This is a genomic window from Acinetobacter tandoii DSM 14970 = CIP 107469, assembly GCF_000400735.1.
Taxonomy (GTDB): Bacteria; Pseudomonadota; Gammaproteobacteria; order Pseudomonadales; family Moraxellaceae; genus Acinetobacter; species Acinetobacter tandoii.
Genome location: NZ_KE007361.1, coordinates 113184 through 166353 on the forward strand (window position 1 = coordinate 113184; position 53170 = coordinate 166353).

Genomic DNA, 53170 nt, shown 5'->3' on the forward strand with positions numbered 1-53170 from the left:
GCACCGACCGTTACACTGAGGCTGTTACCATCAGCCAGATCCACCGTGCCTTTAAATAACAAGGTATTATCATTGGTGATGAAGTCATCTGCGGTACCTGAGTCGTTGGTGATCGAATCAAAGGTTATTGTGTAGCTTGAAACATCTGCTTTAGCTGTATCACTATCATTCGCAGTATTGTCAAATTGATCTGTACCCACTGAAGTGACGGTGCTTCCATCTTTTACAGCCTCCATTCCAATAGTAACAACACCTGTCACAGGATTAATAATCACACCAGTTGGTGTACTGTCTAAACTCCAAACTCCACTTGCACCCTTAGTTGCCGTTAGAATCACAGGATTATTGGATTCATCAGTATAACGAATAACCTCTTTAATATTATCTGCACCAGGGGTGACTGTTACAGAACCACCTACCAGCGCCAATACATCAGGTTTATCTGCAATTAAATCTGTACCTTGAGGATCGGTCTCATCTGCTTTGGCCGTATCACTGTCTGTCGCAGTGTTGTTATATGCATCAGTACCCACGGACTTAACGATTGAGCCATCTTTGACTGCATCTGGACCAAGTGTAATCAAGCCCGTCGCAGGGTCAATTGCAACATTACTTGGGGTTTTATCCAGACTCCATTTACCATCCGCCCCTTTTGTTGCTGTTAAAGTCACAGCATTATTAGTTTCATCAGTATAGGTAATAACTTGCTTAACATTGTCTGCGCCAGGTTTTGATGCAACCGCACCTGTCGCCAAAGCAATGACATCAGGTGTATCTGCCAAAGTTGGAGTACTATCATCCACCTTAGCCGTATCGCTATCAGTCGCGGTATTATTACTTGAGTTGGTTCCCGTAGAAGTTACCGTGCTGCCATCTTTCACAGCATCCATACCGATAGTCACCAAACCTGTTGATGAATCAATACTTACACCTGTTGGGGTTTTATCTAGACTCCATTTACCATCCGAACCTTTTGTTGCTGTTAAGGACACGGAATTATTAGATTCGTCGGTATAGGTAATGACTTGTTTAACATTATTTGAGCCAGGTTTAACCGTAACTACACCACCATTTAAAGCCACTACATCAGGTTTATCCGCAGATGGCGCTGGTGTACCACCTCCACCTCCGCCGCCACCTCCTCCAGCGGCTAAACCGACTAGAGGAATTAAAGCAAGTAACCAATATGGATTAAATTCATATGATGCGGAGGTTAATGGCTCACCACCCAAGGCTTGCGCAACACTGACTTGATCAGCCAGCATACTGACTGCATGTTGCTGGACACCTGTTTCAGGTACATAAGCGTAATAACTGCCATTTTCATGCAGACCAATCAGAAGATTTGTTGTTGTCCCATCCGTACCGTAATAACCCTGAATAACCAGATCAGGATCCAGCGCATTCGTACCATCATCTTCAAAACTGATATATAAATCATTACCCACACGCTGAATTTTAATATTTTCTGGCGCAAATTGAGTTGCATCATCAATCAATTCATAATTAATGCCCTTTTGCGCCTGAATCATTACAGGCTGGTCATGAGATTTAGTAACTTGCAAAGCTGAAATAATGGTTTTCGCATCATGTAATTTTATAGTGATTGTTTGATTTGGCATTTTATTTATCCTTTTCTTATAACTTGTTTTTTAAAAATCGTGAATAAATATTGAGCAATGGTTATTCAGCTTTCATTCCATAGGTCACAATTTCTACCCGTCTGTTTGGTAAGTCACATTGCTCACGTGCTGCTTTATCATTGGCATACTTCTGATCACAATCACTTACTACAAGTTCTTGCTCACCACGACCTTCAACCAAAATATTCTTTTTCATTGCCCCATTTTGAACCAACAGTGCTCGTACTGTTTCTGCTCTACGTTGTGCAAGTTGTTGATTAGAATTATCCGACCCAACAGGGTCTGTATATCCAATAACTGCAACATGGCTAATGGCTTCTTGGTCTTGGTTAATTTCAGAAGCAATTTCTGCAACATCTTTACGGCCTTGAGCAGTCAAATCATTTGGTCCAGACTTCGCATAATTAAATAATGTACTGGCTTGTAGGGTGTATTTTTTGAGTACAGTTTTGGCAGGTGCCTGAACAGATACAGGCTGTGTGCATTCTTCGTTCTCTTTGACACGCGATTTTGTAGCAACAGCTTCTTTAAGATCTGGCAACAACGCTTGCGCCTGAGTCTCTGTTAACTCTTGCACTTGTATTGCTTGATTGTTGCCTCCAACCAATCTGAAATATTGCGTAGTACCTTCTGTAAGCGATTGCGTAGAATTCAATCGACGGGCATTGGCATAGTTAAACGCACTTTGCGTATAAATTGCATTTATGTGGGTAGGACGTGAACATAACTGTAATGCTTTAAATGAGCCAGGCAATAATGACGTTAAGTAATGCCCTTCAATAAATACATTTGCTGCTGGCCCTTTTAATCCATCTTTATCACGAATAAATACAACCTGTGTATGCCTCTCTTTAATCGATTTCAGCTGTAAATAAGGTTTTGAACCAAACTGATTCCAATGTTCAAAAGGCGGCTTATTATTTGCAGTTGAACATCCGATCCAGAACAACGAGCACCCAACCACCAATATTAATCTTTTAATACTCATAATACCCACCTCTGTTATTTTTACTTCATTTTCCTAACCCTTAAACCAAAGGGGTTTATTTTTATTCCACAAAAGCCTTAAAAAAATTAAGAGTTTATGTGATGATTTTTTATAATGCTTTTTTAAAAGAATATAAAAAAAAGAAAAAAAAACAATAGCATTAATTATAAATTTTAAAATAATATGAACCAGTTCACATATTTTTCAGATAGATGAATTATATTTTTATATTAATTATTTTTGAATAAAAAATAGACAACAAAACTTTATAAACATGACATAAAAATCAATACCATATAATATACATCTAAAATATATATTAACTTATTAAAATAATAGAAGATTAACCCAATTCTGGTTCATTTATTAGATCTCTTGCGAAAGTAAAAACCACCTCAATATAAATTTCATGAGATATCAGAAATTAAATCGTTTTTCAGATTCTGAATTCAAACGCTTGGTTGGCGTACCTCGACAAGTTTTTACTGAAATGGTAGAGGTTTTAGAAAAAGCAGAATCACTCAAAAAGAAATCAGGTCGTCCTCATACTTTAGATATAGAGGATCAGTTGTTATTAACTCTCAATTACTTACGGAACTACAGCACTCAACTGGAATTAGCGGCAAATTACCATATCGCTGAAAGTAATGTGAATCGAACCATTAAAAAGGTTGAAGATGCATTGATGAAATCAAGACGTTTTACTCTGCCAAAACGAAGCATTACCACAGCAGACGAACACTTTAACTGGGTCATTATTGATGCGACAGAATGTTCAATAGAACGTCCAAAAAAAAAATCAGAGTAAGTTCTACAGTGGTAAAAAGAAGAAACATACGCTAAAAGCACAAGTGATCTATCATCCGAACAGCAAACAAATCATAGGGCTAGATATATCGAATGGCAGTCAGCATGATATTAAATTGGCAAGAAAAACGGTTAAGAAATTCAAACATTGTGAATATGTTATGACCGATTTAGGGTACTACGGATTAGAGCAAGATGGCTTTAAATTATTGATGCCAATAAAGAAAAAGAAGAATTTACCCTTATTTGATGTTGAGAAAAGGTACAATAAAATGATTGGAAAAATACGAGTTGTGATCGAACACATTAATAGTCAATTGAAAACATTTAGAATATTAAGTGAACGCTATCGAAATAGACGGAAAAGATTCGGTTTACGCATTAACTTAATTGCTGCACTCGTAAACCGGATAAACTTGCAATAATGACTTTCGCAAGAGATCTATTCTAATAACAAAAACCCTATTAAAATATAGAGTTTCTGCCGAAAGAATACCTTTATCTCTCTTGTAAAGCCTGCTTCATTCGAGTGATTGGTTTTATTAAATATTGAAATATAGTTTTTTCTCCAGTCTTGACGTCTACACTGGCAATCATGCCGGGAATAATTGGCATGGTTTTACCATTTTTATCCGTCAATGAATTTTGGCTGGTTTCAACCAAAATACGATAATACGCTTCATCTGGATTGAGATTTAATTCACTTGGTCGTGTTTTATCTCTCAAAGTATCGGGACTAATTAAAGTCACCTTCCCCTCTAAACCACCATATAAGGCATAGTCATAAGCAGTAATTTTCACAATCGCACCAAGCCCTGGATGAACAAAAGCAACATCTTGCGGTCGGATATAAGCCTCAACTAATAATTTGTCATTCAGCGGTACAATTTCCATAATATCTTGCCCAGCCTGTACCACACCACCGACCGTATTAATCTTGATATTTTTAACAATGCCCCTTAGTGGTGCTCGAATGAGTGAACGATCTACAGGGTCCGCACGCATTGCCATATTTTCTTTGGCTTGTGCCAATTCTGACTCAACCCGTACCAATTCATTATTGGCATCCGCTGCATATTGATTGCGCTTTTCATTAATTTGCAAAGCCAAATCTGAAGATTGACGTCGCATACGTAGCAACTCAACTTCAGACATCACCCCCTCCGCGACCATAGGTGACGTAATCGAAATTTCACGATCTAGCATCGCCTTACTGGTTTGAAGTCCTGCAACAGCGTCATCTACTGCACGACGACGTGCAACATATGCTGCACGTTCACGATGTTTTAAAGATTCACTAATTCCATCAGGAAACTTGATTTCTGTTCCATAAGATTCCGCGCTTAAACGGGCTGACATTGCTTCAAGATTGGCAACTTTTGCCTCACTTTCCCTTAAGATTGCAGAACTTCGGGTATCATCCAGACGAAGCAAAATTTGTCCTTTTTCAACAATATCCCCTTCTTTTACCAACATCTCTTTGATTGTTCCAGGGTCTAAACTTTGCAAAATCTGCTCACGACTGGTTGGAATAACACTACCTTGACCACGTGTCACTTCCTCTACATGACTGTGATAAGCCCAAAAAACAAACACAACCATAAATACAAATAACAACCCAATTGTCCAAAACAAGCCCGTATGCCTTTCCGTTTGTAAGGCAGCATTCAAGTCATTCAACAATTCCAAGTCTTTCGACTGAACCCGTTCTGCGGGTGGGTTTCGATATTCTTCCATATGCCTCACTTACGTTGATGTCGATTTGTTTGACACGACTACTCAACATTTATTTTTTCTAATTGCGTATTATTCGTATGATTTTGTACAGATGATGCATGATCTGGTTTGATCACGATGGTACGACCTTCTTTTTGCCCCGTGGTTACTGTCGAACTTGGTTGTCCTGTCGTAACCGTTGAGTTTTGTGTTGTTGCTGATTTCGCCTGCTCATTTAAAGCGAGTTTCTTCAGAACTTCATCTCGCGGGCCATCCATGACCACCTGACCTTGGTCAATCACCACAACACGACTCACAATACTCAGAACTTGAGTCCGATGCGTCACCACCAACAAAGTTTTGTCTTTACACCACTGATGCAATGCTGTCAGTGTTTGTCGTTCAGTTAACTGATCTAAACCATTGGTTGGCTCATCTAATAACACTACACGTGGGGAACGTAATGTTAATCGAGCCAAGGCTATAATTTGTTTCTGACCACCCGAAAGTCCTAAACCATCCTCACCTAAAGGCATATCCAAACCACGCGGATGATTTTGAATTAAACTGTCCAGACCAAATCGTTTCAATGCCAATAACAACTCTTGATCTGTAGAAAAACCATCTTGTCGTGACAAATCCAAGTTTTCACGTAATGTCCCCAGAAACAAACGGGGTGCTTGCCCTAAAAATGCGACCTGATTGCGTAAATAATTTGGATCTAACTGTCGTAAATCCACACCATCTAACGTGACATTCCCCTCTAGTGGCTCAAACATACCGCTGGCGAGTTTTAACGTAGTAGTCTTACCACTGCCAATTTTCCCTAGTATTCCTACCTTTTCTCCAGGCGCAATATTTAAATTCAATCCCTTAAGTACTGGAGGAATATCCTGTTGATATTTAAAACTCACGTTTTGAAATTTAAGTTCGCCATTCACTTGATCTAAGCTGATATATTGCCGATCTGGATGACGTTCAATTTTACGTTCAATAATGCTTTGCAGGCCTTGTAAACCAATTTTAGCTTGCTGAAAACGAATGGCTAAGCTTGAGATTTGCGCCAAGGGTGCCAAGGCACGCCCCGACAAAATCACTGAAGCCATTAAAGCCCCCATCGTAATTTTATGATTTGGGTCTGGACTATGAATTAAATAAGTTCCGACAATCACCAATATCACTGTGTTTAATTGCTGAATGGCAACAGAAAAATTAACCACAAAATTACTCAAATCTCGAGTTTTAGTACTCGAAGCAGCAGTCTTAGCCGTGTAATAATCCCACTTTTGCTGTGCCCAACTGGTTGCATTATTGGCTTTTAATGTTTCAATCCCTTCAATTGCCTCTACCGCCAAACCTTGACGTTGTGACGACTCTTTCATTGATTCGTTGATATATCGCGCTAAAGGTCTTTGTGAAAGCAGACCAACCAACATCACGATTGGAATTAAAATTAAAGGAACCATTGCCAACGTTCCACCAATCATCCAAATCACGGTAATAAAGAGCAAAAGGAAAGGTAAATCGACTAATACCAACAAACTTGCACTGGTCATGAACTCTCTGACAGATTCAAATTCACGTAGGTTATTGGCATAAGAACCCGATGAAACAGGACGCTCCGCCAAATCCAAACTCATCACACGACGAAAAATGGCTGAACTGATAATTAAATCAGCTTTTTTACCCGCTATATCTGTCAAATGCCCACGGATCATTTTTGCGGCAAACTCAAAGCTAATCGCCAAAATTACCCCAATACTGAGCACCCAAAGCGTTTCATAAGATTTGTTTGGAATAACTCGGTCATAAACATTCATGACATACAGAGAACTGACCAATACCAAAAAGTTAATAACAAATGTCGCTAAAATCACTTGCGAATAGTAAGCTCGAAAACGCCAAATGACTTTCCAAAACCATGCTTTAGGCAAGTGATACTCCGGTAACTCAGAACGTAAGTCACTGGTCAGTTTTGGTTTAATAAACCAACTGTATCCCAAGTACAATGCTGATAGCTGCGAATGATCAATTCTTTGCTTTAAACCATCAATTTGTTGTAACTCATAAACCCGATCTGCTCCGCAGCCATGAATTTGAGTAATAACAGCAGCTTCATTTTGCTGCAAAACTATAACTACAGGCACAGCCAATGCAGGAATTTCATGTAGTGCTTTTTTACTTAGCGTATTTTCAAAACCATGGCTTTTTAATACTTCAATCAAAGAAGGATAGTTGACATTTAAATTTTGGTCATGCGTCACCTGTGCCATCAAGGTAGCTACAGGTAAAGGGCTTCCCAATAGTCGGGTTGCCAAAGCAATATGCTCTATTATGGATTTCATTCTCTTTATGTCATCCTATTCTAATAACTTGACCTTTAGGTCAATTACGCATGATCCACATCCGCTTTGGATCAGCAGTCTTTATTATTACTGCCTTGCCCAATTGCTAATGTTGGCTTGAGCACGCAAATAAGCCAACGCTGCCATTCGATAATCATTCTGTGCAGTCACATAAGCCATTTCGACCCCAGCCAATTCGTTATAGGCATTGAGCACATCTATCAGGCTTTTACGTGCAATTTTAAATTGCTTTTCATTGTCACTGACCACCTTACGTGAAGCGAGAATTTGCTCTTGCGAAATATTCATTTTTTGCCGACTCTGAAACATATCAATTTCTGCAGTACGTGCCCGTTCTTCAATATCCCTTTGAATTTGATCAAGCCGTGCTTTTGCTGCTACAGCAGATTGCCCACTTTGTTCGACAGAATATTTCGCTCCCCGATTCAACAAATCCCATGACATATTCAGATACACTTGACGGTCTTCAGTAGTCACGTTCCCCTCCAAGTTAACACTTGGATAACGTTTTGCTTTACGGTACTTCACCTCAGAACGAATACTCTCAAGCTCGGCTTCCTGAGCCAAATAAGATGGGTGCTGTGTAACTTCGGTCAATTGATAACGCGATATAAATTCAGACGGCGCCAGACCAATAAATGGATCACTCAGCGTATCCTGATCAATCACTTCAGATGAATATTTTTTTAGATGACTCAGTGCAAAACCCAATTCACGCTGCAAGCTACTAATCGTGTGTTCTACCTGCATTTGACGAGCACGTGCTTGTGTGAGTTCAGAGCGGCGTCCTGCATCATATTGCACAATCACACTAATATCTTGCGTAAATTTATTGTGACGTTCCAAACTTCGCATCTGTACAGCAAGTGCTTCATAGACATTAAGTGCTTTCAAATATTCAGAACCGATGTTGTAGCCTAGCTCTTCCGCAGTCTCATCAATTTTCTGCTCAAAATACTCAGATTTTTTTTCATCACGATCTACCTGAGCAGTAATTGCACCAAATGAATAAAGGTTCAGACTGCCCTTAACCCCTGGTGTAAAATCTTCACTCACATAATCATATTGACTCTTATGAGATTGACCCAAAATTTGGTTGGCAGTCAAAGCCAAGGTTGGATAATGTAATGATTTTGACTCTTTTACTCTGCTTAATGCTGCTTCTTCATTTGCTTGTGCTTCCAACATCATTGGGTCTTGCTCCAAAGCTGTCTTTAACAACGTTTTTAATTGAACCGCATAAACTGAACTACTACATAATAATGTGACTAGTAAAGCAATTCTTTTATGCCAAGTCATTTCTTGCACTTTCTTATTTCGCATTCTCATATTTTTACTTTAGATATTTCTTATATCCACAGAACACTGTGGCTTATCTCTCACAGAGAATTTTAGCAATTAAATTCAATAATTTAACTACATTATTTCAAAGTACAATATGAATAAAATTATTAAGAAAATATTAATAATTAAAAGAATTTACAGAGATTTCTATGAGTAAATAAAATTTTAAAATCGATTTTGATTAATATTTTTAAATTAATCAGTATAAAAATGCGTACTGGTTAACTAAAATTAATATTTATTTATTCCATTATACATATATATATTCATTATTATTTATTTCCATCAATATCATTTTCCACAATTATTAAATAAAACTTAAAAACATATAAAACTGTACTTTAATATCTACATTATTTGTTACAAACAAACCAACTACAGCGCTCAACTTTAATACTAAGTACATCTCTGCTCTAGTCTTAAGTCTTTTCATTATCTTATATTCATAAATTAAAATTAAATTTTAAGAAGTACGACCTATATTTGTAAGTATATTCACTTACCTAAAAATGCTTATAACATTACTTCCAAAAACTCAGTATATACAGACATTAAAAAAGCCACCTAAAAGGTGGCTTTTCTTTCAGCAGCGCTGAACATCAACAATTAACCAAGTTTCTTAGAAACATAGTCAATTGCAGATTGAACTGTAGTGATTTCGTTAGAATCTTCATCAGGAATAGTGATGTCAAAATCATTTTCGAAAGACATTACAAGTTCAACTAGGTCTAGAGAGTCCGCACCCAAGTCATCCATGAAAGATGCTTCGTTTTTGATCTCTTCTACTTTAAGACCCAATTGTTCTGCAACCGCTTGTTTAACGCGTTGTTCGATATCGCTCACAGGAATTCTCCTCATTGCTTGTGGCGTTTTTAAATGCCGTTAGTTTAATTGAAACTCTAATTTTTTGAAAGTTTATCCATCAGCTAATTAGCTCATGTATAAACCACCATTTACGTGTAAAACCGTACCTGTAATATAACTTGCCTTCTCAGAAGCCAAGAAACTTACAGCATTCGCGATATCTTGTGGTTCACCTAAGCGCTGAAGTGCCACTTGTTCGCTCATTTTTTTACGAATTTCTTCGCTTAACTGTTCTGTCATTTCTGTTGCAATAAAACCTGGTGCAACTGAATTCACAGTAATTTGGCGGCTACCCATTTCTTTTGCAAGACTGCGGCTGAATGCCTCAATGCCTGCTTTAGCAGCTGAATAGTTTGCCTGGCCTGGGTTTGCGAAATGTGCAACCACAGAACTGATATTAATAATTCGTCCAAAACGCGCTTTGGTCATGCCTTTAAGAACACGTTTTGATAAACGGTAAACTGCTTTTAGATGAATGTTCAGAATATCATCCCAGTCATCTTCAGACATACGCAACAACAAATTATCACGGGTAATCCCTGCATTATTTACAAGTGCAAGAACTGGACCATAATTTTGTTCGATATCTGTAACCAAAGCATCAATTGCAGTGCCATCACGCACATCAAGCACTTTACCTGCACCATTTTCGCCAAATGCTGCTGATAATTTTTCCGCACCCGACTCAGAAGTCGCAGTACCCACTACAAAATAACCGTCTTGAATCAATTGTTGAGCGATGGCAGCACCAATCCCTCGACTTGCGCCTGTCACTAAAGCGACTTTGCGTTCTTGTGTCATGCAATTTTTCCTTCTGCCACTAAAATGGCATTCAGTGCATCCTCCATACGACCTTTCGCATCGATTGGGAATGCTTTTTCTATATTTGGCAAACGTTTCGCAAGATTGGCAAGCACATTACCAGGACCACACTCAACAATAAATTGAATACCCTGATCTTGCACAGACTGCATCGTCTTGGTCCATTGCACAGATTGGTACAATTGTGCAGTCAATGCCTGACGTAATTGCGCCACATCTGTCGCGATTTCCGCGTTGACATTTTGTATTACAGGAATGCTAGGTAGCTCAATGGCAGTTTGTTCCAAAGCAAGTGCGAATTGCTCGGCAGCTGGTTTCATCAACGAACAATGTGATGGTACTGACACAGGAAGCGCAATCGCTTTGCCTGATTGTTCTTTTGCAATTGCCATCACCGCTTCTACAGCAGCTTTTTCACCCGCAATAACCACTTGGCCTTGTGCATTATAGTTTGCTGCTTCTACCGAACCCTCACCTTGTGCTGTGACTTCAGCACACAACTCAAGAACTCTGGCATCTTCTAGACCCAAAATCGCGGCCATGGCACCTTTGCCTTGAGGCACTGCATTTTGCATAAGCTTGCCACGCAAGTTTACCAACTTAACAGCATCACCCAATGACATTGCACCAGCGGCAACCAAAGCACTGTATTCACCCAATGAATGACCTGCGAGGTATTTAGGCGCAACACCACCCAACTCCAACCACACACGCCATAAAGCGATACTGGCTGTAAGCAATACAGGTTGTGTAAATTCAGTTTGGTCTAAGCCTTCACCGCTTTGGGCAATATGCCATAAATCAAAACCAAGGGCTTCAGAAGCTTCCGCGAACGTGTCACGAATACCACTAAACTGTTCAGCAAGTTCAGCCAGCATGCCAGCTTTTTGCGAACCTTGACCTGGAAACACAAATGCAGTTTTTGTTGCTTGAGCTGCTTGTTCGAGTGGTCTAGCAGACATATAAAAAATCCTTTATGTAGTCACTGCTCATTCATGGAGCGGAAATTTAACACTTAATTTTGTTTTTGGTAATTGCGAAATACAACAAAAATCGAAGGCAAAAAAAAGGGAGCTTACGCTCCCAATTTTTTCATTAAGCTCATCACTTAATGCTTCATCAATTATTCAGCAGATGCTTTAGCGAATAATTGACGACCACGGTAGATACCATCTTTAGATACGTGGTGACGACGGTGAGTCTCACCAGTAGCTTGGTCTACAGTTAATGCATTCTCAGTTAAAGCGTCATGTGAACGGCGCATGTCACGGCGAGAGCGACTTTTACGGTTTTGCTGAACGGCCATGATGGCTCCTTACAAATCGAAAAATATGGATCAGAACAAATTCAGTTGTCTTATACGGAAGAGTATAACACAAAAATTAGTTAAGTTTACCCTTCAAACTTGCCAAAACATCAAACGGGTTATCCCGTTTTTCTTCAACAAGCTCTTCAATGGCAGGTTGGTGCTTATGTTCACAAGCATCATGCTTAGGAGACAAAGGCATCAACAATAACAATTCATCTTCTATCAGAGAGAGTAAATCAGCCGTCGCAGGCGCATCATAGCTACCTTTCGTCGTTGCTTCACTTTCACCTAAGACGATGAAATCAGCATCCTCATCCAAGCGCTCTATCAGTGACTCATCATCCACTAGAGCTAGATGAAAATCTGAAACGAGTTCAATACTAACCGCGTCTAAACAACGCTGACATTCCATTGGAACAGTCGTTTCAACGTGACCATCTAACCACACAATGCGATGATACGCATCCATTGATAGCTTACAGTCTATGTTAATCAATTGATCATCAATTGATCCAACAGCTTCACGAGCGATACGAGCAAAGCGAGACAATGGCAGGGTACCTGACCATGTAAAGCCTTGTTCAGCCCATTTAAACGGCTCAATCTGTGCCGGAAAGGTATTTGCTGACATAATTAAGGCGGCAATTCTACAAATTCATCAGTACTCTGTCAAAGATTAAGATACAATTTTGTACTTATTTAGACAGACCATTTTGGGTAACACAGTCATGCATCTGTTGCAGCCGCAAACAGAAGTGAATAAAAAATCACTTGTTAGCACACTTTCAACTGTTCATTTTGACATTTCACCAGACCAAGTGCAACGTTTGGAATGGGCGAATTTACAGTCAGAAACTGAACAAGTTGACTGGCTCATCTTACACTTTAATTACTGGTTTTCCCACCTTAATGTGAATTTGATTCGTGGCGAAGATGAACCTGAATATTTTCCAGCGACAGAGCAACAGCCCGCACGTATTCAATTTGCCCATGGTTTCTTTAATAGTGCTTTACATGAAATTAGCCATTGGACGATTGCTGGTGAACAACGTCGCTTACTCCCAGATTTAGGCTATTGGTATGCTCCCGATGGTCGTACACAAGAACAGCAAGCTTTATTTGAACAAGTAGAAATTAAACCACAAGCAATTGAATGGATGTTTGCCAAAGCTTTTGGTCGAAAATTCCGTGTCTCTCTCGATAACCTGACTGGTGAAGGGGGTGATGGTTTAACTTTTAAAGATAATGTATATGCACAAGTACAACGTTATTGTTCTGGAGAAGTGGCGCTACCACGAGATGCAAAATACTTTATTGACTGTATCTGTGCGTGTACAAGAAGTGGCAAAACATTACAAAGTGACGAGTTTCAACGCGAAATGCTGGACTAATTACAGAAATTCATCAAAGTTACATGACAACATGTTGTAATTTCAGCAGATAATATCTAAAAAATCAGGAGAAAAATATGTTGCACTTAAGAATACATCCTGATAATCCACAACCGCGCTTAATCAGTCAGGCAGTGGAACGTATTCGCGCGGGTGATGTGGTGGTTTATCCAACGGATGCTGCTTATGCGATTGGATGCCAGATCGGAAATAAGAATGCAATGGAACGAATTTCACAGATTCGTGGCTTAGGGCCAAAGCATCAGTACGCGATTATTTGTTCAGATTTATCCGACATTGCTACCTATGCCAAAGTCGATAATGCCATGTATCGTTTACTCAAAAATAATACCCCTGCTGTGACCACTTTCATTTTACCAGCCACCAGCGAAGTACCTAAACGCTTGATGCACCCCAAAAAGAAAACCATTGGTCTGCGCATTCCAAGCAACCCAATTTGTCAGATGCTACTGAAAGAATTAGGTGAACCTCTACTCACCAGTACCTTAATCTTACCTGGGAGTGCTGACCCACTCGATGATCCCTATGAAATTGAGATGCAACTGGAAAAACGCATTGATGTATTTATTGATAGCGGCTTAGGTACCTTAAGCACCACCAGTATTGTGGATTTATCTGGAGACAGTCCTGTTGTCATTCGTAAAGGCGTAGGCGATGTCAGCGCTTTTGAATAAGTTGAACCATCAGGTGGCGAGTCTCAACTCAAGGCTCTCCCCTTGATCGAGTGATTCTGTTTTAAGCCTAATTATCTTATTTTATTGTTCTTTCATAAGCTTGCTCTCATCAATGCGAATAAAAGATAGCCTTGACGTTCATCACAAAAATAAATACTCAGTATTTATTTACCGCTTTTTTTGTTATTTGATTGGTCAAGTAATGTATTCATCACCGAATATGCATTACACTAAGGCCTATTAAAATTATGTATTTTTTAATCACCTCTACTTTCTCCCCTAAGTACTGATTCAAAAAGCACATAATCATGCCTTTGAAAATTCGCGTGGCCAATAACTGTAATGAATCAATCCGTCCATAATGCTATGGAAGAAACGCCGCACATCCGTGTTCTGGATGAATGGCAAGACTCCATCCCTGAGGATTTATATATTCCTCCTGCCGCATTTGAAATTCTCTTGGAGCATTTCGAAGGACCACTCGACTTTTTAATTTACCTGATTCAAAAAAATGGCTTCGACTTATTACAGTTAGACATTGCACCCATTGCAGCCCAATATCTTTCTTATATGGATGCCATGAAGTCATTAAATATTGAGCTGACTGCTGACTATATGGTGATGGCCGCTTTATTGGCAGATTTAAAATCTCGCTTGTTGCTCCCGAAACCCACCAGTATTGCTGTTGAAAAAGACCCAAAACAAGCGTTGATTGATCGCTTAGAAACTTATCTTCGTGTCAAACAAGCAGCTGAACGCTTGGGGCAAATGAGCGTGCTTGAGCGTGATACATTCGAGACGAATGTGAGTCTGGGCGATGTCGCAGTCCGTCATGAAGGCTTTTCCGTCAATCTTTTGCATGATGCTTTGTTTTGCGTGTTTAACCGCCCAGAACCAGTAACCCACAAAATTGAGCAAGAACCCGTATTGCTTGAAGAGCGAATTGCATTTATTGAAGAAAAGCTGCAAGCAGGTGAAGTTCTCGATTTTATTGAACTACTCAAACCTAGTCAGGGGCGTATGGGTGTGGTTGTGACGTTTATGGCTGTACTGGAACTGACCCGTCAACAACGTATTCAAATTGTGGGTTCAGGCATAGAGGCGCCTCTTAGTGTCCAAGGAGCACACGTATGAGTGAAGCTGATCTATTTTCTCAATCCGAAATTCAACATGAAGTGTTGATGCAACTGGAAGCTATTATTTTTGCGAGTGATGCACCAGTTTCTTTGGCACGTCTAAAAGAAGCCTTTCAAGATCAATACTCCAAGTCTGAACTTCGTCAACTGATACAACAATTAATGGTCTTACAACATGGTCGCTCTATTGAGTTGGTAGAAACTGCACAAGGTTTCCGCTTTCAAGTACGCGCCAAGTATCGTCAAATTATTAGTCAAACTTGGCCTGAGCGTCCAACCCGCTTGTCGCCTTCTCTGCTCGAAATCTTGGCGGTGGTGGCTTACCACCAACCCGTGACTCGTGCGGACATTGAACAAATTCGTGGAGTTTCTAATAATAGTCAAATATTAAGAACCCTATTTGACTGGAACTGGATTAAAGAATCTGGTTTTAGGGAACTCCCAGGAAGACCCGCGTTGTTGGTTACAACGCCACAGTTTTTAAATGCATTTGGCCTAACATCGATTGGTCAATTGCCTCCCCTACAGGATGCCAAGGAAGCTTTTATGGCTCTCGATGCGCAAGCACCGAAGTCGTAAATAGGTGAACTGTTGATGATAATTTCTAAGGTTATGCTGTCATGAGTGAAAAATTGCAAAAGGTACTCGCACGAGTTGGTCTCGGCTCTCGCCGTTATATGGAAGAGGTCATTGCTGCTGGTCGTGTGAGTGTCAACGGTCGTGTTGCTCAAGTGGGCGAACGTATTGAGCCAGGCGATGAGCTTCGCATCGATGGTCGTAAAGTGCAGTTCCAAATTGAAGATGAAATTCGTCGTCGTGTTCTGATTTACTACAAGCCAGAAGGTGAAATTTGTTCACGTAACGACCCTGAACAACGCCCAACCGTATTTGATAAATTGCCTAGCATTACCAATGATCGTTGGGTTATGGTGGGTCGTCTAGATATTAACTCTACAGGCTTGTTGCTGTTCACAAATGATGGTGAACTTGCAAACCGCTTAATGCACCCATCGAATGAAATTGAGCGTGAATACGCTGTACGTGTTATGGGCGAAGTTACTCCACAAATCCGTAACAACATGCTGCGTGGCGTGGTGTTAGACGATGGCCCTGCAAAATTTGAATCATTCTCTGAAATTGGTGGTGACGGGATTAACCGTTGGTATCAAGTGGTGGTGAAAGAAGGGCGTAACCGTGAAGTTCGTCGTATTTTTGAATCTCAAGGCTTGAAAGTTAGCCGTCTATTACGTACTCGTTATGGCACTGTCATTTTACCACGTGAATTACGTACAGGCCGTTGGATGGAACTCGATAGAGCTGACATCGACAATTTAACTAAATCAGTTGAACTTAAGCCACGCCAAGGTACAGGTCTATTCGGTATGGCAAAACGCCGTACTGAACGTATGCAAGAAAAACCAATGGCAGCACGTCGTGGCGGTTTCTTACGTCAGCAACGTCGTGACAATGAAGATGAAGGCCAACAAGCAAAGCCAGCATTCAACCGTGAACGTCGTGAAAACCCAAATGGTCATACTCACCGCCGTCAGGACAATGCACAAACAGGTTATGCTCAACGTGAACCACGCCAAAACTCTGGTTATGCACAACGTGATAGCCGCCCAGAAAACTTTGGCAACAAAGGTTCATATGGCCAACGTGATACTCGTGATGAACAAGCTCCACGTAAGCCATTTGGCGTAAACAAAGGCTTTAAAAAGTTTTAATCATTCAAGTTAAAATTTGAGCCACTTTCGAGTGGCTCTTTTTATAGGTGATGTATGCAGTGTAATAAGACCGCTTTCAGTTATGGTGCACGAAGAATCTCCCAATCGCCCATAAAAAACGCCCAATCTAGTGAGCGTTTTAGTTATCCAAACTCAGTGATTGATTAAACACCCTTGGGTATAGCACTGAGCAAGCGTTGAGTATATTCATGTTGTGGCGACTGATACAAATCATCTGAATTGGCAATTTCGACGATATCCCCATGATTCATGACCATGATTTGATCAGAAATATATTTTACCACTGACAAATCATGTGAGATAAAAATATAACTCAAGCCAAATTCATCCTGTAAATCTTGCAGCAAATTCAAGACCTGTGCTTGTACAGAAACATCCAATGCCGACACCGATTCATCACAGATCAAAATTTCAGGCTTTAAGGTTAGGCAGCGTGCAATCGCAATGCGCTGTCGCTGTCCACCCGAAAACTCATGTGGATAACGATGATATGCCGATGCGGGCAAACTGACTCGCTCCAGCAGATCCAAGGCGATTTTTTTGCGCTCAGCATCATTGGTGCCAATGCCATGCACCTGCATCGGCTCCAGTAGAATTTGTCCTACCGTAAAGCGCGGGTTGAGCGATGCATAAGGATTTTGGAAAATGATCTGGATTTTACGTTGAAACTGAGCAAACTGCTTGTCTGACATTGCCAAGATATCTTGACCATAAATTCGAGCCGTTCCACCTGTTGCTTGTTGCAACCGCATAAGTAATAGCCCAATGGTAGTTTTACCTGAACCTGACTCACCCACCAAGCCTAAAGTTTTGCCTTTCGCCAATTGAAACGAAACACCTTTGACGGCTTGAAACTCATCTTTTCCAAACAACCCTTTTCGACTATAAAATGATTTTTTTAAGTCTCGAACATCCAGAATGATTTCTTCATTGCCCTTTAAGCCCCGTTGTCGCTGTACAGGAGGCTTTTCAGTCACCACTTTTTCTATCCAATCCTGACCTTGTTGCTGCATAAAGTCACTGATCATCGGCAAGCGGAACGGGCGTTGTGACAGTTGCGGACGACATTGTAGTAAAGCACGAGTATAAATATCTTGTGGCTGCTCCAAGACTGATTTTACTGCGCCTTGCTCACGAATTTCCCCATGTCGCATTACAATCACTTGATCGGCAATTTCACCCACCAATGCCAAGTCATGGGTAATAAACAGCATCGACATATTACGGCGTTGCTGTAAGTCTTGTAATAAATCTAAAATTTGCTTTTGAATGGTCACATCGAGTGCTGTGGTGGGTTCATCCGCAATCAACAACTTCGGTTCACAGGCAATTGCCATCGCAATCATCACACGTTGTTGCTGCCCCCCCGAAAGTTGACTGGGATAAGCATCTATTTTGGTTTCAGGAGAAGGAATACCCACTTCTTTCAGCAACTCCAAAGCACGTGCTCTGGCTTGCTTACGTCCCATTGCCAAATGTAGTTTGAGTACTTCTGCAATTTGATCGCCCACAGTAAATACAGGATTCAGCGAAGACATCGGTTCCTGAAAAATCATGGCGATGTCTTTGCCACAAATTTTTCGCATCTCTGCACGTGATAAGGTCAGTAAATTCACGCCTTCAAACACAATTTTACTTTCTGCCGAAATACGGCTTTGCTCTGGGGGCAATAAACCCATTGTCGCGAGAGATGTTACCGATTTACCACTGCCCGACTCACCCACTAAAGCAACTGTGGTATGCGCTGGAATTTCAAATGATATTCCCTTCACCATTTCGGTGTACTGTTTATTTTCCCCCTTAAAACTGACTTTAAGGTTTTCAACTTTTAATAAGATTGAGTTTTGTTTTGATTCAATCATGTTCATACACCTCTTATTTTAGTTTTGGGTCCAGTGCATCACGTAATGCATCGGTAAACATGGAAAATGCCGTGACCAAAACAGCCATCGCAACCGAAGCTGCCGCCAGTTGCCACCATTTACCTAAAATCAATTCACTTTGGGCCTCATTCAGCATACTGCCCCATGACACAACGCCCACAGGCACCCCAAAACCCAAGAAGCTGAGAATGACTTCGGACTTAATAAATGCCACCACAAGAATCGAGATTTGCACCAAAGCAATATGACTAACATTCGGGAAAATATGGACAAACATACGTCTAAAATGACTGACCCCAATGGCTTTGGCAGCCAGTACATATTCACGCGAGGTATGTTTCATATACTCAGCACGAATTAAACGATAAACACCCGTCCAACCTGTTAAACCCAGAATCAATACTATCGAGACAATCCCTTTTTGCTGTAGTACCGCTGCAATGGCTAAAATCAGTAACAGATAAGGAATAGAAGTGAAGATGTTATAAAACCAGTTCAAGACATCATCGACCCAGCCACCAAAATAACCTGAAATTGCCCCAAGTACCGTCCCAATCAGCACTGCCAATAACGCAGCCACAACCCCGACAATAATGGATGTTTCTGCACCTTTAATGGTTTTTTGTAAGACATCCTGCCCCCATTTGTCCGCACCAAAAGGAAGAGTTTGTTTTAATTCAGCCTGTTGATCGAGCAAATGCCCATCCAATTGCTGATCGATCGCTTTCATGTCCTCTGCTAAGGGATCAACCACGCCGTAATAATCTATCGCGCCACCAGTACTTTGCTCTTTGGCAATTTCAGTATTGAGTTCACGAATCACATCTTTTAAAGGATCAGCAGGATTTTCAGGCAAAGCCTGTGATTGAGTAGCGACTTTTTCGGTTGTATCACGGACAGCATCTGCGCCCATAAAGGTGGGTGGCGCATAGCTAACAGCGACTTCTTTATTCCAGTTGGAGGCAATCATTCCTGTCATGGACAGCAGTAACATCACGAAATAACACAGCACCACAAACAATGAGATCATGGCGATACGATCTGCCTTTAAACGGTGCATCGCCAGTTGCCAAAGTCCAGAAGAAGTGGTTTCTGCTCTATCCAGTGCTTTTCTTTTAAATATCACACTTAACATAGTTCACCTACTTCAACTGTACGCGAGGATCGACTAGCTTATACACCAGATCGGCAATCAGGTTAAAAATCATGGTAGCTGCTGCTACATAAACCGTGATGGCTTTAATCACAGGGAAATCACTGCGTTCGACTGCAATAATGACTTCCCGCCCAATGCCGGGAATACCAAAAAAACGCTCAATCAAAAATGCCCCAATCAACAATGCAGGTAAGGTCGCCATAACATCGGTAATAATCGGGATAGAGGCATTCCGCAGTACATGCACGCCAAGAATACGACGCTCTCCGACCCCTTTGGCACGTGCTGTGCGCACATAATCCTGATTCACTTCATCAAGGACAAAACTACGGTAGAGTCTTAAGGTCGGTGCAATACTGACCACCAGCATGATTAAAATCGGCAGTAAGGCGTATTTAATGAGGTTTTCACTAAAACGATCACTCCAACCTTGCACGGGGAACCAACTGAGTTGATAAGCAAATACATACTGAAAAACAATGATATACACCAAAATACTGATCGACATGCCAATCGTACACATCATCATGACCATACGATCCGTTAGCGTGCCGCGCACCGCAGAAACCGCCAATGCCAAAATAATCGAGATCACAGTTTGTAAAATCGTGAGCGGAATGAGTAAGGTCAGTGACGGACCTAAACGCGTGGTGATAATTTGTGAAACAGACTCCCCCGTACTCCAGCTCAGACCATAATCAAAGGTCAAAATCTGTTTGATGAAAATCCACAACTGTACATAGTAGGGTTGATCGACGCCCAACTGTTGACGAATATTTTCAATCTGTTCTGGATTGGACATTTTGCCTGCCAGAATATAAGCAGGATCTCCGCCCACCCAGTTAAACAGAAAGAAAATTAGCAATACAACTCCGAGCATGGTCGGAATCATTTGCCATAGGCGACGTATAATATATGCCAGCATCTCGATGTCCCCTATTTAACCCGTTGGCCAGTAATTTCATCGAAAAAGGCTTTGTTGTCGGGTTTGCGACCCAAGAAATCTTTCACCAAGTCTTCCGCAGGTTTCTGGCCGCCTTGAGATAAGATGGTTTGGCGATAACGTTGCCCCACTTCTGGATTATTCAAATTCTTGCCAAAAGCAGAAAGCATGTCTAAAGCAAGCACTTCAGACCACATATAGCCGTAATACCCCACTTGATAGCCGCCCATGATGTGCCCAAACTGCCCAGGAAATTCCGTGTTGGGTACATAGCCGAATGCGGTTGAGCCTTCCATTTTCTTCCAGACATCTAAGGGCTGTACCTTCAAAGCATTACTGCCATGTAGTGCCATATCATATTGGGCGTACAAAGTTTGACGGGCATAATGCAGGCCACGACCATAACTGTGTACTGCATTCAGTTTGGCAATCAACTTATCGTCAACTCGTGGACATGCAGGTTGACAATAATCTGCCACTTTCGACAATGTTTCTTTGCGTCTCGCCCACTCCTCATACATTTGCGAAGGGGCTTCAACAAAATCACGTTCTACCGATGTGCCTGATTGGGCTGAATAGCGAGTAGTCGACAAAATGCCATGCAAGGCATGTCCGAACTCATGCACAAAGGTTTCCAGTTCATCACTATTTAAGCCTTTGCGGTTAAAGTTGGTGACCAAGGCTGAAATCGGTTTACGCCCCGTTAAGCTGCTACCCCCATATACCCCCCATACAGCAGCATGTCCGTATTTTCCTTCACGTGGGAATTTATCGACATACAATCCGCCTAAGAGTTGCCCAGTTTTCTGATCGGTCACATCGTAATATTCAACTTCGTTTTGCCAGACATCAACTTTGGCAGGTTTAAATTCAATACCATAGAGATTGGATGAAATAGCGAATAACCAGTCCTGTGCGGCTTGAGTTGGGAAATATTCCCGCATTTTTTCTTGGTCGATCTGATACTTAGCTTTACGCAGCTTTTCACTCCAATATGCCTCACTCCAACGCTCTATTTTGGCTTGCGCTAAGGGGATATTTAAGGTTTTCGCTTGAAACTCGCGCAGTGTATTCACTTCTTTTTGTTCTAAAGGTGCAACCGTCGCATGTACATCTGAGAGAAACTTGTTCACAGCTTCCAGCGTTTCTGCCATACGTTTATGTAACGCCCACTCCGCATAACTGGATTTACCAAACAATTGTGCCAATTCATAACGCAAGTCCATGGCTTGTTTCAGCAAGATCAAATTACGCTCACCCCCACGGCGAGTATAGGCAATTTGATAACGCTTACGAGCAGCATCGTTGTCTGCCAATTCCATGAAAGGACGATATTCTGGATATTCAAAACCGAGTAAATAATTGCCTTGGTCATTTTTCTTTAAGGTATCGATATAGCTTTGTGGCAATCCTTTTAATTCGGCAGGTGTAAACTCTAGCTTTTGCGGATTATCACGCACATTACGTGCATATTCCTGCTCAATCTTTGCTAATTCTGCCAAAATCACTTTTAAACGTGCTTGCTTTTCGGCACTTAACTGAATCCCTGTTTTTTCAAAATCATTGAGTAAATCTTCCCGAAACTTGCTATCAATCGCATCACTGGCTTGAGTGTTTTTAATTTGTTGATACAGTTTCGGATTTTGATAAATATCGGTTTGGAACTGACTAATCTTGATTTCACAATCTTCAGCCGCTTTACGCAGTGCCGCATCTGGAGAAACATTGCTGTATAAGCCAATAGGCCCATAAAAATCTTCAAACGAAGCAAAAATACGATCCCATTCTGCCAGTACAGATGCGGCATTGTTCTGTGCCGACATCGGCTTAGCTTCAAAGTTTTTCAACTGCTTTTGAATGTCTTGAATTTTGGCATCACACAGGGCAGGAATATCTTGGGCTTGAAATTGCGGCAAGGTCTGACGCGTGGAAGAGTCTGCAAAAGTGAACTGCTGTACAGCGAAGGTCAAAACACTGAGTGTGGTCAATTTAAAGATCGGGTGATTCATCATTACTCCAGTTTTGTTTAATTTCTATTTCTTCATGTCAATATCGATGTACATCCATTCCGCAGGCAAAATCGGATGCTTTTTAAAACCAATCACGCGGGGCTGAGCCAAGACATTACGATAACGCGCACCAATAATTTGTACGGGCATATACACTTCGAGCAACCGTGACATTTTCCGATACAATGCATCTCGTTCTGGACCAGGCGGCATTGTTTGAGTTTGTTCATACAAACGGTCATATTCAGGAATTTCGACGCAAGCATTGTTGGTCACGTTGATATTTTTGCCATAGAACAACTGCATAAAGTTGTCGGCATCTGGATAATCCGCAATCCAAGCTGAACTTTTAAACATGGTCTTGCATTGCTTTTCTAACTTCAATGCTTCTGCAAATGGTAAGGACTGGGTGCTCATTTTAATTTTGATACTATCCAGCGTTTTCTTCCAAAATTCTGCCTGTTGTTGACTCCGCGCACTATTACCCGAGATCGTCATATTAATTTGCAAAGGTTTACCATTCGGCAAAGTGCGCCAACCATCTGCACCGACTTTATAGTGATAGCGGTCTAACAGTAGATTGGCGGCTTTAACCGAATAAGGAATACTGCTTTTATAGTTCGGATCATAGCCCACCACGCCATTCGGAATGGGAGCTTGTAGGCGTTGTGCATCGCCTTTTTGTAAAATATTGATGTAGTTATCTGCCGAAAAGGCCATCGCCATGGCACGACGTAAAGCGATTTTGTCTTTACTCATACCGCCCACGACTGGGTTTTGCATATTCCAATAATGGTAATCAATCGAAGGGTCTGTAATCCGCGACAGGTGTACGCCTTTTTTTGCCAGCTCAGGTTTGAGTTTGCCATTTTGCAAAGCTTGAACGGTTAATTCTCCATCCAAAGCAAACAGATCAATTTCATCTTTAATAAAAGATAACCAACGTGATTGCCCTTCTTCCATCACCTGAATATCAATCACGCCAATTTGTGGCATTTTTTTGCCTTGCATGGCTTTGACAATTTTCTGATCTTCTGCTGTAGAAGCCTTAAAGTTCCAGACAAAACTACGAAAATCAGGATTGGCTTTCAAAATAATGCGGGAACCAGGCGTCCAGCGAGTCAGCAGATACGGCCCCGTCCCGACAGGGTGCCCCATCACAAAACCTGCTTTATCTCGATACTTCTCAATCACTTCTCGTGCCACAGCACCCGCAGGTTGATGTGCCAGCAACATCGGAAAATTTTGATCAGGACTAGTTAAACGTATCACCAAAGTATATCGGTCAGGCGTTTGCAAACCTGCAACGGGTTGATCGTAATTAAACTTGCCTGTTTTCGCCGCCTGTTTCAGCACCGCATCCATCCCTAAAATACGCCCATCCAGTAACCAACTGTTCGGAGAACGCAAGTTCGGATCAAGCAAGCGTTTAAAGGTATACACATAATCTGCCGAAGTTAGTTCACGCTTTTTGCCTTTAAAGACTGGATCTGCGGCAAAATAAATGCCCTTTTGGATACGAATGGTATAGGTCAAACCATCGGCGCTGACTTCTGGTAAAGCAGCTGCGGTACGTGGAATCAACTTTGCAGGCGATGCCAAATAATCGTAGGTAAACAAAGTTTCAAAAATTGAACCGTTGACATGTGCCGAGTACAAATCATGCACACCTGCGGGGTCAAACCCTGTTTCAGCGACAGGGAATACATAACGTAAAACTTTGTGCGGGTCGGCAGGGCTTTGTGCCAATAAACTCATAGAACTTGAGATTAAAAGGCCACCGACCAATACCTCTTTAAGCCAATACCGATTTTTTTTATTCAACTGTTTCATTCTTTGTCCAAGCTTATTTATTTTTTACAGGCTGTATATCTAAATATTGCCAGTTGGTATTCATCATTGGATGGGCTTTGAAACCCTGAACCTGTGAATGCAACAGCCAGTTGCGAATACGGCTACTATGAATAATCCATGGATTATCCGCTTCGATTTGACGGCTTAATTTTTCGTAATACGATAAGCGTTGCTGTGGTGGTAAAGCTAACATTTGCTGATACAGCGCATCATAACTTTTGGATTGATAACAACTTAAATTGCCCTGTGCTGAATTCGGCCCATACAGCAACTGAGCAAAATTTTCCCCTTCGGGATAATCAGCAATCCACGCTCCTCCCCACAGCATATATTTGCATTGGGTTGCGGCTTTTAAGTTGTCGGCAAAATTACTGACCTGAAAATCAACGCGAATACCTATTGCATCCAGATTCTTTTTCCACAGTTCAGATTGCACCACGGAACTGGAACTATTTTCCGTCATAAACTTTAAAGTGAGTGCTTTGCCATTGGGTAAAGTCCGATAACCATCTGCACCTTTTTTATAGCCAAAACGATCCAGTAGTTTATTGGCCAAGACAGGGTTATAGGCAAGGCTACTGCGATAATTCGGATTGAAGCCCTGCACACCGTCTGGAACCAGCATTTCAGACCGAACCGCCTGTCCCTTATAGAGTTGTTTAATTGCTTCGTCTTGATTAAATGACAAAGTGATTGCACGACGTAAAGCAATTTTATCTAGACCAAACCCACCAACAGTGGGATCTTTCATATTGAACATGGTGTAGGTAATTTCGGGGTCTTTATTGGGGTAGTGCTGAATCCCTTGCTTCACCAATTCAGGTTTGAGCTTCTGACCATCCAGTGCTTGCGGCACAGCATTCGAGGTTAATTTGTCAAAGTCGAGCTGCCCTGTTTTAAATGCCAGCCAGCGCGATTGTTCTTCTTCAATAATACTGACCTCAACTTTACCAATTTGCGGCATCTGTTTGCCTGACATTTCTTGTACCAATCGATTATCCCAAGCACTACCTGTCGATTTGAAATTCCAGACAAAACCACGGTAATATGGGTTAGCGGTCAATTCAATTTTACTCCGCGGCACATACTTACTCAGTTGATACGGTCCAGTCCCGACAGGATGCTGTGCAATACGATCCCCATAATATTCAACGACTTCACGTGCTGTGGCACCAAAAGTCACATACGCCAGAATATATTGAAAATTATAATCAGGACGGGTCAAAGTAATTTGTAAAGTATAGGGATCAAGGGCTTTTAAGCCTGCAATTGGAGCATCGTAATTAAACTTTCCCGTTTTCTTGGCCAGTGCATTGGCTTGATTGCCGCCTACAATTTTTCCATCAATGAATGAATAGGTAGTCGAACGATTTTTCGGGTCTAAAATACGTTGAATGCTGTAAATATAATCTTGTGCTTTGAGTTCACGACGCTGCCCCTTAAACGCAGGATCGGGAGAAAAATAAATTCCTGGCTTAATCTTAAAGGTATAAACCTTGCCATTTTGCTCAATGCGCGGCAAAGTCTGTACCGTATTCGGCACCAACTGTACAGGGCGAGCTAAATAATCGTATTTCAGCAAAGGTTCAAAAATAACCTCAGCTATTTTTCCACTGTAAAAATTGTAGGTTTTGACCATATCAAAACCATCATCAGGTGCTTCTATCGCCACGTGTAAAATCTTGTTGGGCTGTGCAGCAGCCTTGGCTTGCACCATACAGCCCGATGAAATCAACAGGGTTAAAATGGCTATTCTTAATTTTTTGGCTTCCAATTTTTACCTTTCCTGTGCTGCTCGCTTAAGCGCTGCGTCATGCATTATTTTTAAACTGATGTGTTTATTGTTATCCATATTCCATTTAAGCAAATTCTATGTCATCCGTCCTCTGCTTAAATCATGAATCCACAATGATTTGAGGCTAAAGCGAATTTCGTGCCATCCTGAAAAACTTGCCAGTGTTTAAAAAAATCACATTATTTAAAGTTATTTTTTATTAGATATTTATCGTATTTTTATCTAACTATTTTTTACATCTCATTGACCAAAAAGTACAACAACCAGACCTATAACGAACACTTACATAACGCACAAAAAAAACCCACATATGATTCATAATAGCTCATTATTGATTTTTTTATAACCAAAAATATATTTAGGATATTGTTTTATATATATTTTATTATTTATACGTTTTATGAAAATAAATTATCATTTAAATAAAAATATGAAGTTTCGTTTATTTTTTACACAAAAATTAAAAATACCAAAAATTCACCCTGACTTTTAGTTCCAAATTGACGCATTTTTACCCACACACTATTTTTTGCTTAGCCTACTTATATAGCTAATAAAAGTTGTGAGTAAAATCACTTTTTATTTTTATAAAATATTTAAATTTCAAATATTTAAATTTTAGTCAACTTTTAAAAAACAAATTGGCATCTGAATTGCTTAAACCTAGCCAGCAATCTCGCTAAATACAAAAAAAGGATTACTTTTACGATGATAAAGAACAAAAATGCTAAGGTGGCGGTCAAGCCGTCGGTTAGCAAAGCAATTCTTAAATTAAGTACGCTCAGTTTAAGTATGATGTGTTTGTCTTTAGCTCATGCTGAAGATACAGAAAACACAGAAATACCAGAACAACCCGTAAAAGTTGCCAAAGTCACAGTAACGGGATCTTCCATTAAAGGGGTAGCCGCGCAAAGCACCTCTCCAATTACAATTATTAAAGGCGAAGACTTAACCAATCAGGGGATTACCACCGTCGAAGAAGCATTGACCAAGGTCAGTGCCAACCAAGCGGGCTTTTCGACCTCACAGAACGTAGGTGCAAGTAATACCGAAGGCGCATCGGCCAACCTTCGTGCCTTAGGGACTGACAAAACCCTCGTTCTACTGAATGGTCGTCGTCTGGCCTATAGTGCATTTAGTACCTCCACCACCAACCTAAACATTATTCCATTGGCAATGATTGAACGGATTGAGATTCTGCGTGATGGTGCTTCTGCCGTGTATGGTGCCGATGCCATTGCAGGGGTCATTAACTTAATTACCAAAAAAAGCTACGAGGGATTCAGCATCAGTGGTGGTTTTCTTCAACCTGAGCAGTCAGGCGGAGATAAACAAGACGTCCAAATTTTTGGTGGCTACGGCGATTTAGATGAACAAGGTTTTAACATCTTTGGTGTGGTCGATTACCGTCGTTCTAATGACATTATGGCCAAAGACCGTAAAGTCAGTAAACGCGGTGGAATAATACCTGAGCTCGGTATTGATGCCAGTTCAGCCAATGGTTTCCCCGCAAACTTTTACGACCCGACCACAGGAACATTAGGCAATCCTTATGGCAATAGTAACTGTAATAACACCCCAAATGTCGTCGCAGATGGTGGGCTATGTTATCTCAACACCCAAGCACTGATTGGTATTGCACCTGAAACAGAAACCATTTCGGCAATGGGTCGCGGTACATTCAAACTTAGTGACACCTTCAATGCAATTGGTGAATATATCTATTCTCACAATGAAGTCACCACTTCCATCGCACCCGATGTCTATAGCCGTTCCGTGACCCTGCCTAAAACCAGTCCTTATTATCCTGGTGAAGGCATTACACCATCTGTGGATGGTTTGAGCGGTGTGCCATTACAACTGTATTTACGCTCCCAAGCAGGCAACCGTGTTTCTCAATCTGTCAATGAGTCGCACCGTGCTTTCGTTGGCATTGAGGGTGAAGCCTATGGATGGGACATTAACGGTGGCGTGACCTATGCCAAAAGTGAAGCGACTGACAGTTTTGTCAGTGGTTATTTAAACCGCAGTAAATTACAAGCCGCTTTAGATGATGGCTTGATCAATCCTTTTGGTGCCAGTCCAGACTCAAGTTTATGGAATTCTTTTTCGGTCACAGGCGAATCGAATGTTGCTTCATTAGATTCCACTACAGTCGATCTAACTGTGAGTCGTCCAATTTATACCTTACCCGCTGGGGATATTGGTCTAGCACTCGGTGGCAGTTTCAGTAAACAAGAATGGGAAGCTAAGGTTAATTCAGACATTGTGAGCCAAGTTCCAGGCAGCGGTATCGACCCGAATAAACCCCTCAGCCAAGGTGACCGTGATATTACGGCCTTCTTTGGTGAGTTACATATTCCAATCACCAAAACCTTAGAGGCGCAACTGGCGGCGCGTTACGATGATTATAGTGACTTTGGCGATACCTTTAACCCCAAAATTGCTTTCCGCTGGGAACCACTCAAACAACTGATGTTCCGTACCTCCTATAGTACAGGTTTCCGCGCACCAAGCTTATATGACATCAATGCACCACAGAGCGAAACCTACACTGGAGCAAAATATGATGATCCAGTACTCTGCTCGGGCGGTAAAGATGCAACTCCTGCTCAATATAAAACTGAATGTAATGTGCAGTTCAAGCGTATGCAAGGAGGTTCACCCGATTTACAACCAGAAGAATCCACCTCATATACTGCGGGTTTTGTGCTCGAACCCATCAAGAATTTAGTGTTCACGGCCGATTACTACAACATTGAAATTGATGGTCTGATCGACACCATTAGTGATGCTATGATTTTTGCAAATCCAACTAAATATGCGGACCGTTTTGTGCGTGATGCTGAAGGTCGGATTAAATATGTCAACACAACACTGGTGAATATGGGTGGGATTAAAACCGAAGGGATTGACCTAACCCTAAACTATTTAACGCCAATGACCGCAACAGGTCGTTTTGGTTTCGGCATCGATGGCACCTATATCATCAAATATGACAAACAAGAAGAAGCTGGCGGTGCTTGGGAAGGCAAAGTCGGAACTTATGATGACCCTGCAATTCTGCGTTGGAAACACGTTGCCAACATTAACTGGAGTTATGAAAACTGGAAGATGATGTTTGAGCAAGAATTCTACCGTGGCTACAAAGACCAAAATGCCATTGGCGATGATGCTTATGACTACCACAAAGTCAGTGACTACACCCTCTATAACGTTTCAGGGACCTATAAAGGCTTTAAAAATCTAGAGCTAACAGCAGGCATTAAAAACCTATTTGATGCCGAGCCTGCCGCATCGAATGTGATGGATAACTTCCAATACGGTTATGACCCACGCTATAGCGACCCAACTGGACGCGCTTACTACCTGCGAGGGACGTACAAATTCTAATTGATGTTCTGTCCATACTGTCTTGAGAACCTCCAGCCATACAGTATGGACAAAACTTTTAATCCTTCGTTTAGCCAAACAGCAAATACCGTCAATCGGTCCATCTTTCATAAGCAGTGATGCTTGAACGATTTATTGTTTGTCTCAAATTTCAGGAGTAACCATGGGCACAAGTTTCACAGCATTAGAAAACAATTCAGCCAAACGCCTGATTGGTATTGGGGCAGTCATCTTTCTGCATCTTATTATTTTCTATGCCCTTATGGCGGGTTTATCCAAAACCATACATAAGCCCGAAGAACCCACTGTGGAATTGATGATTATTCAAGATAAACCACCTGAACCCGAAAAACCAAAACCCAAAGAAATTCCACCTGAACCACCCAAAATGGTTAAAGAGGTCGTAAAAACCCCTGTACCCGAAAAGCCAGTGGAAAAAATCGAACCTGTACAAAAAACAGCGCCCGTTAGCCCAACTCAGCCTGTAAAAGCTGTCACACCGACACCTACCACAGCGCCTTCACCAAGTCCAGTGCCCGCCCCTACACCTGTTACGGCAGCAGCGACACCTGCCCCTGCACCTAAACCTGCGGGTGTAACTCGCGGAGCATCGCAAGGTCAAGGAGGCTGTAAACAACCAGAAATGCCGCGTGAAGCACAAATGAATGGTGAATTTGGTGCAGTGACCATTTCGGTACTGGTCGGTACGGATGGAAAAGCCAAACAAGTCAAAGTGAAAAAATCCAGCGGTGTGAAGAGTTTAGATAAAGCAGCCTCAAAAGCTTATAGCTTATGCACCTTTAATCCCGCATTAAAAAATGGTGAACCGCAAGAAACTTGGTTTGAAATTCCTTATGAATTTGCACTGGACTAATAAATTAAGCAAAAATTGGAGCATATAGATGAATAAAATGATTAATCCTGTAAAAAAAATGGCCACTGCTGGCTTACTTGCAGCAAGTACCCTTCTTCCGATTCATTCTGCATTTGCTGAAGATACTGCCCCAGCAACGACGACAGCAGTAACTTCGAGTAACATCACCACAGCACCGCAACCACCTGCCAAATCAGAAGCCCCTGCATACAACCCTTATGGCTTGGAAGCCATGTGGAAAGAAGGTGATATGGTCGCCAAAACCACGCTATTTATTTTAGTCATGATGTCGATTGGCACGTGGTACATCATGATTACCAAACTGCTGCAACAATCAAAAATCAAAGGACAAGGTCGTAAAGCCGATGCTGAATTCTGGGATGCCAGCACACTCGAAAGTGCAACAGATAGCTTAGACAAAGACAGTGTTTTCCGTTTTATTGCGGAAAAAGGCATTCACTCGACCAAAAACCACGAAGGAACTTTACTAGAACGTATCGACTTTAACACGTGGGTGACCATTTCCATTCAACGCGCCATCGACAAAATTCAAAGTCATTTGAGTGGCGGACTAGCATTTCTGGCAACCGTTGGCTCAACTGCACCATTTGTAGGGCTATTTGGGACAGTTTGGGGAATTTATCACGCACTCACCGCTATTGGCATGTCGGGTCAAGCATCGATTGATAAAGTTGCGGGCCCTGTTGGTGAGGCTCTGATTATGACCGCGATTGGTCTGGCCGTCGCAGTGCCCGCGGTGCTCGGCTACAACTGGCTAACCCGTCGCAATAAAGCGGTGATGGAAAATGTCCGTACTTTTGGCTCTGATTTACACACGGTCTTACTCAGTGGAGAAATCAGCACTAATCCAAATCATAAAAAAGTCGTGAATAAATAAAAGAGGACATCCACCATGGGCATGATGGTCAGTTCAGATGACAGTGAAGACGATGTAATCGGAACCATTAATACAACTCCACTGGTTGATATCATGTTGGTTCTGCTGATTATTTTCCTTATTACGGTGCCTGTTGCCATTCATACAGTACCCGTAAAATTACCCGAAGAGAAAAATACACCGTATGCCAATAAACCTGAAAATATTCAACTTGCAGTCAATAAAAATGGCGATGTGTTCTGGAATGAAAAATATATCGGAGACAAAGCCACACTAATGACACGCCTAAAAGCTGAGGCACAAAAACGTCCACAGCCCGAAGTGCATATTCGTGGTGATCAACAGACTCACTTTGATGCGATTGATCAAGTGATTAATGCAACCAAACAAGCTGGGATTGGTAAAATTGCTTTTGTCACCACTCCCCCAGTTTCACCGTAATTGGGTCTAAAGGAGCAAGTTATGGGTATGAATGTTGGCTCAAATGATGACGATGATGTACTACTCGATGTCAACATGACACCATTAATTGATGTCATGTTGGTGTTGATTATTATGTTTATTATCACTATTCCAATTCCAAATAATGCCATCAATATTAATTTGCCGAATGGTGCTCCGCCACCACAAAGCAATGAAAAACCACCTGAAATTATCAATCTAAAATTAGATGCACAAGGAAAAATTTTCTGGAATGGTCAACCTGTAGAGAATAAGCAAGCTTTAGAAAACTTATTTATGACGGTGTCAAAAAAGTCCGAACAAGACCAAATTAAATTACAGCCTGACCGTATGACTGAATATAAACAAGTCGCAATGGTCATGGCGATGGCACAACGTCTAAATATCACTAAAATTGGAATTGAGAGTAACGCTTCACTTTAATCTTGTCGAAAAAAAATCCGCATTTCATTTTCTATAAAATGCGGATTTTTTTTTGTTTGTAAAATCGACTTATTCACTGGTCAATTGTCCATTAAAATCCAGTATGAAAACACTCGGCATTCAAATGTTCCTGATTAACGTCATGATGCAGTTTATAAGTTATCACATGTAAGAATAAAAATTATTCACCATACAAACCATTCTGTATATAATCCGCTTCTAACTTTAAAACTTAATAATTCAATAATTTAAAACCTAGAGTCACACAAATGAAGAAATTTACAACTTTAGCACTCTCTATATCTATTACAGTTTTAAGCGGATGTGGAGGGGGATCTGGTGATTCCACTTCCTCGACACCCCCGTCCACTTCAAATTCAAGTTCTGGAGGATCGACCACATTAACATGTAATCAAGGTATTCTTTTAAATTCCCAAATTACTGGAACTACTATTTTTGATGAACCGTTATATGTTATCGACTATGACTATAAGCTTGAGGAATCTGTTCCCCCTCAAACTGGCTACAATGTAACTGATCAATTGTATAGCGATGAAATTAAACTCAAGGGGCAAATGTTATATATCAACTACAATCCGCTTTATAATATCAGCTTAGAAGAACTCGAAAATAATATGATGGATTTCACCACCAATCATAATATCTTAAATTCATTTGGTCTATTTACGCAAAAATCTTTTAATAAGCAGAATGAAGGTTGGCCTTTAGGTTATCTTTCCTCATCTAAAGGGTTAAATATTTCAACTTCACAATTTAATGACACATGTAATTTTAATGCAGGAAAATTAAATTATGACTTTGAAAAATTTGATCTTTCAGGGAAAAAAATAGCAGATATTTTGCCTAGCAATATCTCAACAGACTACCCAAAAGTTCTAGATTATATTTTCATTAGTGATCAAGTGGGTGGCATTCTCAAAAGTAATGCCGATGCTTTTAAAAGCCTCTTAAGTAGTAATGCAACGTTCCCTGCTGGTTCATTTGTATATGTACCAAAAACAGTCATCTATGATGAAAACCAATTTTATTTTTGGAATAATAATATTTCGGAAGCCAAAAGTTTAACTGAATGGGTACAAACGAATTATCCACAAAGTAGTCAGCAATATAAAATCAAAAAAGTGTTTAATCTGAACGTTGCTTATACTGTAGATACCAATGGTAATGACATTTATACGGGTGCAGATCCAGCAATTGAAAAAGACGGCAAAATTTATGATGGTGAGTGGGACATGAAAGGTGACATCATCTCACCAAATTACGGGGAAAAGATTGGTACTTGGGTCAATTATGAATCCAAAGGTAGTTATGCATTATTTAATAAAGCTGGTCATGATTTTATTACCCAACAAATTCTAGCTTATTATCACTAAACGAATAGACTAAATGCATAGCACTATTACAAGGTTTCATCAAACTCGATGAAACCTTGTTTTTAAATGGTCACAGCACAGGAATATCAATCCATTGTGCTTCTGGAAAATGCTTAGCTAAATAAGCTTTCAGATATTCAGAAGTATCTTTGGAAATTAACGAATCTTGCGATTCATCATTTAAGTTATACGCCAACGCATATAAAGATAAACCTCGTGCTTTGAGTGCTTCTAGGCTCAGTAAAGTATGGTTAATACTGCCCAAACGCCCAGAACTGACTAAAATAACAGGAAACTTTTTCTGTTCAAGATAATCAATGGTCAATAACTCTGTGGTGAGTGGCACCATTAAACCGCCAGCACCTTCCAGTAACACCACCTCAAATTTTTCTGCCAATTGCTGTGTTGCCGCTTCAATCTTGGCAAAATCAATGTCACGACCATCGAGTTTGGTGGCTAAATGTGGTGATGCCGGATAGCTAAAAATTTCAGGCATGGTCAGTTTACTTTCATCTTCTGGCAACCAACCTGTCCCCATAATTTCACGGTGCTGCTGAATATCTTCAGAGACATCGACATTACCCGTTTGAATCAATTTTTGCGTGATAACCTGCTGACCTTGCGCATTCCATAACTTTGCCAGATATCCTGTGGTATAGGTCTTGCCAATGCCAGTATCAATCCCACTGATAAAATAGATGTCTGCGCTCATGTTATTCTCCGTGCAATACAATAAATCGGGTGATAGCTGAGTACATACTGTGTTTGCCCTTGCTGATCGATCTCCAAAAACTGCTGATAATCTTGATAAAACTGTTGTAACGTTTTTTTGGTCCAACGATGTGAAGCACTGGTTGCCGTGACACCTGTGGCTTTCAAATGCTGTAACACTTGCTTGGGATGTGAAAAATGCAAGGTCTTGATCTGTTCACTCAGATGCAACACATCAAAACCTGTTTGCGTTAATACCTGTTGCAACTCAGACAAGGTATGATATTCAAGCCCCTGCCCCGTCAAAGCTTTAATTTCCTTTAAGTTCTGCTGCCCAAAAATAGAAAAACAGAAAAAACCTTGTTGCACTAAAGCATACGCAACTTTAGTAAAAACGGCCTGTAAATCGGTCATCCACTGCAATGCAGAACTGGAAGTCACTAAGTTTAATTGTGTTGGAAACTCAAGCTGTTCGATATCGCCAATTCGCCACTCAATCTGTTGCTGCTGTGGGAAATGGCGCTGAACTTCAGCATAAATGTCATTCAGAATCAGCCGATCAATTTGCAAATGTTGCAATAATAGATGACTCAAATTGCCAGAACCACAGCCGATCTCCAGGACACGTGCTTGATGTTGGGTCGGCAGATGATCCAGCATCAATTGCATCAGATGCTGGCAAATTTGCTTTTGTGCGATGGCATGTTCGGTATAGCTTTGTCCCGCTTGTGCAAAACGCAGCGCCACACGAGACTTATCTATTTGAGATGGATTCAACGCTAAAACTCATAACAAAGCGATAAACTGATCCAGTTCATCTTGCTGAAATTGGGTATTTAAACAGATACGTAAACGCGAACTTTGCACAGGTACTGTTGGTGGACGCACAGGCATAATATAGAAACCTGCCTGCTGTAACTGTGCCGCAGTATCGACCGTTTTTTGTGACTCACCAATAATGACAGGCACAATATGGCTGGTCGACGGACAAGCATACCCTTTTGCTTGTACGGCTTGTTGTAAATAAGCGCTTAATTGTTGTAAATGCTGACGACTGGCAGTCATCGTAAGCTGTTTTTTGAAGATAAAGTTGGTCCATGCCATACAAATTGGAGGCTGTGCGGTACTGAAAATCAAAGAACGCATACGATTAATCAGGAATTCACGGATAATCGGATGGCAAATCAAGTAACCACCAACTGATGCCATCGCCTTACCAAATGTCCCTACTAAGAAGTCAATCTGCTCAATCACTTGATATTGTTCAGCGCAGCCTAAACCTTGTTCACCACGTACGCCAATGGCATGTGCTTCATCTACATACAGCATGACTTTGGCAAATTGGGATTTAATCCGTACCAATTCAGCCAAATCAGTTTCATCGCCATCCATACTAAAAATGGATTCAGTCACCACAATAATGCGCTCAAAAGCCTCATCATCATGATATTTTTGTAGCAACTGCGACAGATGCTGTAAGTCATTGTGGCGATAACGTACATACTTGGCAGAAGAAAGACGAATCCCGTCAATCATACTGGCATGCACTAACTTATCTGCAAGAATAAGCGTCTTGGCATCACTGACCGCAGGTAAAATTCCAATGTTCATGTGGTAGCCACTGTTAAATAACAGCGCGGCACGTCCAGCAAAAGCCTGACTCAAACTGGCTTCGAGCCGTTCATATTCGGGAAAATTCCCTGTCAATAAACGCGATGAAGATGAGCTCATTAAACGATGTGCATTTGGGGTTTCATCAAAAAACTGTTCGCGTAAGCTCAGATCAGAAGCCAAGCCCAAATAGTCATTTGAAGCTAAATTCAACATACGGCGTTGCTGAATTTCAATCCACCTCCCCTGTTGGGAGTTTGAAGTAAATTGACGTAAATTGCCCTGCTGTTTCAGTTCATCCAACTGTGCAGCATAATGGTCTAACAAATACATCCGGCTTCCTCTTGCATATGGCGAACCACATCTACCAGTTCAGTCAATAAAGTATTCAACTGCGTTTCAGAAATGACATACGGCGGCATGACATAGACCAACTTACCAAATGGACGGATCCAGATGCCACGTTTTACAAATTCTTGTTGTAGCGTTTTCATATCGACATTAAAGTTCAGCTCAACCACACCAATCGCGCCCAATACACGCACATCCTGCACGTAATTGAGTTGTGCTAATGGGGCGAGATGTTGCTGCAATTGGTTGCCAATACGCTGAATGGTACTTTGCCAGTCTTGAGACACCAAGAGCTGTGTGCTGCGTAATGCCACTGCACAAGCCAATGGATTAGCCATAAAGGTTGGACCGTGCATAAATACGCCCGCTTCACCTTTAGAGATGGTTTCAGCCACATGCTTCGAGGTTAAGGTTGCAGACAGCGTCATATAACCGCCTGTTAAGCCTTTGCCGATACACATGATATCGGGTTCAACTTGTGCATGCTCCCAAGCAAAGAGTTTGCCTGTACGCCCAAAACCAGTTGCGATTTCATCAAAAATGAGCAGGATGTTATATTTTTCACAGAGCAGTTTAGCTTGGCGTAAATACTCAGGATGGTAGAAACGCATTCCACCTGCACCCTGCACAATCGGCTCAATAATCAGACCTGCAATGCTGCGGTGATGCTGTTCCAAGGTTTGTGCGAGTTCAGCAATATCCGCTGGGTCCCAAGTCTGATTAAAACCGACTTGTGGTGCAGGAACAAAAATTCGATTGGGCAAACTGCTGCCAAAAATCTGATGCATGCCCGTCACAGGATCACATACCGACATCGCATTCCACGTATCCCCGTGATAGCCCGAGCGCGGCGTCACAAAATTGGTCTTTTCGATATTGCCTTGCGAAGTCCAATATTGCACTGCCATTTTTAGCGCAACTTCGACTGCAACTGAACCTGAATCGGCATAGAAAATTTTGTCTAAACTGGGTGGCGTAATGTCTAATAATAGTTTACCCAGTTCAATCGCAGGATCATGGGTTAACCCACCAAACATAATATGCGACATATTTTGCAACTGATCGGTCACCGCCTGATTTAAATCTGGATGGTTATAACCATGAATTGCACACCACCATGACGACATACCATCAATCAGTTGTCGTCCATCATCCAGTTCAATGACTGCCCCATAAGCTTTCTTTACTTTGAAAGTTGGCAGCGGATTGGTCATAGAGGTATAAGGATGCCAGATATGTTCAAGGTCAAATAAATCAGTCATCCATAAACTCCTGTGGTGTCGTATTTTTTGCAATGTGGGCTATCTTAAACCTGCAAGTTTCTAAAAAACATTGCGAGAATGGTCATTCCTAGACAGCCTGAAGAGGTTGCTTCAGAAAATCTTCAATAATTTGCATAGTTTGTTCAACTTGGAAGCAAGGGAAACCATGCGAAGCATGTTCAATACTTACAACTTTTACATTTTCTGCAAGTAATTGCTGCATATTTTGAATAATTTCGCAAGGAACCAGAGCATCTTTCTCGGCAAACACATGCAATTGCTGCCCTGTATAATGCGCCAAAGTTTTGGCTAAATTCAACTGCTCTAATAGCACTAAACCTTGTTCTAATAGTGAAATTGGTTGTGGCTTAATCAGTTTTTGCATTTGAATAAAATCTTTCTTGGCAGAATCTGCTCCTTGGCACACCAAAAATCCAAAGCGCTTGAGCGTTGCCACAGCATCTTGTTGGAAGGACTGTTTGAATTGCTTAAATGTTTCTTGCGGCATTGCAGTTGACCAGTTTGGTTGTGCAACAAAACATGGATTGGACGCCAAGCTGATCAAGATTTTTTGTTCTGAAAACTGTTGTTCAAGCTGCTGTACTAGCAGTGTGGCAAGCTGTCCACCCAATGACCAGCCGATAATCACATCAAAACGACGCGCCAGTTCCACATGGTGTTGCAAGGTTTCAGCATCGAAAGCATTAAAAATATTAATTAGCTCAACGATATATCCCTGTTGTTGTAGCTTGTGTTGTAAAGGCTCTAACAGTTGTGTACCACCACCCCAACCCGTAATCAGTAAAATACTTGCGTTCAACGTTTTGCTCTAAAAATAAAACTTTGCACAGCAGTATAACTGCTTTTATTTTGCGACTGAGCTGCATTTCCTATCATTCTCAAACTACAAAGTCACACAGTTCCGCCTTATAAAGTCATCTCACATATGGTTCAGGCTTTAATCCCTCTCACCAAGCACCACACATAGTCGTTCTGGAATTTTGTTGTACGGGTGATAGCAATAGTTTGCTAAGATAAAGTTTCCTTAGCATCAAAAAATTAGAAGAAAATGGCTTTAAATCAATTACTCCGTGTCAGCTTAATGGGGATAACCTGTAGTTTCGGGACTTACCATTTAACTCATGCCGAAACTTCGATTTTTTCTTCTTCCACTGCAAGCCAGAAACAATGGGTTGGACAGGCAGCACCTAGCTTTAAATTACAAGATCAAAATGGCAAATGGCATGAGTCCAAACAATATCGTGGTCAGTGGATGGTCTTGTACTTTTATCCCAAAGATGACTCTCCTGGCTGCACTCAAGAAGCCAACCAGTTTAAAGCACTGTATCCTCAATTTTTAAAAGCAAATGCCGTCGTATTGGGCGTCAGCCTTGACGATGTTAAATCCCATCAAAAGTTTTCCAGTAAATTGGGACTCCCTTTTCCAATTTTAGCCGATCAAAAACAACAACTGGCAGGTCAGTTCGGCATAGTCCGTAATTTTGGTGTAGCTCAAATTGCCAAGCGTGAAACTTTCTTGATTGATCCTAAGGGTACTATTGTCTATCACTACAGCAGTGTGAACACACAAACACATGCCAAACAGGTTCTGGCAGATATTCAAAAATTTTCTAAAAAGTAAAAACATGCAGCATGAAAAAAGGTTTTCAAACTGAAGTCTGAAAACCTTTTTTCATTGCATTCTGTGCTTACATTTGCGACTGAATATAATTTTGTAAGCCAATCAATTCAATTAAGCGAATTTGCTTTTCTAACCAATACGTATGGTCTTCTTCAGTATCTGACATTTGCTGGCGCAACATATCACGTGTGACATAATCACCTTTTTCTTCCGCCAGTTTCACGCCTTGCGCCAATTTCTCACGTACATGATATTCCAGTGCCAAGTCTGCCTTTAAACAGGTCACCACATCTTGTCCCACATGAATATCATCACGGTTCATATTCGGTGTGCCTTCTAGAAACAGTACACGACGAATTAAGGCATCTGCATGAGAGGCTTCTTCTTGCATTTCATGATCAATACGCTCAAAGATTTTACTTAAGCCCCAATCTTCATACATACGTGAATGAATGAGGTACTGATCGCGAGCTGCAAGTTCCCCACCGATCAACATATTTAAATAGTCTACTACTTCTGGATTGCCGCGCATCTCGTTATACCCCATACCTTTTTAAAATATTATGGCGACATTTGAAAAGGATTGCAAAAGTTAAATTTTGTAAGCTTATGATTTTTATAAAATTAAAATGAGAAACATACGCATTTGCAGTTCAATTTAAGCCATTTTCCGCATATAAAATAAGCCTTTGCAGTATTTTGCATCTTAGGGCAAAGGTGATTTCATTCAAAATTTTGCTTATTTTAAAATTTGTAACTATTTAAAATGACCCTTATTTCACCACGTCTTTAAAACATCACGAAGTGAAAATTATCACACCATGATTTTTTTATTATTAAAAATAAAAAGTTACTCTCAATTTAGAACAGCAAGTCTCCACAATTACATAGTAAGCGTTAAACACACCGCCCAATAGTTTTGATTGATCATGTTGTCTATATGGGCTAATCAAGTCGTCTTTACCTCGATCAATTTTGTTTGATGACGTGCATCAACATCTCCGTAAATGACGCATAAGTTAGAAACCTGTTTCCCATAAGCAAAGACTTTCATCACATTCAGGCTTACACTATGCCAATACTTAAAACAACAACGGTTGATCTATGACAAACTTAGCAACACAAGCACCTGTACTGGTCACAGGTGCCTCGGGTTATATTGCCAGTTGGGTAATTCAAAAATTATTAACCCAAGGCTATACCGTACATGCCACTGTCCGTGACCTAAACAAAACGCAAAGCTTCGCGCATTTATCTAAAATTGCAGAAAGCAGCACAGGAACACTCAAACTATTTAAAGCGAATTTGCTTGAACCAAATTCATTTAAAGAAGCCATGCAGGGCTGTGAAATTGTGTTTCATATGGCATCACCTTTCGTCGTTACTAACTATAAAAATGCCGTTAAGGACATCATTGAACCAGCTGTTTTAGGTACAGAAAATGTTTTAAACACCGTAAATGAAACTGAGTCCGTCAAACGCGTGATTGTGACTTCGAGCATTGCATCGACCTATGGCGATGCCGTGGATATTTTAAAAACTGATCATAATACTTTTGATGAAAGTCACTGGAATACCAGCAGCTCAGAGACCCATCAGCCTTATCCATATTCCAAAGTGATGGCTGAGCGTAAAGCTTGGGAAATGGCCGATGCACAAAACCGTTGGCAATTGGTTTGCATTAACCCAGCGTTGGTTTTTGGTCGTTCATTAACGCCAAATACACAGTCAGGTTCAATTGAGGTCTTACAACAATTTACCAATGGCTTAACTCTCGCGGGTGTTCCACCCATGTGGAATGGTGTGGTCGATGTTCAAGATGTCGCCGAAGCACACCTACAGGCTGCATTTAACCCAAAAGCAACGGGTCGTTACATCGTCAGTGGCGATACTTTGAGTTTGCTTGAAATTGGTCAATTACTTAAAGCACATTTTGGTTGGAAATTTCCATTTCCACGCAACGAACTGCCAAAAGCGGCCTTTAAAGTGATTGGTCCGTTCATTGGTTTTAGCCGTGAATTTGTTGAACTGAATATGGGTTACCCTATTTATTTTGATGCGAGCAAGAGCCAAAAAGAATTAGGTTTGCAGTATCGCGATGTCAAAGAAAGCTTGATTGAGCACTTTCAACAGTTGCTCGATGACGGTGTGATCAAACAATATATTCCTTGAAAATAAATAAAAGGCATAATGATAGTCAATTTCATGGCTGACGAGCATTATGCCTTCTCTAAATTGATGAGGACATATGAGACACGAAATGTCATCAACAACTGTTCGAGACAACACTACATGAGAAAAAAATGTTTCTGCGACAATTTTATTCATTGATAACAATGAACGAGTTTTGCTGATGACTAATGCCTTGGGTTACTTTGGACTAATCCAAAGTAACATAGGAACTTCAAGCATTTGATGCTAATACGGTAAGACTCCGCTGTGAACCTCATCATTAAAAGTCGTTTTAGTCGTGCTTTAACTGAACGCTGTTATCTGAACAGTATATTTTTGGTCCAAATCCAAAAATCTAAGCCTCTAACTGACCATAATCTTGCATCAGTTGAATAAACTCGCTTTCATTCATCACATGAATACCGAGCTTCTCCGCTTTTTCTAATTTGGAACCAGCTTTTTCGCCTGCAACTAAGCATTTGGTTTTGCTTGAAACACTGCCACTGACACGCGCACCCAATGCTTGTAACATTTGCGTTGCTTCATCACGTCCCATTTGGCTGAGCGTACCCGTAATCACCCAGCTTTCACCATTAAAAGGTTGGCGTGTTGGAGCGACAGGTGCATCCCAGTGAATGCCTGCTGCCAACAATCGATCCAAAACTTCAAGGTTATGTGGTGCTTGGAAGAAATCGACAATCCACTCTGCCGTAATATCCCCAACATCTGGTGTTTTCTTTAAAGCCTCAATATCTGCTACCCGCAGTGCATCAAGAGTTTGAAAAGTATTGGCTAACATTCGTGCTGTGGTTTCCCCCACTCCGCGTATGCCGAGCGCATAAATAAAAGCTGCCAATGTGGTCTTTTTGCTGTTTTCAATCGCATCAAAGAGATTTTGAACCGACTTTTCGCCCATTTTTTCAATAGTGAGCATTTTTTCACGATGTTCATGTAAGTGGTAAATGTCTGCGACATCTTGAAGTAAATCTAGATGCAACAATGACTCTACCCATCGATCACCCAAGCCTTCAATATCCATGGCTTTACGTGATACAAAGTGACGAATTGCCTCAATACGCTGTGCAGCGCAATATAAGCCACCCGAACAACGTGCTAAAGCTTCACCTTCAGGCATCACTACAGGTGATTCACAAACAGGACATTGTTCTGGTAAATGCACTTCCTGAGTATCATTTGGACGGAATTCGGGCCAGACTTTTTCCACCTTCGGAATCACATCACCACTACGATACACACTGACCGTATCACCAATACGCACATCTAAACGATGAATTTCCCCAATATTATGCAAAGTCACATTCGATACCGTAACCCCACCGACGGCCACAGGATTTAAGCGTGCTACAGGGGTTAATGCGAAATGTAACACTACAACTTTTATTTCATATAGATAACATCATTGTTTTTCTTGATTTTTTTTAAATTATAAACTATGTTTTTCTTATTGAATATTACAAATAGAAAATAACATTGAGCCTACCTCAAAATTGGGATGTATTAAAAAATGAATTAGAAGATATTACATACGCTCATTTATGTAATTACATAAACACATGTACGGTTCATAAACAACAAACATTGCTTAGTTGTTTGTCTATGTACATTCATCTTCTAAATATTCCTTTAAATAATGGCGACAGTTCTGGTTTATACACAGCCTTAATGAAAATTCGAATTCATCTATGTACTCGATTACTTTTTGACTCTGCCAAACAGTACTATTTGTATATCCTTGACTTCATCTATTTTCTTCAGAGTATTGACTATATTAGTAAGAGCTTTTTACCCCCAACCAATATAGCGAACAAAACTGAATATGAATTACTAAAATTGGCTCCACTTTCTACTGAGATTATAGAAAAAATAGCAACACAGAATAATAGTCAAAAACTAGCATTGTTAATTAAAAAACACTGCACCCCAGAATTAGAAACTCATATAAACAGTTATATGAAGACTTTAAATCAAAATGCTTTATTCAGATTCAGGATGTGTGCAACATCTTTTTTTAGTTTAATTGAATATGGTTATGAATGGAGTAAATCACAAACTTATATTGAAAAGATGCTCGTTAAATACAATATAGAATTAAACTTACGATCAACAAAAGACTGTCCAACTTCAAGATCCCTATATTATAGCCTGTACAGTTTCTTTTCTTATTTACTTGGCACTGGAAAGATTCCGCGTGAAGTCAATTTACCGCTCTACCAACCTCGAGCGAGATCCTTATTTTCTGAAAAATTAGCTGACAAGAATTTTCGAAGAATAAATAAGTCCATGGATGAAATTAAATCCCATCTTAATCCTGAGTTATATCAAATAATAGAAAAAGAAATAGATAACCTCGGTAACATTAGGTTTAAAATTGACGTTGCTAATGACCTAATAAAGTACATTGAGATTATAAAAAAACCTATAAATAATAGTGACAATAAGCTAATTTTAAATAGATTCCATACAATATCGTGTCACATTTCAAAAATATATGTTTTTGAAAGTGCCAAAAATAGAATAAACACTCTTGCAATTATAATCGAAAAGGCATCCCGAAAAAGTGTAATACTACCTAGACTAACTACTGAGCTTCGTTACAATGAACTGAGAAAAAGTCAGCTCCCTGAATTGGCAATGCAGAAAATCTCTGTCAAGCTTTCTAGTGCAGAAGCTTTGGATGAAGCTTTAAATAAATACTGCTCGATTAAAGTAAGACAAAGACTGCTTGATTTCGTCAATTCTTACAAACATAAAGAGAGAAAAGCTTACAGAAAACCAATAATTGATTTTTTGAACCAAGTTTCGGACAGTTCAAAGGATTGGGAAAAAAAACCCGAAAGAATTCAAAGTGAGTTAATGAATTATAGAGATAATCTACTAAGCGAAGTTGATAGAAGCACTGCATACCAAAGGTATAACAACCTAACAAATGCATTAAAAGTGCTTATCGAGCACGGGCTACTATCTTCAACTACATACATACCCAAAAATATAAAAGAATCCTCTAATGTTGAAAAGTATAGTAATAATCCACTTATCTTGCAGGTTAATTTACGAGATGAAGAAAATCATCAACACTTTTCGAGTAGCAATGAGTTTTTAACCTTTGTTCAATCAAATTTGTCGAGTAACTTAGATCACCTCGTCACGGTTTCAAGGGAAATCATTGTTAAAGGATATGCTAAATATCTTAGTAAAGATGAAGTAATTTCTAGAAGTAAAGGAGTTCCAAAATTTAGTCCAGAAAGTAATTTTGAAAATCAACATTCAGTAGATTTTTTTGATATTAAGTCTTTTAACATCTATCCCACAGAAAATAAAGTTGCGTATTTCAATTATTTTTTTGACGAATTAGTTCAAAATAAAAGGCCTCATAATAGAGAAAATCTTCCATTTGGTACTGATATACTTGAATATTTTGGTTTAACCCCCTTAATTGCTTCTGCGATGCAAATTGTAATCACAGAAGAACTTGGATTTAATCCCCATTCACTCTATGAAGCAGCTATTTCATCCATTCATCGAGGAGAGGTCTTCATTTTAGTCAATGATGAAGGCAGTATAAGAGTAAAAGTTTATAAGAAACGAGCTAAACATATTAGGCAGGTTTCTGCCAAAGGTAGCAATAAACCTTTGAACCAGCTACAACCAGAAGAAATCGATGCTGTGGCTTGTTTCAAGATGGCTTTAGAGATGAGCGAAAGAACTAGAAAGTCACTGAACTCTAAGTACTTATGGACCTGTCTCTTATCAGGAGCTCCTGCAGCTCTCCCTTGGTCAACTACCTTCCAAGGTGCTTTCAATAAAATAAGACTTCTAGCATACGAAAAATCAGGCTCTGAAGAATTAAAGGCTGCTACGTTAAAAAAAGTACGTTGCTCAAAAGGGGTGCTCATCTATCTAGAATCTAAAGGCGACACTTTGAAAGCAACAAACTATTTTGGAAATCAGGTAAAGACCGCCTTAAAGAGCTATATTCCAAAATATTTATCTGAATTGATATACCGAGTAAAAATAAGAGCGTTTCAGAACATATTGCTTTACATGTCTTTGAGCGAACAAGATAGCTCATTTGATATACTAAATTTAACTAAAGAATCGTATATAGCCCGACTCAAACAGGCTTTCAGCAACCCCGATATGGGAGGGCCACTTTTTTCAAAGTTAACAATACAGTCGACAATGTCGAAAGAAACGAGCCCGACTTATTTTTGCCTATCCCATGAAAATATTATTTTGGCTTTAAAGTACATCAAAGAAGGTACAGACGATCAACTAAAAGCAGATTGTGAGGATGTAATCAGAAAGTTATCTGAAGGTTCAACTCATTTAAAAGACATGCTTAGAAAAGCGCACAAGGCATTGAAAGGCTGACAGATATGGGAAATTTAAACTTAGCTTCTACCTCCTTAGCGATTGAACTTTCAGAACAAGAGTGGTTAAAACTGGCTAAATCTGGACAGTATCCAAAGCCGAGATGGATGCTGAACGATTCTATAGGAGACCACGAGTGGCATATTGCTAAAAGTGGATTTGATATCCCATCTGCACCACCATACAAGAGAGAAAGTTATCGGATATTATCATTTCATAAAGAAATTGCACCTGATGAGCTCCTTACGAACGAACAAAACTCAGAACTGCTACATGATTTAAAGAGCAGCTTTCTTTATCTAAGCTTCACTGATGCAGTCTCACGACCTCAACGGTTTTTAGAGATTTTTAATTCGATAATAAGCTTAATTAGACATGCAAATGAATTGAGGAGCAATAAAGACAAACCAATTATTCGACATTTAGACATGATTGGTTTCATTAATACTAAAGAATATTTAAAATCATTTGGAGTTACTGACGAACATTTTTCACACGTGTTAAAAATATCTTCTGAACATCACAATAATTTATCAAAAAAGGATTGGCAAAAAATCCAATCTGAGCTATTAATTACCACTAGAGAAGTGATTAGTCTACAGAGCAAGCTAAAACTTTATTTAAATAATAAAACTAATAACAAAGCTTCACATTATACTTCCGAATATTTCAATGCATCCAATCCCTTATTTGAAGTCGAAATCGACCTTAAACCTAAGGAAAAAACCATTTCAAACGAAATTTCGAAATTAGAGTTACTTTACACTAGTAGAGTGATTCAAAAGCATTCTTTTAATCATTCCCCCCGAGAATTATTTTCTGACGGCCACTCCATCCTAGATAGTTTAAACCCACCCCAAAAAACAAAACTAATCCCTGCTCATATCGCACTTCATGCTATGTCTAAGGCGCTATATTTTGCAAGACAGTTTGGCCCTGAGCTTAGGAGTTATTTAAATTCACTTTGGGCTGCGGAAAAAAATGCCATTGACGCACTAAAAATATCTCCATCACGGATATTTAGAAACACAAAAGTGATACGGGAGCATGCTTTCGCTAACACCTGTATGCCGGATGTACTAAAGGAACTAAAAATTACAACTTGGGAATATCAAGTAGCATTTGAAAATCTAAGTCACAATTGGATAAGAAACAACTTATCAGTTGAAGCCACCATATTACTTTATGTTGCTTCCATGTGGATACTTCTAGCCAGTTTCAGTTCTGGCCGAAGACAATCATTAATCACTTTAAAAAGAAACTGTTTCCGCTTATCACCTATAGATGGATTATTTGATATAACACTGAGAATACCGAAAAGATCCGAAAGACTTGAATTAGAGGATGTCCATAGGCCTATTCCTGATTTAATTTTTGATTATGGAATAGAGTTTTCTTTATTTGTTACACAATTAGAAGAACTGCAAGGATACTTTTTTAATGAACATGAAGTTTATCTATTTGGAAAAGTTCTTTCTTTGCATTCATCAAGCTCTTTCAATCATGCAAAACACCATATTGAAAAAATAGACTTTTATAAATTCCCAATAAGTGGAGATTTAATATACAAAGCTCTGTGTTTTTTTCAAGATTGGTCTCAGTCTCCATTGATAGAGAACAAGAGATGGTATCCAGCACAGCACCAATTTAGAAGACTTTTCGCTGTTTTATACTTTAACTTTTCGGATGATAATGGTTTAGAAGAACTTTCATGGTTTATGGGGCACTCGTCACTTGAGCAAACTTTTCACTATGCAGAAATTTCTCCGTCAGATGAATGGCTAGAAGAAGCTGAGATAGCAATAGCTAGAATCGGTTCTTCATTACATAAACAATTACATGCAGACGACACTATTACAGAGATAGTAAGTCAAGCAAAAAAGTCAACAGAAACAGTCACTGTTCTAGAACCGCTTATTAAGCAAATGATTAATGAGCATAAACAAAAAACAGGAGAAGAAGTTCGCTTTAGGAGAATTGATGGCAAAGATATATTTTTCTACTTCTGCACCCCCGGGAGGTAAATTAAATGCCCAAATTCATAACTGGAGAAACTTCGAAAGCAGTTTTAGCTGAAAAAGAAGCCAAGACTGAATCCCTATCAAAAAAAGCAAACTTGATAAGAAAGATTAGTAGTAAAAATGACATTTATCCCTCATTAGTAGTAAAGCGTAAAACTATATCGCTTTCCTCTGTTTTGCAATGGGAAGACCATGAATTAGAGGTGATAAAATGTGTTTGGAATACCGCCCACGAGGCACATAACGCACAAGTTCTAAAAGCACTATTAGAAGCTATCGACTTAGCTAATTTAAATTTGAATAATGAGCAGTCTGGTAAACAGGTTTCGATTAAAACTGGCTCTTCATCTATCTCAAAAGAAGACTTGAATTTACTCATGCTGGAAAATGAAGAACTTAGAAATGCGTTAGCAGAGGTTTACCGCGCATATATTCAAACACTCGAAAACATCAAAGAAGATAAGACTGTCAATGAAGTACTCCAGTCGCTTCTTAGAAACCAAGCTCTTATACTAGGCAAACAACGAATTTGGCAGTTGAAATAATGACAAGAGTCGTAATCGCAAAGAACCCGAATCTATCATTCTTAACTGTCGGTAAAAAAGGGGCATTTGAGGACTCAGTGCCTCTCCCTATAATTCTCAAGAAAATGGGACAATTCGATTGGGATGCTAATGAGTATTTAACACACTACGCTGGAGGAGCAAGAACCTACAATATAAAACCACTTGCAACGTCTGTGTCAAAAAAGGCTTACAGCTTAAATTTATTTTGTGATTTTCTGGAAGAAAGTAATACGGAATTGAATTACATAAATGATGATACAATGTATCGATATGTAGAGAGATTAAAAGAGCGGAATATCACAGATGCAACTATAATTTCCCATGTTCGCACAGCTTTAGGGTACGTTGTTCACCTCAATGAACGATATCCAAAATGGCATTTAGCTACAAATAAAATCAACCATCATACAAATTATAAAGTTCACTACTCTAATCATAAATATATCCACGGTAGATTTGAAAAGAGCTATTTATCACATAGATGTCTTAATGGCCTTATCCACATAAAAACAGAAGCTGAATTTGTTAAAGATTATGAATATTTAATGTGGTTAGATGCAATAAATTCGACAACGCTTCACCCAGAAGTAGATGATTTTTTAATTGCTAGATGGCAAGCCCTAGGAACTTTAATGGAAATAACTGGTTCAAGGATTTCGGAGGTAAACCAAATCACAAAAAAAATGATACAAAATGCCGCTGCCGACATGTTAAATCCCTCAGCAAAGCATATTATTAGAGACTTAAAAATTGCTAAAGGAAAGTACAAAGGAAAAAGTCGTAACGTCCCTGTGACCAAGGACGATTTACAAGTCATTTTAATATACCTGTATAAAGTAGAGGAACGATTCCCTGATATTAAACATGACAGTATATTTGTAGATGCGAAAACGGGAGAGAAATTAAAACAATCATATCTTAAGAATTACGCGAGAAAAGTTATTAATAACTCACCCCATGCCCAAGCACTAAGACATATTGTGAACCATTCTTTTAGACATAGATATATTACTTTGAATATTGCAAAAGCAATTAGTAAACTTTCTAAACAAGGAAGTTTTTCTAATATACTCAGTGTCGCTGCAGAGGCTTGCAGAAAACTAACCATGCATGCTTCGGATAAAACCTTAGCACACTATGTTCACTTAGCATGTGAGATCAACCAGTACAACAACTTAGAAGATGAAAGTAATGAATCACTATCTAGCCATGTTCGTTCAAGAATAGCAAAGTTAATCAATATATCTGACAGATTTGAATCCTCCTCGTTAAGTAATTCTGATACATTATGCCTCTTATTAAGCGAAATACATGAGCTAAAAAAATTAAATATCGCTACATTCAATTGATGTGTTGACTATATGTTTATAAAGTAAGCCTCCAGTGAAGCTCACTTGAACTCAAGTAAGCTCCCAGTTACGCGGTAGAGAATCACACAATTTATAACTTATAGTTCTCCCTCTTTAGAATGATTCTAGTGAATATTTTCAATATCATTGAAAATATTCAATATAAAACTATTCTTATTTTCTAATTCACTTAACTCTTTGGAGATAACATATTCATACTTATCGAAAAAACTTTGAAGATCTGGGTTTTTACTAATGATATTTTCAATGAAAACTTTCTCGGTTTTACGTCGTTCGAGTACATTTTCCAAACTCTTTTGTTCCTCAATTAATGCTTCTTTGACCTTCTTTACTTTCTCAACATTTCGATAGGATTTTAAATAAGAGGATTCGCTGTATCTAAAAATATTACGATTATTCTCGTCTCTCACTGTTAAAAGGAAATTGCATTTTACTAGAATATTTAATCCTCTATAAATACTTTGCTTTTCAGAGGGCCTAACAAATTGTCTATCATTAAAAATAGCCTTTATAAAGTCATTCGCTCGCCATTCGATGATTTCATGATTCAGTAAAATGTGAAAAAAATCACTGTAAAAAGGTAGAGTATATTTTGACATGGATTAGCACGATTAAAGCAAAAAAGAGTTGATGACCTTAGCGTTGAACTGTATATAGAATCATAACTTTAACAATTGGTAGAGGTTTAAAAATACGCACTTGGGATCAACGCAGATCTAGCAAGTTTGTTCAAAAATTACCATCGGCAATGCAATGTAGCCTTCTTGATTTCACAATACTAAGGAATCCTTAGTAATAACTCAAGTTGAAACTAAGAAAATCTTAGTTTTAAAGTGGGTGCTTATGTTTAATGCCAACACATAATTTAAATGTTTTTGCCTTACGACTTCGTTTAGCGCGCAAAGCAAAAAAACTTTCACAAGAGCGCTTGGGGATCTTGGCTGGAATTGATGAATCTTCTGCTAGTGCGCGTATGAATCAGTATGAGCGTGGAAAACATGTTCCTGATTTTTTAATGGCTTCCAAGATTGCAGAAATTTTAGATTTACCAACAGCATATTTTTATGTAGAAAACGATTTATTGGCAGAAATAATACAAGTTAGTCATACTTTAAGTAATGAGCAGAAGTTAGAAGTTCTACGGTTTATTAAGGACTTACAAGATTTTTGAATCTTATATCTACCCTCCGACAATAGAACGTACGCAATGTCATACTATTCATGTTTAGTAGCGTACTTGAGTAATTTAGTATGAAAATAATCCATTTTTATCCTGTTCTATTTCTCTCGTTTATTTGCCTAAAACTCTGAATGTGATAGCTAACTAAGAAAGACATTGATATTTGACTGAATCAGTAATAATAATCCACTAATTATACTTAAAAGTAGTCCACCGAATTCACGCAAAAACAAGCAAGACCATAACTACATATTCTTATTTAAATGGACACAAAATGGCGCTTAGCCATTGATAGTCAACTTCTCCTACTTGGACAATAAGTGGTGCTTAACTATGTTCGACTTCTCCTATAAAATTCTTTAAAAATTCGGAATCATTTCCATATTGATACACAATATGCAATATCGATTTAGGACGTGTAACCGCAACATAAAAAAGTCTTCTAGCTTCTTTTAGTGTTTGTGGTGTCTTCTTATCTCTCCAGCTAGGTATAACATCATTATTAACACCATAAATAATAACAGCATCAAATTCACGTCCCTTAGAACTATGAAAAGTAGTAAGGGTTAATCTACCACTTCCTTCTGTTTTTCCAGAAAATAGATCAAGGGACATATCTTTTTCTATATCAGGTGAAGTATGTTGAATCAATTCTGAGCATATATACCACTCCTGTAAGTTATTACGGCAAATGATTGTCCAAGGATCTACCAACTCTTTTCTAAATCGGATTAACCACTCATTTGTAGTTTCTTGAAAAGTTATACTTTTTTGTAAAAATTGAATAAGCTGTAATGTTAAAGATTGTTCTTCACTTTGAGTGTAGTGGTTACCATAAACAATACTTAATGCTTGTTTGGCCAGTTTATTAAAAGGCGGGTCGGCAAGCTTCCAACCACCAGTAATCCATTTCGTACAATTTTCAATAAAGCGGGCTAGTTTTGAACTTCTTTTGATCAAAGCATTAGTATCTGTCCGATGATACGTTAATTTTTTTTGTTCTAAAACCTCTACAATTTTATCACCAAGCCAAGCTGCACGATATAAAATAGCTATTTGCTCATTTTTATAACCTTGCGAGTTTAATTGAACTAAAAGATTATTAACAATAAAACTTGCTTGTTTTTCTAAATCACCGTTTACAGAATTAAATATGATTTCTCCTTCAGGTGTACCATCTGGGCTTTTATATTCTCGAACCTCATCAAGAGCCCCTGAAGATGCTTTAACAATTTTTGTTCCTGAACGATAATTAAATTTTAGTTGAATGTTTTGAACATTATTTCTTTCAGTCAAACTCTTTAGTAATTCAGGATTTGCTCCAGTAAATCCGTAAATGGATTGATCGGCATCCCCTACAGCAAATAGCCGAATTTTCCCATCAAAACAAAGGAGTTGAACCAGCTCATGAAGTACATGTCCTAAATCTTGGTATTCATCAACAAATAGAATAGGAAAGCGAGCTTCCAAAGCTTGGCGAATCCAAATATTTTCTTTAATCATTTTAAAAGCAATGAGTGGCATATCATCAAAGTCGATGAGACCATTTTTTCTAAGCTCTAACTCATATGCCTCAATAAATTCAGCCAGTTCTTGATTTTGACCTTTCCAAGCTGGAAGTGATCTATCTACATCTCGACTTCTTTTTTCTTTAGCAAATTCCCACTGCTTGTGAGGATTCCCTGAATCCTTATATATAGTTTTATAAGCATTCTCAACAGCAGCACGGCATTCAGAGGAATTTGCTACTTTAAAATCATCAGGAATACTATCTGATCCTAGACAGTATCGTGGACAACAAATCCCTCTAAATTCTTAAAATATTTCTGTTCAAAGGCTTCTGGGCTTAACCAGCCGTTTGCGGAATGCCTTCTGACCCGATTGTAATAAATCTCAATATAGTCAAACAAGACTGTATTCGCTTCTTTTCGAGTGGCAAACACACTGCCATGGACCACATGACCTTTCAATGTATGAAA

44 protein-coding genes and 1 pseudogene are annotated in these 53170 nt (G+C 39.7%); 19 read left to right on the forward strand and 26 right to left on the reverse strand.

The genetic code is table 11. The features are described from left to right. Window positions 1–1622: hypothetical protein (locus I593_RS20595; protein ID WP_016166051.1), on the reverse strand; the 1622-nt coding region annotated here is incomplete at its 3' end. A 61-nt stretch (window positions 1623–1683) separates the two neighbouring features. Further along, on the reverse strand, window positions 1684–2631 hold the full coding sequence (locus I593_RS02740; protein WP_016166052.1) for an OmpA family protein: 948 nt from the start codon (window positions 2629–2631) through the stop codon (window positions 1684–1686). Between the two features lie 409 nt (window positions 2632–3040). Here I593_RS02740 and I593_RS19890 point away from each other — a divergent pair. Beyond that, window positions 3041–3863 (forward strand): IS5 family transposase gene (locus I593_RS19890; RefSeq protein WP_087554504.1). Its coding sequence is split into 2 segments (ribosomal slippage): window positions 3041–3421 and window positions 3423–3863, totalling 822 coding nucleotides; the frame shifts between segments, so codons are not numbered across the junction. Window positions 3864–3936: 73 nt separating this feature from the next. On the opposite strand, the gene I593_RS02755 is transcribed toward I593_RS19890, so the two are convergent. The 8 genes from I593_RS02755 to I593_RS02790 all read right to left on the reverse strand — a co-directional run bounded on the left by I593_RS02755 (window position 3937) and on the right by I593_RS02790 (window position 12490). Continuing rightward, window positions 3937–5175, reverse strand: a complete 1239-nt coding sequence (locus tag I593_RS02755) for an HlyD family type I secretion periplasmic adaptor subunit (protein WP_016166053.1) — start codon at window positions 5173–5175, stop codon at window positions 3937–3939. A 38-nt stretch (window positions 5176–5213) separates the two neighbouring features. Further along, the gene (locus I593_RS02760; protein ID WP_016166054.1) at window positions 5214–7499 is read right to left on the reverse strand and encodes a type I secretion system permease/ATPase; all 2286 of its coding nucleotides are present in this window, start codon (window positions 7497–7499) and stop codon (window positions 5214–5216) included. A gap of 87 nt (window positions 7500–7586) precedes the next feature. After that, on the reverse strand, window positions 7587–8843 hold the full coding sequence (locus tag I593_RS02765; RefSeq protein WP_016166055.1) for a TolC family protein: 1257 nt from the start codon (window positions 8841–8843) through the stop codon (window positions 7587–7589). A gap of 627 nt (window positions 8844–9470) precedes the next feature. Further along, window positions 9471–9707 (reverse strand): acyl carrier protein, encoded by a 237-nt coding sequence (gene acpP, locus I593_RS02770; RefSeq protein WP_016166057.1) that lies wholly within the window; start codon window positions 9705–9707, stop codon window positions 9471–9473. Window positions 9708–9794: 87 nt separating this feature from the next. Further along, a complete protein-coding gene (gene fabG / locus I593_RS02775) occupies window positions 9795–10529 on the reverse strand; it encodes a 3-oxoacyl-ACP reductase FabG (protein ID WP_016166058.1) in 735 nt (244 codons plus the stop codon). After that, window positions 10526–11512 (reverse strand): ACP S-malonyltransferase, encoded by a 987-nt coding sequence (gene fabD / locus I593_RS02780; RefSeq protein ID WP_016166059.1) that lies wholly within the window; start codon window positions 11510–11512, stop codon window positions 10526–10528. The genes fabG and fabD overlap by 4 nt, the downstream gene beginning before the upstream one ends. Window positions 11513–11673: 161 nt before the next feature. Then, on the reverse strand, window positions 11674–11856 hold the full coding sequence (gene rpmF / locus I593_RS02785; RefSeq protein WP_004279227.1) for a 50S ribosomal protein L32: 183 nt from the start codon (window positions 11854–11856) through the stop codon (window positions 11674–11676). A gap of 76 nt (window positions 11857–11932) precedes the next feature. Beyond that, a complete protein-coding gene (locus I593_RS02790; RefSeq protein WP_016166060.1) occupies window positions 11933–12490 on the reverse strand; it encodes a YceD family protein in 558 nt (185 codons plus the stop codon). 97 nt (window positions 12491–12587) lie between these two features. On the opposite strand from I593_RS02790, the gene I593_RS02795 reads away from it, so the two are divergent. The 5 genes from I593_RS02795 to rluB all read left to right on the forward strand — a co-directional run bounded on the left by I593_RS02795 (window position 12588) and on the right by rluB (window position 16808). Next, complete coding sequence (locus I593_RS02795; RefSeq protein ID WP_016166061.1) at window positions 12588–13250, forward strand: elongation factor P hydroxylase; 663 nt, start codon at window positions 12588–12590, stop codon at window positions 13248–13250. Between the two features lie 77 nt (window positions 13251–13327). Next, the gene (locus I593_RS02800) at window positions 13328–13945 is read left to right on the forward strand and encodes an L-threonylcarbamoyladenylate synthase (protein ID WP_016166062.1); all 618 of its coding nucleotides are present in this window, start codon (window positions 13328–13330) and stop codon (window positions 13943–13945) included. Window positions 13946–14287: 342 nt separating this feature from the next. After that, window positions 14288–15079, forward strand: coding sequence for a segregation and condensation protein A (locus I593_RS02805; protein WP_016166063.1), 792 nt, complete (start codon window positions 14288–14290; stop codon window positions 15077–15079). After that, window positions 15076–15660, forward strand: a complete 585-nt coding sequence (gene scpB, locus I593_RS02810; RefSeq protein WP_016166064.1) for an SMC-Scp complex subunit ScpB — start codon at window positions 15076–15078, stop codon at window positions 15658–15660. Before I593_RS02805 ends, scpB begins: the two co-directional genes overlap by 4 nt. 41 nt (window positions 15661–15701) lie before the next feature. Further along, complete coding sequence (rluB, locus tag I593_RS02815) at window positions 15702–16808, forward strand: 23S rRNA pseudouridine(2605) synthase RluB (RefSeq protein WP_016166065.1); 1107 nt, start codon at window positions 15702–15704, stop codon at window positions 16806–16808. 164 nt (window positions 16809–16972) lie between these two features. On the opposite strand, the gene I593_RS02820 is transcribed toward rluB, so the two are convergent. The 6 genes from I593_RS02820 to I593_RS02845 are packed head-to-tail and all read right to left on the reverse strand — an operon-like array spanning window position 16973 to window position 26391. Next, window positions 16973–18691, reverse strand: coding sequence for an ABC transporter ATP-binding protein (locus I593_RS02820; protein ID WP_016166066.1), 1719 nt, complete (start codon window positions 18689–18691; stop codon window positions 16973–16975). A gap of 13 nt (window positions 18692–18704) precedes the next feature. Beyond that, complete coding sequence (locus I593_RS02825; protein WP_016166067.1) at window positions 18705–19847, reverse strand: ABC transporter permease; 1143 nt, start codon at window positions 19845–19847, stop codon at window positions 18705–18707. A gap of 7 nt (window positions 19848–19854) precedes the next feature. After that, window positions 19855–20793, reverse strand: coding sequence for an ABC transporter permease (locus I593_RS02830; RefSeq protein WP_016166068.1), 939 nt, complete (start codon window positions 20791–20793; stop codon window positions 19855–19857). A gap of 11 nt (window positions 20794–20804) precedes the next feature. Beyond that, window positions 20805–22820 carry a M3 family metallopeptidase gene (locus I593_RS02835; RefSeq protein ID WP_016166069.1) on the reverse strand — a complete coding sequence of 672 codons (2016 nt, stop codon included), beginning with the start codon at window positions 22818–22820 and terminating at the stop codon, window positions 20805–20807. Window positions 22821–22844: 24 nt separating this feature from the next. Then, window positions 22845–24653: an ABC transporter substrate-binding protein gene (locus I593_RS02840; protein WP_016166070.1), complete on the reverse strand. Its 1809-nt coding sequence runs from the start codon at window positions 24651–24653 to the stop codon at window positions 22845–22847. A 13-nt stretch (window positions 24654–24666) separates the two neighbouring features. Next, window positions 24667–26391, reverse strand: coding sequence for an ABC transporter substrate-binding protein (locus tag I593_RS02845; protein ID WP_081401216.1), 1725 nt, complete (start codon window positions 26389–26391; stop codon window positions 24667–24669). A 786-nt stretch (window positions 26392–27177) separates the two neighbouring features. Between I593_RS02845 and I593_RS02850 the strand changes: the two genes are divergently transcribed. From I593_RS02850 to I593_RS02875, 6 genes are all read left to right on the forward strand, one after another. After that, complete coding sequence (locus I593_RS02850) at window positions 27178–29862, forward strand: TonB-dependent receptor (protein WP_016166072.1); 2685 nt, start codon at window positions 27178–27180, stop codon at window positions 29860–29862. Window positions 29863–30025: 163 nt separating this feature from the next. Then, the gene (locus tag I593_RS02855) at window positions 30026–30736 is read left to right on the forward strand and encodes an energy transducer TonB (protein ID WP_016166073.1); all 711 of its coding nucleotides are present in this window, start codon (window positions 30026–30028) and stop codon (window positions 30734–30736) included. Window positions 30737–30764: 28 nt separating this feature from the next. Beyond that, entirely contained in the window at window positions 30765–31634 is an 870-nt protein-coding gene (locus I593_RS02860) for a MotA/TolQ/ExbB proton channel family protein (RefSeq protein ID WP_016166074.1), read from the forward strand. 15 nt (window positions 31635–31649) lie between these two features. After that, window positions 31650–32075 (forward strand): ExbD/TolR family protein, encoded by a 426-nt coding sequence (locus I593_RS02865; RefSeq protein WP_016166075.1) that lies wholly within the window; start codon window positions 31650–31652, stop codon window positions 32073–32075. A 21-nt stretch (window positions 32076–32096) separates the two neighbouring features. Then, on the forward strand, window positions 32097–32519 hold the full coding sequence (locus I593_RS02870; protein WP_016166076.1) for an ExbD/TolR family protein: 423 nt from the start codon (window positions 32097–32099) through the stop codon (window positions 32517–32519). Window positions 32520–32788: 269 nt separating this feature from the next. Beyond that, window positions 32789–33913: a hypothetical protein gene (locus I593_RS02875; protein ID WP_016166077.1), complete on the forward strand. Its 1125-nt coding sequence runs from the start codon at window positions 32789–32791 to the stop codon at window positions 33911–33913. A 70-nt stretch (window positions 33914–33983) separates the two neighbouring features. Here the strand turns inward: I593_RS02875 and bioD are convergent, their stop codons facing one another. The 5 genes from bioD to I593_RS02900 form a co-directional block, all read right to left on the reverse strand. After that, window positions 33984–34625: a dethiobiotin synthase gene (gene bioD / locus I593_RS02880; RefSeq protein WP_016166078.1), complete on the reverse strand. Its 642-nt coding sequence runs from the start codon at window positions 34623–34625 to the stop codon at window positions 33984–33986. After that, entirely contained in the window at window positions 34622–35401 is a 780-nt protein-coding gene (gene bioC, locus I593_RS02885) for a malonyl-ACP O-methyltransferase BioC (RefSeq protein ID WP_016166079.1), read from the reverse strand. The genes bioD and bioC overlap by 4 nt, the downstream gene beginning before the upstream one ends. 9 nt (window positions 35402–35410) lie before the next feature. Beyond that, window positions 35411–36568, reverse strand: a complete 1158-nt coding sequence (locus tag I593_RS02890) for an 8-amino-7-oxononanoate synthase (RefSeq protein WP_016166080.1) — start codon at window positions 36566–36568, stop codon at window positions 35411–35413. After that, window positions 36556–37848, reverse strand: coding sequence for an adenosylmethionine--8-amino-7-oxononanoate transaminase (gene bioA / locus I593_RS02895; protein WP_016166081.1), 1293 nt, complete (start codon window positions 37846–37848; stop codon window positions 36556–36558). The genes I593_RS02890 and bioA overlap by 13 nt, the downstream gene beginning before the upstream one ends. 88 nt (window positions 37849–37936) lie before the next feature. Then, window positions 37937–38668, reverse strand: a complete 732-nt coding sequence (locus I593_RS02900) for an alpha/beta fold hydrolase (protein ID WP_016166082.1) — start codon at window positions 38666–38668, stop codon at window positions 37937–37939. A gap of 282 nt (window positions 38669–38950) precedes the next feature. On the opposite strand from I593_RS02900, the gene I593_RS02905 reads away from it, so the two are divergent. Continuing rightward, the gene (locus I593_RS02905; protein WP_228130558.1) at window positions 38951–39490 is read left to right on the forward strand and encodes a peroxiredoxin; all 540 of its coding nucleotides are present in this window, start codon (window positions 38951–38953) and stop codon (window positions 39488–39490) included. Between the two features lie 67 nt (window positions 39491–39557). Here I593_RS02905 and ftn read toward each other — a convergent pair whose 3' ends face one another. Continuing rightward, on the reverse strand, window positions 39558–40022 hold the full coding sequence (gene ftn, locus I593_RS02910) for a heteropolymeric bacterioferritin subunit Ftn (protein ID WP_026441177.1): 465 nt from the start codon (window positions 40020–40022) through the stop codon (window positions 39558–39560). A gap of 572 nt (window positions 40023–40594) precedes the next feature. On the opposite strand from ftn, the gene I593_RS02915 reads away from it, so the two are divergent. Then, window positions 40595–41662, forward strand: coding sequence for an SDR family oxidoreductase (locus I593_RS02915; protein ID WP_016166085.1), 1068 nt, complete (start codon window positions 40595–40597; stop codon window positions 41660–41662). 355 nt (window positions 41663–42017) lie between these two features. Here I593_RS02915 and ligA read toward each other — a convergent pair. Next, window positions 42018–43037 (reverse strand): annotated as a pseudogene (gene ligA, locus I593_RS02920) (NAD-dependent DNA ligase LigA); the annotation flags it as partial. Between the two features lie 116 nt (window positions 43038–43153). Here ligA and I593_RS02925 point away from each other — a divergent pair. The 4 genes from I593_RS02925 to I593_RS02940 are packed head-to-tail and all read left to right on the forward strand — an operon-like array spanning window position 43154 to window position 49990. After that, window positions 43154–46054 (forward strand): hypothetical protein, encoded by a 2901-nt coding sequence (locus I593_RS02925; protein ID WP_154653727.1) that lies wholly within the window; start codon window positions 43154–43156, stop codon window positions 46052–46054. Between the two features lie 5 nt (window positions 46055–46059). Further along, complete coding sequence (locus I593_RS02930) at window positions 46060–48078, forward strand: hypothetical protein (protein WP_016166088.1); 2019 nt, start codon at window positions 46060–46062, stop codon at window positions 48076–48078. A 5-nt stretch (window positions 48079–48083) separates the two neighbouring features. Next, a complete protein-coding gene (locus tag I593_RS02935; protein ID WP_016166089.1) occupies window positions 48084–48620 on the forward strand; it encodes a hypothetical protein in 537 nt (178 codons plus the stop codon). After that, the gene (locus tag I593_RS02940) at window positions 48620–49990 is read left to right on the forward strand and encodes a site-specific integrase (protein WP_016166090.1); all 1371 of its coding nucleotides are present in this window, start codon (window positions 48620–48622) and stop codon (window positions 49988–49990) included. The genes I593_RS02935 and I593_RS02940 overlap by 1 nt, the downstream gene beginning before the upstream one ends. A gap of 125 nt (window positions 49991–50115) precedes the next feature. Here I593_RS02940 and I593_RS02945 read toward each other — a convergent pair whose 3' ends face one another. After that, a complete protein-coding gene (locus I593_RS02945; protein WP_016166091.1) occupies window positions 50116–50610 on the reverse strand; it encodes a hypothetical protein in 495 nt (164 codons plus the stop codon). A 251-nt stretch (window positions 50611–50861) separates the two neighbouring features. Between I593_RS02945 and I593_RS02950 the strand changes: the two genes are divergently transcribed. Continuing rightward, window positions 50862–51182, forward strand: coding sequence for a helix-turn-helix domain-containing protein (locus I593_RS02950; RefSeq protein ID WP_016166092.1), 321 nt, complete (start codon window positions 50862–50864; stop codon window positions 51180–51182). A 336-nt stretch (window positions 51183–51518) separates the two neighbouring features. On the opposite strand, the gene I593_RS02955 is transcribed toward I593_RS02950, so the two are convergent. Both I593_RS02955 and I593_RS02960 read right to left on the reverse strand, forming a co-directional pair. Continuing rightward, on the reverse strand, window positions 51519–52994 hold the full coding sequence (locus I593_RS02955) for a 3'-5' exonuclease (RefSeq protein WP_081401214.1): 1476 nt from the start codon (window positions 52992–52994) through the stop codon (window positions 51519–51521). Further along, window positions 52970–53170: IS3 family transposase (locus I593_RS02960; RefSeq protein ID WP_016166094.1), on the reverse strand; the 201-nt coding region annotated here is incomplete at its 5' end. The genes I593_RS02960 and I593_RS02955, both read right to left, overlap by 25 nt.

Excerpts from the sequence above, each read along its gene's own strand:
- I593_RS02860 (WP_016166074.1), top strand. The coding sequence starts at position 30,765 with ATGAATAAAATGATTAATCCTGTAAAAAAAATGGCCACTGCTGGCTTA.
- I593_RS02940 (WP_016166090.1), top strand. The coding sequence starts at position 48,620 with ATGACAAGAGTCGTAATCGCAAAGAACCCGAATCTATCATTCTTAACT.
- fabD (WP_016166059.1), bottom strand. The coding sequence starts at position 11,512 with ATGTCTGCTAGACCACTCGAACAAGCAGCTCAAGCAACAAAAACTGCA.
- bioD (WP_016166078.1), bottom strand. The coding sequence starts at position 34,625 with ATGAGCGCAGACATCTATTTTATCAGTGGGATTGATACTGGCATTGGC.
- ftn (WP_026441177.1), bottom strand. The coding sequence starts at position 40,022 with ATGCGCGGCAATCCAGAAGTAGTAGACTATTTAAATATGTTGATCGGT.
- I593_RS02795 (WP_016166061.1), top strand. The coding sequence starts at position 12,588 with ATGCATCTGTTGCAGCCGCAAACAGAAGTGAATAAAAAATCACTTGTT.
- I593_RS02800 (WP_016166062.1), top strand. The coding sequence starts at position 13,328 with ATGTTGCACTTAAGAATACATCCTGATAATCCACAACCGCGCTTAATC.
- I593_RS02905 (WP_228130558.1), top strand. The coding sequence starts at position 38,951 with ATGGGGATAACCTGTAGTTTCGGGACTTACCATTTAACTCATGCCGAA.
- I593_RS02755 (WP_016166053.1), bottom strand. The coding sequence starts at position 5,175 with ATGGAAGAATATCGAAACCCACCCGCAGAACGGGTTCAGTCGAAAGAC.
- I593_RS02765 (WP_016166055.1), bottom strand. The coding sequence starts at position 8,843 with ATGCGAAATAAGAAAGTGCAAGAAATGACTTGGCATAAAAGAATTGCT.
- fabG (WP_016166058.1), bottom strand. The coding sequence starts at position 10,529 with ATGACACAAGAACGCAAAGTCGCTTTAGTGACAGGCGCAAGTCGAGGG.
- I593_RS02935 (WP_016166089.1), top strand. The coding sequence starts at position 48,084 with ATGCCCAAATTCATAACTGGAGAAACTTCGAAAGCAGTTTTAGCTGAA.
- I593_RS02840 (WP_016166070.1), bottom strand. The coding sequence starts at position 24,653 with ATGAAACAGTTGAATAAAAAAAATCGGTATTGGCTTAAAGAGGTATTG.
- I593_RS02805 (WP_016166063.1), top strand. The coding sequence starts at position 14,288 with ATGAATCAATCCGTCCATAATGCTATGGAAGAAACGCCGCACATCCGT.
- scpB (WP_016166064.1), top strand. The coding sequence starts at position 15,076 with ATGAGTGAAGCTGATCTATTTTCTCAATCCGAAATTCAACATGAAGTG.
- rpmF (WP_004279227.1), bottom strand. The coding sequence starts at position 11,856 with ATGGCCGTTCAGCAAAACCGTAAAAGTCGCTCTCGCCGTGACATGCGC.
- I593_RS02845 (WP_081401216.1), bottom strand. The coding sequence starts at position 26,391 with ATGGTGCAAGCCAAGGCTGCTGCACAGCCCAACAAGATTTTACACGTG.
- I593_RS02830 (WP_016166068.1), bottom strand. The coding sequence starts at position 20,793 with ATGCTGGCATATATTATACGTCGCCTATGGCAAATGATTCCGACCATG.
- I593_RS02875 (WP_016166077.1), top strand. The coding sequence starts at position 32,789 with ATGAAGAAATTTACAACTTTAGCACTCTCTATATCTATTACAGTTTTA.
- I593_RS02945 (WP_016166091.1), bottom strand. The coding sequence starts at position 50,610 with ATGTCAAAATATACTCTACCTTTTTACAGTGATTTTTTTCACATTTTA.
- I593_RS02820 (WP_016166066.1), bottom strand. The coding sequence starts at position 18,691 with ATGATTGAATCAAAACAAAACTCAATCTTATTAAAAGTTGAAAACCTT.
- I593_RS02740 (WP_016166052.1), bottom strand. The coding sequence starts at position 2,631 with ATGAGTATTAAAAGATTAATATTGGTGGTTGGGTGCTCGTTGTTCTGG.
- I593_RS02855 (WP_016166073.1), top strand. The coding sequence starts at position 30,026 with ATGGGCACAAGTTTCACAGCATTAGAAAACAATTCAGCCAAACGCCTG.
- rluB (WP_016166065.1), top strand. The coding sequence starts at position 15,702 with ATGAGTGAAAAATTGCAAAAGGTACTCGCACGAGTTGGTCTCGGCTCT.
- I593_RS02850 (WP_016166072.1), top strand. The coding sequence starts at position 27,178 with ATGATAAAGAACAAAAATGCTAAGGTGGCGGTCAAGCCGTCGGTTAGC.
- I593_RS02915 (WP_016166085.1), top strand. The coding sequence starts at position 40,595 with ATGACAAACTTAGCAACACAAGCACCTGTACTGGTCACAGGTGCCTCG.
- I593_RS02890 (WP_016166080.1), bottom strand. The coding sequence starts at position 36,568 with ATGTATTTGTTAGACCATTATGCTGCACAGTTGGATGAACTGAAACAG.
- I593_RS02950 (WP_016166092.1), top strand. The coding sequence starts at position 50,862 with ATGCCAACACATAATTTAAATGTTTTTGCCTTACGACTTCGTTTAGCG.
- I593_RS02760 (WP_016166054.1), bottom strand. The coding sequence starts at position 7,499 with ATGAAATCCATAATAGAGCATATTGCTTTGGCAACCCGACTATTGGGA.
- I593_RS02870 (WP_016166076.1), top strand. The coding sequence starts at position 32,097 with ATGGGTATGAATGTTGGCTCAAATGATGACGATGATGTACTACTCGAT.
- I593_RS02835 (WP_016166069.1), bottom strand. The coding sequence starts at position 22,820 with ATGAATCACCCGATCTTTAAATTGACCACACTCAGTGTTTTGACCTTC.
- I593_RS02930 (WP_016166088.1), top strand. The coding sequence starts at position 46,060 with ATGGGAAATTTAAACTTAGCTTCTACCTCCTTAGCGATTGAACTTTCA.
- I593_RS02825 (WP_016166067.1), bottom strand. The coding sequence starts at position 19,847 with ATGTTAAGTGTGATATTTAAAAGAAAAGCACTGGATAGAGCAGAAACC.
- bioA (WP_016166081.1), bottom strand. The coding sequence starts at position 37,848 with ATGACTGATTTATTTGACCTTGAACATATCTGGCATCCTTATACCTCT.
- I593_RS02790 (WP_016166060.1), bottom strand. The coding sequence starts at position 12,490 with ATGTCAGCAAATACCTTTCCGGCACAGATTGAGCCGTTTAAATGGGCT.
- I593_RS02865 (WP_016166075.1), top strand. The coding sequence starts at position 31,650 with ATGGGCATGATGGTCAGTTCAGATGACAGTGAAGACGATGTAATCGGA.